General features: G+C 71.2%; 40 protein-coding genes, 1 tRNA gene and 2 pseudogenes. 21 read left to right on the top strand and 22 right to left on the bottom strand.

The window, feature by feature from the left end; genetic code table 11:
* Window positions 1–190: pseudogene (locus Vse01_RS26805) on the top strand (site-specific integrase); the annotation flags it as partial.
* A 36-nt stretch (window positions 191–226) separates the two neighbouring features.
* On the opposite strand, the gene Vse01_RS26800 reads toward Vse01_RS26805, so the two are convergent.
* A complete protein-coding gene (locus tag Vse01_RS26800; protein ID WP_170863369.1) occupies window positions 227–568 on the bottom strand; it encodes a hypothetical protein in 342 nt (113 codons plus the stop codon).
* 427 nt (window positions 569–995) lie between these two features.
* Window positions 996–1,856 carry an SDR family oxidoreductase gene (locus tag Vse01_RS26795; protein WP_198413152.1) on the bottom strand — a complete coding sequence of 287 codons (861 nt, stop codon included), beginning with the start codon at window positions 1,854–1,856 and terminating at the stop codon, window positions 996–998.
* A 111-nt stretch (window positions 1,857–1,967) separates the two neighbouring features.
* Between Vse01_RS26795 and Vse01_RS26790 the strand changes: the two genes are divergently transcribed.
* Window positions 1,968–2,555, top strand: coding sequence for a TetR/AcrR family transcriptional regulator (locus tag Vse01_RS26790; protein WP_093402934.1), 588 nt, complete (start codon window positions 1,968–1,970; stop codon window positions 2,553–2,555).
* Between the two features lie 479 nt (window positions 2,556–3,034).
* Here the strand turns inward: Vse01_RS26790 and Vse01_RS26785 are convergent, their stop codons facing one another.
* Window positions 3,035–3,814: a MerR family transcriptional regulator gene (locus Vse01_RS26785; RefSeq protein WP_093402933.1), complete on the bottom strand. Its 780-nt coding sequence runs from the start codon at window positions 3,812–3,814 to the stop codon at window positions 3,035–3,037.
* 4 nt (window positions 3,815–3,818) lie between these two features.
* Window positions 3,819–4,607, bottom strand: coding sequence for an alpha/beta fold hydrolase (locus Vse01_RS26780; protein WP_198413151.1), 789 nt, complete (start codon window positions 4,605–4,607; stop codon window positions 3,819–3,821).
* A 608-nt stretch (window positions 4,608–5,215) separates the two neighbouring features.
* Between Vse01_RS26780 and Vse01_RS26775 the strand changes: the two are divergent.
* A pseudogene (locus tag Vse01_RS26775) lies at window positions 5,216–5,755 on the top strand (transposase); the annotation flags it as partial.
* 299 nt (window positions 5,756–6,054) lie between these two features.
* Here the strand turns inward: Vse01_RS26775 and Vse01_RS26770 are convergent.
* Together Vse01_RS26770 and Vse01_RS26765 are read right to left on the bottom strand one after the other, a co-directional pair.
* Window positions 6,055–6,129, bottom strand: a tRNA-Val gene (locus Vse01_RS26770).
* Window positions 6,130–6,179: 50 nt separating this feature from the next.
* Window positions 6,180–6,857, bottom strand: a complete 678-nt coding sequence (locus Vse01_RS26765; RefSeq protein WP_170863368.1) for a TIGR02611 family protein — start codon at window positions 6,855–6,857, stop codon at window positions 6,180–6,182.
* A gap of 297 nt (window positions 6,858–7,154) precedes the next feature.
* Here Vse01_RS26765 and Vse01_RS26760 point away from each other — a divergent pair, with 297 nt between their 5' ends.
* Window positions 7,155–7,586: an SsgA family sporulation/cell division regulator gene (locus Vse01_RS26760; RefSeq protein ID WP_007457244.1), complete on the top strand. Its 432-nt coding sequence runs from the start codon at window positions 7,155–7,157 to the stop codon at window positions 7,584–7,586.
* A gap of 192 nt (window positions 7,587–7,778) precedes the next feature.
* Here Vse01_RS26760 and Vse01_RS26755 read toward each other — a convergent pair whose 3' ends face one another.
* Complete coding sequence (locus Vse01_RS26755) at window positions 7,779–8,555, bottom strand: glucose 1-dehydrogenase (RefSeq protein WP_093402928.1); 777 nt, start codon at window positions 8,553–8,555, stop codon at window positions 7,779–7,781.
* A 211-nt stretch (window positions 8,556–8,766) separates the two neighbouring features.
* On the opposite strand from Vse01_RS26755, the gene Vse01_RS26750 reads away from it, so the two are divergent.
* The 4 genes from Vse01_RS26750 to Vse01_RS26735 all read left to right on the top strand — a co-directional run bounded on the left by Vse01_RS26750 (window position 8,767) and on the right by Vse01_RS26735 (window position 11,138).
* Window positions 8,767–9,666: a helix-turn-helix transcriptional regulator gene (locus Vse01_RS26750; RefSeq protein WP_093402927.1), complete on the top strand. Its 900-nt coding sequence runs from the start codon at window positions 8,767–8,769 to the stop codon at window positions 9,664–9,666.
* Window positions 9,667–9,745: 79 nt separating this feature from the next.
* Entirely contained in the window at window positions 9,746–10,201 is a 456-nt protein-coding gene (locus Vse01_RS26745) for an RrF2 family transcriptional regulator (RefSeq protein ID WP_093402925.1), read from the top strand.
* A gap of 130 nt (window positions 10,202–10,331) precedes the next feature.
* Window positions 10,332–10,505, top strand: coding sequence for a DUF4236 domain-containing protein (locus tag Vse01_RS26740; RefSeq protein WP_093402924.1), 174 nt, complete (start codon window positions 10,332–10,334; stop codon window positions 10,503–10,505).
* A 126-nt stretch (window positions 10,506–10,631) separates the two neighbouring features.
* Window positions 10,632–11,138: a potassium channel family protein gene (locus tag Vse01_RS26735; protein WP_093402922.1), complete on the top strand. Its 507-nt coding sequence runs from the start codon at window positions 10,632–10,634 to the stop codon at window positions 11,136–11,138.
* Here the strand turns inward: Vse01_RS26735 and Vse01_RS26730 are convergent.
* Window positions 11,113–11,967, bottom strand: a complete 855-nt coding sequence (locus Vse01_RS26730) for a hypothetical protein (RefSeq protein ID WP_093402921.1) — start codon at window positions 11,965–11,967, stop codon at window positions 11,113–11,115. The genes Vse01_RS26735 and Vse01_RS26730 overlap by 26 nt on opposite strands.
* 48 nt (window positions 11,968–12,015) lie before the next feature.
* Window positions 12,016–12,537 (bottom strand): VOC family protein, encoded by a 522-nt coding sequence (locus Vse01_RS26725; protein WP_093402920.1) that lies wholly within the window; start codon window positions 12,535–12,537, stop codon window positions 12,016–12,018.
* Between the two features lie 48 nt (window positions 12,538–12,585).
* Between Vse01_RS26725 and Vse01_RS26720 the strand changes: the two genes are divergently transcribed.
* From Vse01_RS26720 to Vse01_RS26710, 3 genes are all read left to right on the top strand, one after another.
* Window positions 12,586–13,041 carry a MarR family winged helix-turn-helix transcriptional regulator gene (locus Vse01_RS26720; RefSeq protein WP_093403199.1) on the top strand — a complete coding sequence of 152 codons (456 nt, stop codon included), beginning with the start codon at window positions 12,586–12,588 and terminating at the stop codon, window positions 13,039–13,041.
* A 74-nt stretch (window positions 13,042–13,115) separates the two neighbouring features.
* Window positions 13,116–14,849 (top strand): tetratricopeptide repeat protein, encoded by a 1,734-nt coding sequence (locus tag Vse01_RS26715; protein WP_093402918.1) that lies wholly within the window; start codon window positions 13,116–13,118, stop codon window positions 14,847–14,849.
* Window positions 14,850–14,944: 95 nt separating this feature from the next.
* Window positions 14,945–17,293, top strand: a complete 2,349-nt coding sequence (locus Vse01_RS26710) for a HelD family protein (RefSeq protein WP_507762956.1) — start codon at window positions 14,945–14,947, stop codon at window positions 17,291–17,293.
* A gap of 109 nt (window positions 17,294–17,402) precedes the next feature.
* Here Vse01_RS26710 and Vse01_RS26705 read toward each other — a convergent pair whose 3' ends face one another.
* Entirely contained in the window at window positions 17,403–17,804 is a 402-nt protein-coding gene (locus Vse01_RS26705) for a hypothetical protein (RefSeq protein ID WP_093402917.1), read from the bottom strand.
* Between the two features lie 172 nt (window positions 17,805–17,976).
* Here Vse01_RS26705 and Vse01_RS29510 point away from each other — a divergent pair, with 172 nt between their 5' ends.
* Window positions 17,977–20,019, top strand: coding sequence for a glycerophosphodiester phosphodiesterase family protein (locus tag Vse01_RS29510; protein WP_232511151.1), 2,043 nt, complete (start codon window positions 17,977–17,979; stop codon window positions 20,017–20,019).
* 197 nt (window positions 20,020–20,216) lie between these two features.
* Entirely contained in the window at window positions 20,217–20,594 is a 378-nt protein-coding gene (locus Vse01_RS26690; RefSeq protein ID WP_093402914.1) for a hypothetical protein, read from the top strand.
* Window positions 20,595–20,680: 86 nt separating this feature from the next.
* Here Vse01_RS26690 and Vse01_RS26685 read toward each other — a convergent pair whose 3' ends face one another.
* Together Vse01_RS26685 and Vse01_RS26680 are read right to left on the bottom strand one after the other, a co-directional pair.
* Window positions 20,681–21,697, bottom strand: a complete 1,017-nt coding sequence (locus tag Vse01_RS26685) for a sporulation protein (protein WP_093402913.1) — start codon at window positions 21,695–21,697, stop codon at window positions 20,681–20,683.
* A 237-nt stretch (window positions 21,698–21,934) separates the two neighbouring features.
* Window positions 21,935–23,338 carry a cellulase family glycosylhydrolase gene (locus Vse01_RS26680; RefSeq protein WP_093402912.1) on the bottom strand — a complete coding sequence of 468 codons (1,404 nt, stop codon included), beginning with the start codon at window positions 23,336–23,338 and terminating at the stop codon, window positions 21,935–21,937.
* Between the two features lie 343 nt (window positions 23,339–23,681).
* Here Vse01_RS26680 and Vse01_RS26675 point away from each other — a divergent pair, with 343 nt between their 5' ends.
* Complete coding sequence (locus Vse01_RS26675) at window positions 23,682–24,644, top strand: TIGR03557 family F420-dependent LLM class oxidoreductase (protein WP_093402911.1); 963 nt, start codon at window positions 23,682–23,684, stop codon at window positions 24,642–24,644.
* A 208-nt stretch (window positions 24,645–24,852) separates the two neighbouring features.
* On the opposite strand, the gene Vse01_RS26670 is transcribed toward Vse01_RS26675, so the two are convergent.
* The 6 genes from Vse01_RS26670 to Vse01_RS26645 form a co-directional block, all read right to left on the bottom strand.
* Window positions 24,853–25,677 carry an endonuclease/exonuclease/phosphatase family protein gene (locus Vse01_RS26670; RefSeq protein ID WP_232511150.1) on the bottom strand — a complete coding sequence of 275 codons (825 nt, stop codon included), beginning with the start codon at window positions 25,675–25,677 and terminating at the stop codon, window positions 24,853–24,855.
* Window positions 25,643–27,133, bottom strand: coding sequence for a phosphatase PAP2 family protein (locus Vse01_RS26665; protein WP_093402910.1), 1,491 nt, complete (start codon window positions 27,131–27,133; stop codon window positions 25,643–25,645). Before Vse01_RS26665 ends, Vse01_RS26670 begins: the two co-directional genes overlap by 35 nt.
* 72 nt (window positions 27,134–27,205) lie before the next feature.
* A complete protein-coding gene (locus Vse01_RS26660) occupies window positions 27,206–28,222 on the bottom strand; it encodes a YihY/virulence factor BrkB family protein (protein ID WP_093402909.1) in 1,017 nt (338 codons plus the stop codon).
* Between the two features lie 95 nt (window positions 28,223–28,317).
* The gene (locus tag Vse01_RS26655) at window positions 28,318–29,313 is read right to left on the bottom strand and encodes a diacylglycerol/lipid kinase family protein (protein ID WP_232511149.1); all 996 of its coding nucleotides are present in this window, start codon (window positions 29,311–29,313) and stop codon (window positions 28,318–28,320) included.
* Window positions 29,314–29,501: 188 nt separating this feature from the next.
* The gene (locus Vse01_RS26650; protein WP_093402907.1) at window positions 29,502–30,080 is read right to left on the bottom strand and encodes a Clp protease N-terminal domain-containing protein; all 579 of its coding nucleotides are present in this window, start codon (window positions 30,078–30,080) and stop codon (window positions 29,502–29,504) included.
* Window positions 30,080–30,316 (bottom strand): HTH domain-containing protein, encoded by a 237-nt coding sequence (locus tag Vse01_RS26645; RefSeq protein ID WP_093402906.1) that lies wholly within the window; start codon window positions 30,314–30,316, stop codon window positions 30,080–30,082. The genes Vse01_RS26650 and Vse01_RS26645 overlap by 1 nt, the downstream gene beginning before the upstream one ends.
* A 111-nt stretch (window positions 30,317–30,427) precedes the next feature.
* Here Vse01_RS26645 and Vse01_RS26640 point away from each other — a divergent pair, with 111 nt between their 5' ends.
* The 4 genes from Vse01_RS26640 to Vse01_RS26625 all read left to right on the top strand — a co-directional run bounded on the left by Vse01_RS26640 (window position 30,428) and on the right by Vse01_RS26625 (window position 35,544).
* Window positions 30,428–31,198 carry a PP2C family protein-serine/threonine phosphatase gene (locus Vse01_RS26640; protein WP_093402905.1) on the top strand — a complete coding sequence of 257 codons (771 nt, stop codon included), beginning with the start codon at window positions 30,428–30,430 and terminating at the stop codon, window positions 31,196–31,198.
* A 105-nt stretch (window positions 31,199–31,303) separates the two neighbouring features.
* Entirely contained in the window at window positions 31,304–32,134 is an 831-nt protein-coding gene (locus tag Vse01_RS26635) for a universal stress protein (protein ID WP_093402904.1), read from the top strand.
* Between the two features lie 115 nt (window positions 32,135–32,249).
* Window positions 32,250–34,643: a phosphoketolase family protein gene (locus Vse01_RS26630; protein WP_093402903.1), complete on the top strand. Its 2,394-nt coding sequence runs from the start codon at window positions 32,250–32,252 to the stop codon at window positions 34,641–34,643.
* A gap of 13 nt (window positions 34,644–34,656) precedes the next feature.
* Entirely contained in the window at window positions 34,657–35,544 is an 888-nt protein-coding gene (locus Vse01_RS26625) for a universal stress protein (RefSeq protein WP_093403196.1), read from the top strand.
* A gap of 49 nt (window positions 35,545–35,593) precedes the next feature.
* On the opposite strand, the gene Vse01_RS26620 is transcribed toward Vse01_RS26625, so the two are convergent.
* Window positions 35,594–37,513: a heavy metal translocating P-type ATPase gene (locus tag Vse01_RS26620; protein WP_093402902.1), complete on the bottom strand. Its 1,920-nt coding sequence runs from the start codon at window positions 37,511–37,513 to the stop codon at window positions 35,594–35,596.
* A 176-nt stretch (window positions 37,514–37,689) separates the two neighbouring features.
* Here Vse01_RS26620 and Vse01_RS26615 point away from each other — a divergent pair, with 176 nt between their 5' ends.
* Together Vse01_RS26615 and Vse01_RS26610 are read left to right on the top strand one after the other, a co-directional pair.
* Window positions 37,690–38,697 carry an Acg family FMN-binding oxidoreductase gene (locus tag Vse01_RS26615; protein WP_396886434.1) on the top strand — a complete coding sequence of 336 codons (1,008 nt, stop codon included), beginning with the start codon at window positions 37,690–37,692 and terminating at the stop codon, window positions 38,695–38,697.
* Between the two features lie 121 nt (window positions 38,698–38,818).
* Window positions 38,819–40,492 (top strand): sensor histidine kinase, encoded by a 1,674-nt coding sequence (locus Vse01_RS26610; protein ID WP_093403195.1) that lies wholly within the window; start codon window positions 38,819–38,821, stop codon window positions 40,490–40,492.
* Window positions 40,493–40,549: 57 nt separating this feature from the next.
* On the opposite strand, the gene Vse01_RS26605 is transcribed toward Vse01_RS26610, so the two are convergent.
* Window positions 40,550–41,188 carry a response regulator gene (locus Vse01_RS26605; RefSeq protein ID WP_093402900.1) on the bottom strand — a complete coding sequence of 213 codons (639 nt, stop codon included), beginning with the start codon at window positions 41,186–41,188 and terminating at the stop codon, window positions 40,550–40,552.
* A 266-nt stretch (window positions 41,189–41,454) separates the two neighbouring features.
* Between Vse01_RS26605 and Vse01_RS26600 the strand changes: the two genes are divergently transcribed.
* Entirely contained in the window at window positions 41,455–42,429 is a 975-nt protein-coding gene (locus Vse01_RS26600; RefSeq protein ID WP_093402899.1) for an Acg family FMN-binding oxidoreductase, read from the top strand.
* A gap of 12 nt (window positions 42,430–42,441) precedes the next feature.
* On the opposite strand, the gene Vse01_RS26595 is transcribed toward Vse01_RS26600, so the two are convergent.
* Window positions 42,442–43,470, bottom strand: a complete 1,029-nt coding sequence (locus Vse01_RS26595; protein WP_093402898.1) for an NAD-dependent epimerase/dehydratase family protein — start codon at window positions 43,468–43,470, stop codon at window positions 42,442–42,444.
* Between the two features lie 442 nt (window positions 43,471–43,912).
* Window positions 43,913–44,127, bottom strand: a 215-nt coding sequence (locus Vse01_RS26590) for a substrate-binding domain-containing protein (RefSeq protein WP_204019267.1), incomplete at its 5' end; no start/stop codon positions are given.

Here is a 44,127-nt window from a genome sequence, read left to right as displayed (position 1 = left end):
ACCGATCACCGTCCACGACGCCCGCCGCACCTGCGCCACCCTCCTGGCCGACCTCGACGTCCACCCGCGAGTCGCCATGCAGATCCTCCGGCACGCCCGCTTCGCCGTAACGATCAAGATCTACACGCAGGTCTCATCCAAGGCGACCAGGGACGCCCTCAAACGCCTCGGCGAATCGCTCGACCGGTGATCTACCACCGCCGGCCGCCGCGAACCTGCACTGGGCTCAGCTCTCGTCGGCCTCAGCGGCCGGCAGGTCGAGATAGGCCAGCAACCGCAGTACCCCGGCAAGGTGTTGCAGGTCGTGCCAGAGCACCGGCCCATCACCCGCCGGACGGCGCATCAGCGCACGCAGCTCCGCCAAGTCGTCACTGCTCTGCCCGACGTCGATTCCCGATGCCGGGTCCTCCACCATCCCGAAGGCGGATCGCAGGTCAACGTTCCAGTAGTGGTCGACACCGAGGCGTGACACATCAATCTCCGCACCGAACCGCTTCTGCGCGGCGTCCAGTAACAGCACGCACACCTGCCGGAGTTCCTCGACCCTGAGCATGTGCATCTCTGTCATGTGCACCCCATTCCCGGAGGTAGTGACCGCCGTTGCTGTACTTCGCTGCTGTACGGGCAGCAGAAAGGCCACCTCCCGAATCCCGGAAAGTGGCCTGAGCTGCGTGGGCGATACTGGGATCGAACCAGTGACCTCTTCGGTGTGAAGCGGGACGCTGCACCCACTCTGACCTGCAGAAAAAGAAGCCGCAGGTCGTGGTGGGTGCAGTTGAGTGCCATTCGACGCCGCTGGGCGCGGTTCAGAGCCGTTCAGCGCGCCCGACTGCTCCCACGTTGCTCCCCGATCCCCGGTGGTCGACCGCGTCGTCGGCCGGCCCGTCTTTACGCGTCGCTTCGGCGCGTCTCCCAAGGAACAACGCCGAGACTGACGGGTACTCAACGTGACCGGCGCGCTGAGGTACCACGCGCACCGTCGGTGGCAGAGGTGCTCACCATGTGGCGGTCGTTCGGTCACGGTTCTCGGGCGGGTAGTGCTTGCGGAGGTCGGAGGTCGTCATCCGGTCGAGCATCCGGTCGGGAAGGATGCGGGAGGCCCGGATGAGGAAGGCAGCCGTCGCGCCGATGGTGTAACGGGTGCGGGGCCTGGCGTCGGTCACCGCTTTGGCGATCCTCTTCGCGGCGACGTTGGAGGTCACGCCGGCCTTGGTGAACGCCGCCACGTGGGAGGGTATTGCCTGCATCAGAGTGCCGTAGCGCGCGTTCTGCTCGGGCGTCATCCCGTCGTCGAGGCGGCTGAGGGCGGCCAGGCCGACGCGGGACATCTCGGTTTTGACGCCGCCCGGTTCGACCACCACCACCTGCACACCGTGGGGGGCCAGTTCGTTGCGCAGCGCGTCGCTCATCGCCTCCATCGCGAACTTGCTGGCGGCGTACGGCCCGTAGCCGGCCATCGAGATCTTGCCGTTGAGGGAACTGATGTTGACGACGCGTCCCTTGCCAAGTAGGAGCGCGGGAAGCAGGGCCTGTGTGACGGCGACGTGGCCGAAGAGGTTCACCTCGAAGATGCGCCGCCATTGGCTGAGCGGCATCACTTCGACCGGGCCGGCGCCAGGGACGCCGGCGTTATTGACCAGCGCCCGCAGCGGCTGCGGACCCCGCTCGACACGTGCGGCGAGCGCGGCGACGTGGTCGGGGTCGGTGATGTCGAGGGTCACCGGCTCGATGCGGTCGGCCCGCAGGGGTGTCCGGTCGCTGTCGCGCCGTACGCCGGCGAGGACATGGAAGCCGTGCCGAGCCAGTTCCTGCGCGGTGGCCGCGCCGATGCCGGTCGACGCCCCGGTCACGACCACGAGTTCCCGAGTTTCAGTTGACGATGTCATCTCTTGAGTGTGCAGTAATGAGATGACAGTGTCAACTGGTTCAAGTGACTTAGTCATCACAGGTGGGCTAGAATCCTCCGCGTGATCAGCCGGGCCGAATCAGCTGCTGCCACCCGCCGCGCCCTCCTCGACGCGGCCGCTGAGCTGCTCGATTCCGGTGGCCTCGACGCCGTGACGTTGCGCGCGGTGGGGGCGCGCGCCGGAGTGACCCGCGGAGCGCCCTACCGGCACTTCCTCGACAAGGAGAGCCTGCTGATCGCCGTCGGGACCCGGGCATGGGACACGCTCGGAGACCGCATGCAAGCCCTTCGCGCGGAACCGGGCCTGTCGGCCGCCGAAAAGATCCGCGGCGGCCTCCTTGCGCTCATCGACGTCGGCCGCTTTCAGCCACACCTCTACAAGCTCATGTTCAGCAACCCGCCCGGCGATCCCACCGCACTCGCCCGGGCCGCCCAGCGAAGCCAGACCGAGTTCCTGGCCGTCGTCGCCGACCTGGTGGGCGAGCAGGAGGCCCGACGGTACGCGGCCCTGCTCATCAGCAGCGCGAACGGGATCGCCGGCCTGCAGGCCAGCGGCCAGCTCGCCGACCCGAAGTGGGGAGGCGTCTCCGCCGAAGACCTAACCGACACCCTCGTCGACATGATCGCCGGCAAGGGCCGGCACGCATGACCGGCGACCAGCGGACTCATGACCATTGCCAGAAAGTGGTAGAAACCGCCCGGACGTCATCGGCTCGCCATCGCCGAGTTCATCCCTCAACCGAACTTAACGACCTGCCGCACGGCATGCGCTGATCCGCCAGCGGCATCCACACGCCACGGCCTCCTGCAAGCCGAGTGCAGCAAGTGATTACACCTGCTCATCGGAACGATCCAGGGCACTGACATCGGGCTACTTGTTTCATTGACCTACGACCGTTGCCCGGCGTGAGGGGCGAACCACTGCCCCAACCAGGCGATGAATTCAGCGGAGGCCCGCAGCCTCGTCCGTGATCGGGCACCGTTGCAGGACCTGACGCCGTCGCGACAGCCGGCACGGACTGCCGCCAACGTCACTTCCCTGCGCAAGGCGGCGGGCCTGGGCAAGTCTCCGCTAGATCCAGGCAGGTGACGGGGTCGGTCGTGGTACAGCCGCCGTGGGTGACCGCCTCACCGTCGAGGAATCGCGATGCCGGCAGCGCGCAGCCGCGCTTCGATGAGTGCGGTCAACCGAGCTGTGGTCGGCGCCTCGTCAGCCCGGTGTTCGTTGACCACGTCGTAGCGGGTGGCGGCGTCGGGGCTGGAGAAGAAACCGTCCATGTGTGTCTGCATCACCGCCCGTTCGGTCAGCAGGTTGTCGGCCATCTCAGCTGCGAGCTCGTCGAGGCGCGGGTCGTCGGGCTCCCAGGACAACGCGTCCCAGGTTCGCTTCCACAGCCTCACATACTCGGGATCGTCGAGCCGGCGCTCGAGCTGGGTCACGAAACCGTCGAAGAACGCTGGGGCCAGCGCGCGGGCCAGGACCAGGGCCTCCCGTTGCGAGGCCACGACGTCGGGACCGAAACCCAGCGCGGTCAACCGGTCCAAAAGGGTGCAGGCGCGGTCGGGAAGCAGCGCCCGGTCGCTGTCAGCGAGTCGACGCAGTGTGTCGCGGCGGGCGATAAGCTCCGTGATCCGGTCGGTGAGCCGTCGCTCGACGTCAACCACGGCGGCGGCGAAGCGCTTCGGATCAGCGTCGAGCAGTTCACCGATCTCGGCGAGCGGCACGCCCGCCTCGGCCAAAGTACGGACCTGGACCAACCGGAGCAGGTCGGTGGAGGTGTAGCGGCGGTAACCTGAGGAGTCGCGGCGGGGCTCGTCGAGCAGGCCGAGACGGTGGTAATGCCGCACCGTCTTGACCGTGACACCGGCGAACGCGGCCGCCTTCCCGATCGTGAGCCCTCCGCCCATGGGCTCAGTCCGTCGTGCGGGTGCCGGTAGGCGCGAGTTCACGCACCGCCCTGGCGACGGCAGGAAAGTCCTTGCGCAGGATCGTGCTGTGGTTGCTCGCGACCTTCGCGCTGATCGCGAGATTCGGGTTGCGGGCGAGAATCGGATCGAGTGCGGCGCGTCCCTGTTCCATCTCGTCGCCCTCGTTGCCAAGGCTGGCTCCGGTCGCCAGGACGAACCGCAGCGGGCAGGCGATGCGTTCCAGGACCGGCACGCTGGCGGCGGCGATCTCGTTGAGTTCGATGTTGACCTCGGCGTGCTGGTCCGCGCTCATCCGAGCGCCCATGCCGAACCGACTGGTGATCGGCAACAGCAACCGCACCCGGCGAAACTCCTTGCGGATGCGTTCCCGGCCGGCGACGCCGGTGAGGCCAACCGGGAAGGCGTCCACGGTAACGACGCCGAGAACACGATCCGGGTTCCGGTCGGCCCAGTGCCACGACAGGATTCCGCCGTAGGACCAACCCACCAGCAGCGGCCGGTCGACTCCCCGGGATGCAAGGACGGCGTCCAGATCTCGCAGGCAAGCCTCGAAGGAATAGTCGGCGGAACGCTTCGACCGGCCGCGGGCGCGCTCGTCGTAGGTGATGTGGCGGTATTCACCACCGAGCTCGGCGATGACCCGCCGCCAATGCGACTGGTCGGCGTAGGCGCCGTTCAGGTACACGATGGGCGTGCCCGAGCCGCCGGTGTCGGTGACCGCGAGGGCTGTGTCGTCAACGGGAAGCATGCCCGTCCAGGGCGAACTGGCCATGCGTTGAGCCTATGGATTGACCTTAGGTCAAGGTCAACCGTTGTACGAGGGAGCCGATGCCACATCGACTCTGGCCGCTGGAACGTCGATGAACGTGAGGTGCCGCGACTTACCTCGGTAGTTGCGTCGACGGTTCCCAAGCCTGCGTCGTCGACCGATAGCGGTCGGAAGGACCCCCTCCTCCTGGTCGCCGCAGCCGAACAGCCGAACCCCCATGATCAACGGTGTTCGTAGACGTCCCCGGCGGAGACGTCTACCACTGTGCAGGGCTGCGGGGCGCCACCAGTGCAGAGCTGAATCAGCCGCTCCACGAGCGGCACCTACATCTTCTGACCGAGAAGAACGCCGGGATGTCGCCTACCACCTGCCAAGCCGACTCGGAGACCTGCTGTTCAACTAATTCGACTGAGCTGCCCTCCGCGCTCACCGTGCGGCAGAAGAGGGCGGCGAAATCCGGTAGCCACGGCGCGGGAAGGCTGTCGGCGGCCAGTGAATACTCCCCGTAGGCGGCCATATGTCGCCCCGCTGGTGGCCAGGGATCTCCCCGTGGATGGCCAGATACCTCCCCGCTGACCAGGTCAGAGTGCCGGTCGGCGAGGGTCGACGGCGTGAAGAGCGGCAGGGAGATCGTGGAAATCTTGGAGGCATACGACCTCACGGGTAGTTACCGTGCGGCGGCTGAGTTGGCTGGGTGTGACCATCACACGGTTGCCCGGTATGTGAAGTTGCGGGAGTCCGGGCAAAGTCCCGAGGCGCGGGCGCACCGGGCCCGGCCGATCGATGAGTACGTGGCGAAGATCGAGGAGTTGGTGGCCCGTTCGGGTGGCCGGGTCCGCGCGGATGTGGTGCACCGGCGGATCACCGCGTTGGGCTTCGGCGGTGGTGAGCGCACCACCCGGCGGGCGGTCGCGGAGGTCAAGGCCCGCTTCGCCGCCGGGCAGCGGCGGGTGTTCCGGCCGTGGATCCCGGAGCCGGGCCTGTGGTTGCAGTTCGACTGGGGCGAGGGCCCGCGCATCGGTGGGCGGCGTACCTCGTTGTGGTGCGCGTGGCTGGCCTGGTCGAGGTTCCGGTTGGTGATCCCGACCTTCGACAAGACCCTGCCGACGATCGTGTCCTGTCTGGACACGACGCTGCGAGCACTCGGCGGTGGCGTCCCGACCTCCAATGTGGGACAAGGTCGACAGTGCCTGCAGGTCAGTGGCGGGCAGAAGAATCTCCGCGACGCCCACCGGCCCAAGAACCAACCCGTCCGGGCTTCGGGATTCCCGATCCTGCTCTGACGATCTCGACAGCGATCGCGCGGTCGTCGGCCGCCGGAACCGCGGGCGGGGTGGCCCGCCGGTGCCATCGCCAGCCTGCTCCCAAACTGCTCCCATTTCAAAGGGCGACAGCGGAGAAGCTCGTTACCGACCGTTCCGGCAACGAGCTTCTGACCTGCACATATTAATGGTGGGCGATACTGGGATCGAACCAGTGACCTCTTCGGTGTGAACGAAGCGCTCTCCCGCTGAGCTAATCGCCCTCAGCGCGGATGACTCTACCCGATCCGGCGCGCGGACCGCGAACCCGGGGTCAGTGGGTCGCGAGGTAGTGCAGCACCTGGGCGATCACGTCGATGCCGAGGCTGTACTTGATCGACAGCAGGGCGACGGCGCCGACGAAGACGAGGCCGACCGAGCCGATCACCAGGCGTACGGGCAGTGATTGGCTCTTCACCCAGGCGGTCCAGCCGTGAACGTGGCGGCGGGTGAAGGCGAGCAGGCGCTTGGCCCAGTGGAACTCTACGGCCCAGATGCCGAGGCCGGCGATCACCAGCAGCCAGCCGGGGCCGGGCAACGGGATGAGTGCGATGCCGATGGTGACCACGAGGGCGCCGAGCACCCCGAAAATGATCTTCAGTGCGATTCGGCCGGTGGGGTTGGCTCGGATCAGGGCGAGGGTGGTGGTTATCCGTTGCCGCCACGCTGGCGGGTCGCGTCGCTCGGACACGGCGACACCACCCCCCTTGCGCTGCGCACCACCGGCCATCTCCCCACGATGCCCCTTCCCGGTCGATCTATCCCGACTTCCCCCCGGGTAGCCACGTCCGTTGCGCACTCGGACGGCCGCCGGGCCGCGCTCACCTAACCGACCGCGGTCGATCACTGACCGACCGTGCCGGCTTCTCCGCTTCTTCGGCACCCCGTACCCCCGCTGTTCGGCTGTGCGGACCGCGACGTTCGACGGGTCTCGCCGGCTCGGCGCATCCACTGAGGATGGCGTCCGCGACCATTTCACGCCCCAGTGTGGCGCGGGCCCGTCACTGCAACCGCCGACTGGACGTTACCGGAGTAAGTCGACGACTCAACAAACCCGATGCCGGGCAGGATGAACCCACTGGGCAGAATCGGAAATCCTACATGAACTTTCACGTTCACGAGGCCCTTCCGACCCCCTTCCCACCACTGGGTGAAGTCAGCGCATGGCGGAGCGTAGCCAGGAGTAGCGGCTGAGTATGGGAAAAGCGGGACACGCGCGTTCCGCAGCGGTGCCGGGGGGAGAACGTTCATGAGTGTCATCCGACCGACGACCGTAGAGGTCGAGACGTCGCTAAGGCTCGTCGCACCTGACGCCACCGCCTTGCCGGTGCGCGCCAGTCTGCGCTACGACCCTGCGGACCCGTATGCGGTCCATGTCCTGTTTCATGCCGAATCGGCTGGCGGCGAGGCGGTGAGTTGGTCCTTCGCCCGCGAACTGCTGGTCACCGGCCTGGACGAGCCGGCGGGCATCGGGGACGTACGGGTCTGGCCCTGGGCCACCCCGCGCGGCGACTTCGTCGCGCTGGCGCTGTCGTCGCCGGACGGCAACGCCCTGTTCGAGGTACCCCGCAGCGTGCTGGTGCGCTTCCTGCGGCGGACCTACGTCGTCGTTCCGCGTGGCCGGGAGGCCGAGCACCTGGACGTCGACACCGCGGTGAACCGGCTGCTCGCCGGTCGCTGACAGACCGACAACCGGGGCCGCGCGAATCTGCCGAGTTCGCGCGGCCCCCGCCTACCCACCCGTTACCCCCACACCGCTTCCTCCGCGATCTTGCACTTCTGGTCGATGCATATGCCGCACAAGCCGCATAACAGCGACCGAAAGTGCAAGATCGCGGAACGAAGGGGCGGGAGCGCGAGGAGGCGGGAGCGGTCAGCCGTGGGTGGTCAGGCCGCCGTCTACCGGGATCACCGCGCCGGTGAGGTAGGCGCCGGCTCGGGAGGCGAGGTAGATCGCCGTGCCGGCCATGTCCTCGGGGCGGCCGATGCGGCCGAGCGGGACCTGGGCCTCGATGGCGGACCGGGAGCCGGGGTCGTCGAGCGCGAACGCCATCATCTTGCTCTCGAACGGTCCGGGGGCGATCGCGTTGACGGTGATCTGTTCGCCGGCCAGCTGGTGGGCCAGGCTGCGGGTCAGCATGTGCACCGCCGCCTTGGTCGCCGAGTACGCGTACACCTCCATGAGCGGCACCCGGATGCCGTCGATGGAGCCGATGTTGATCACCCGCGCCGGGTCTTCGGGGCCCGCCGCCGCACGCAGCGCCGGCAGCAGCGCGGTGGTCAGCCGGAAGACGGACTTGACGTTCACCGCCCACAGCTTGTCGAACGCGCTCTCCGGGTAGTCCTCCAACGGCGCGCCCCAGGTTGCACCAGCGTTGTTGACCAGCACGTCCAGCTTGTCGACCCGGTCCTGAACGGCGGCGGCCAGGTGCTGCACGCCCTCGTCGCGGCCCAGGTCGGCGGGGATCGCCTCGCAGCGACCGTGCGTGGACAGCTCCGTGGCCACCGCCTCGCAGACGTCGGCCTTGCGGGAGGAGATGATGACGTGCGCCCCCGCGGCGACAAAGCCCCGGGCGATCATCAGGCCGATGCCGCGGGAGCCGCCGGTGACCAGGACGGTCTTGCCCTCGACGGAGAACAGATCCTTCATGCCATCCCCTTGCGTTCCCGGCCTGGGACAGCCGGTGTCGGGGCCGCCGTCACGGACCGCGCGGGCGCCACGACGACCAGGTCACTACCGATCAGTAACCTAACCGTCCCGCCTTGTCGGGACAACCCTGTGCGCCCGGCGGCACCGCGACCCGCGATACCGGGGTGGCGAGGGATGCGTACGGGCCGGGCTCGGGCTAACGTCGCAGGTGATGGTCCCTTCCGGTCACCCAGTCACGGCGCTGTCCGATGCTGCCGCCAGCCCGGCCGAGATCGACACGATCACCCTCGGTGATCTCGCTCCCGACTCCGGGTGGCGACGACCGGTGCTGCTGGACCGCGAGCTGATCGTGCTGACCACCAGTGGTCACGGGCTCGCCGAGGTGGATTTCCGCGCCCTGCCGTGCCGGCCCGGCACGTTGCTGCGGATCCGTCCCGGCCAGGTGCTGCGCTGCGCCCTGCCCCGGCTGGACGCCACGGTGGTCCGCTGGCATCCGGAGGCGCTGCACGGGCTCGACGTCGATGCCGACGAGGTGCCGATCTGGTTTCAGCTCGCCGGTGAGGACGAGGACGCGATCATCAACGAGGTCAGCCAGTTGACCGTGGACGCCAGCCGGCACCGGGACACCCGGACCGCCCGCAGCCTGTTGCGTCATCAACTGAGCGTGCTGTTGCTGCGGTTGAGCATGTTGCCCTCCGGAGCGGGGCGGACGGCGCGCCCGGAGGAGGAGACCTTCCGGCGGCTGTGCCGCGAGGTGGAGCGGGGTTACCAGGCCAGTCGCCGGGTCGAGGACTACGCCGACCGGCTGGGCTGCTCGGTGCGTACCCTCACCCGGGCCTGCCTGGCGATTACCGGGCGCAGCGCCAAACAGGTGGTGGACGAGCGGGTCGCGCTCCAGGCCAGCCGGCTGCTGGCGGCCACCGACGAGCCGATCGCCCGGATCGGCCGACAGCTCGGCTTCACCGAACCGACGAACTTCGGCCGGTTCTTCACCCGCGAGGTCGGTATGAGCCCGGGCGCGTTCCGGGCCGCCCGCGAGCGGCCCACGCCGGCGCCGATGGTGCGCCCCCGCCCACCCGTCGACGGCCGAATCGACGTCCACCAGGCATGACAGCGCACATGACGCGCCATTGGGCGATCCGACCGGTTCGACGCGCCGCCGGCCGCCGCGCATTGGGCATGATGGCGGGGTGCAGATCTCCGCGCGTGGCGACTACGCGGTACGGGCGACCCTGGGTCTCGCCGCCGCGTACCCGGCGTTGCTGTCCACCCAGGTCATCGCCGAGGAGCAGGACATGCCCCGCAAGTTCCTGGAGGCGGTCCTGGCCGACCTGCGCCGGGCCGGCATCGTCCGGGCCCAGCGCGGCGCGGAAGGCGGCTACACCCTGGCCCGGCCGCCCGGCGAGGTCACCGTCGGCGCGGTGTTGCGCGCCGCGGAGGGCCCGTTGGCCGGCGTACGCGGCCGGCGTCCAGAGGAGACACGGTACGACGGGGTGGCAGCGCACCTGCCCGAGTTCTGGGTCGCGGTCCGGGCGGCACTGCGCCGCGTCGTCGACGAGGTGAGCCTGGCCGACCTGCTCGACGGTCGGCTACCGCCCCACGTCCGCCGCCTGACCACGCTGCCGGACGCCTGGGAACCCCGCTGATGCCCACCCACCCGGGTTGTTCGTCAATCAGTCGAGCGACTGAACTCCACTGCGGATTCGGCCTGGTTTGGCGAATCGACGCAATGGGCATCTTCGAGCCCGTACGGGAAGTCTCGAAGGGAGCCCCACAATGGGTGTGATGTTGCGTAAGCGCAAGAAGTTCGGGCCGCTCATCCTGCACTTCACGCAGAACGGCTTCTCGTCCTGGAGCATCAAGCTCGGTCGCTGGTCCTGGAACTCGCGGGCCAAGGCGCACCGCGTCGACCTGCCGGGGCCGCTGCACTGGAAGCAGGACAAGTCCTGAAGCGCCGACGTTCAGCGGGGCGCCGGCACCCCCGGCGCCCCGACATTGTTTCTGGCCGCACCAACCGTTTCCGCTGACCCGGGCGGGTCGCACCGATGACGTCCCGCCTGGCCGGACAATTTCGACATGAAACAGAAAGCGGACCACCGGTTGACGCGTCGGCGAACCTCGCTGGCCTGCGGGCTGCTCTTCGTGACCTACTTCGTCGTACCGGTGGAGTCCGATCCCGACCCAACCCGGCTCGGCCTGCGCATCGCGCTCACGCTGCTGATTCTCGGCGTGGTGGCCCGGCTGGTCACCGGCCAGGTACGCCGTCAGATCGTCGCCGCCACGCACGCACGCGCGGCACCACCGGTGACACACCTGGTCCTCGCGCTGATTGCCGGTCTGCTCGCCTTCGCCCTGGCCGACTACGTGATCGCCAGGCTCGCGCCGGCCCAGTTCGTCAATCTGGAGACCCGCGTCGACGCGTTGTACTTCGCGCTGGCCACCCTGACCACCATCGGCTACGGCGACGTGCACGCCAACGGGCAGTTCGCCAGGGTGCTGGTCTGTGCGCAGATGGTGTTCAGCATCGGGGTGATCGCCACCGGCTTCTCGCTTGTGGTCAAGCGCCTGACCGCACGGGTGTGACAAGCACGTCGCCGCCGAGCCGGCCGTCCGGCGGGGTCCGGGCCACCTGGCCGGTGTCGAGCAGGTCGTCCAGGGCCCGGACCGCGTCCACCGCCCGGTAGGCGGTCTCCGTCACCGCGTACCGGCGCAGCTCGGTGACCGTGCGCGGGCCGTGCCGGGTCAGCTCGGCCAGCAGGGCACGGCCCAGTGGCGCCGGGTCCACCGGGAGTGCCGGTGACAGCGGCTCGCCGTCCGGGTCACGGAACCGCAACCCGCCCGCCCACAGGGCTTCCTTCAGCTCCTCCAGGCTGCGATCCGAGCCGGTGCCGAAGCCGAGCCGCCGGTCGGCGTCGACCAGCTCGACCTCGGTGGCCAGCGCGAATCCGGCGTCCATCAGCCCCTCTCGCAGGGCGGCCGTCGCCGCCGCGATCACGAACGCCTCGGTGCCCCGCCCGGTCGCGGCGGCGGTGAGCGCCACCGGATCATCCGCCTCCAGGTAGGACAGCACCGGCGCGCCCGCGGCACCGGCCGCCCGCAGGGCCACCGGCAGCCGGGCCGGCGGGCCGGGCATCAGGTGTACGGCGACTTCGGCCGGCAGTCCGGCCTCGGCGGCACCGAGTCGGGCCGGTAGTTCCTCGGTGCCCTCGGCGAGCACGAGGACGGTCAGCCGGCAGCCGCGCAGCCGCGCGGCGTGCTCGCCGGCCAGGCGTACGGTCTGCTCGGCCAGGTTCGGGTCGCTGCCGTCGTACCCGAGGGCGATGGTGGCTCGCCGGGCGCGGCGCAGCGCGGCCGGCAGCCACCTGTCCAGGTGTCGGAGGAACGGCGCGTGCCCTACGGCGTCGGTCGGCATCCTGCCGTTCTACCGCAACCCGTCACGCCGGCCGGCCTGGACGGCGTGTCACACGGGGACCGAGATGCCGACGCCACCCCGGGTGTCTCCGCCGTAACGCTGGATCTCGGCGGTCAGGTTGAGGCGACCGATCCTGGTCCGGGCGGCGAGGGCGGCGTCGTCGAGCCGGTCGGCGGGCACCAGCCAGACCACCTCGAACTCCAGCCCGTCCGGGTCCTGACCGTAGAGGCTCTTGGTGGTGCCGTGGTCGGAGGTGCCGACCAGCGCGCCCGCCTCGGTCAGCCGCCGGGCGGTGGTGGCCAGCTCGTCGAGGGTGTCCACCTCCCAGGCCAGGTGGTAGAGGCCGACGGTGGCCCGGCCGGCGGTCGACCGACCGGTGCCCGCGCCGATCTCGAACAGGCCGAGGTCGTGGTCGTTGGTGGAGCCCGGCGCCTGGAGGAAGGCGGCGCCCCGGAAACCCTCGGGGGTCATCGGTACCCGGCGGAAGCCCAGCACGTCGCGGTAGAAGGCGACGCTGCGGTCGAGGTCGCTGACGTAGAGGACGGCGTGGTTGAGGCGATGGATTCCCATGCGCCAAGGCTAGCCCGCTTTAGTTGAGTGTTCAACTATCACGCTATGATGCTGGTCATGACCCGCTGGCTGGACCCGGACGAACAGCGCACCTGGCGGGCGTTCCTGACCGCCTCCCGGGCGCTCATGGACACGCTCGACCGCGAGTTGCAACGCGACGCCGGGATGCCGCACGCCTACTACGAGATCCTGGTACGGCTCTCCGAGGCGCCCGACCGACGGCTGCGGATGAGCGAGTTGGCCGAGTCCAGCGGCTCCTCGCGCAGTCGTCTGTCGCATGCGGTGGCTCGCCTGGAGGCGGCCGGCTGGGTGCGTCGCGAGGACTGCCCCACCGACCGGCGCGGCCAGATCGCCCACCTCACCGACGAGGGTTTCGCGAAGCTGGCCGCCGCCGCGCCCGGCCACGTCGAGGGGGTACGCCGGCACCTGTTCGACCCTCTCAGCCCGGCACAGGTGGAGCAGTTGCGCCGGATCAGCGAGGTGCTGGCCGAACGTCTGAGGTGAGCGTGACCGGATCCTGACCGAACCACTCCGGCGCGGGTCTTGTACTAAACGTCGCTGAATGAGCACGATGGGGCGTGCCCTCCGGCTTCGGTGAACTGACTGATCAGGCGCACGACCTGGTCTCCGCCGGCGATCTCGCCGGCGCCCAACGGCTGCTCGCCGACGCGCTGACCGGCGCCGACCCGCGCCCGGCCAACGCCACGTCCGAGTTGGCCGAGGCGGCCAGCCTGCACGCGCGGGTGCTGATCGCGCTCGGCGAGCCGCACTCGGCACGGGGTTGGGCCGCCTACGCGTACGCCGCCAGCTCCCGGCTCTACGGCCGCTCCGACCCGCGTACGGTGGCCGCCGCGGCCACCCTGGCGGCGGTGCTGCACCGGGTGGGCAGCTGGTCGCGGGCGGCGCGGCTGTACCAGGAAGTGATTATCGAGCTGACCGCGTCGGACGGACCGGAATCGCTGCGGGTGCTCGCCGCCCACGCCGATCTGGCCACCGTGGAGTACGCCCGGGGTCAGTGCCAGGTCGCCCGCGACCGGCTCCAGGACGCGTGGGAGCTGCACCGGGAGGTCTACGGCGACGGGCACCCGAGCGGGATCAAGATGCTGGCCCGGCTCGGCTCGATGCAGCGCGACTGTGGTCAGTTCGCCGAGGCGCAGGACAATCTGGCCCTGGCCCGGGAACTGGCCCGCCAGCATCTCCCCGCCGACGATCCGCTGGCTGCCCAGGTGGCCACGCTGGCCCGAGCGGCGGCCAATCCGGACCACGTCTGCGCCGACAACCCACCGGTAAGCGTGGAGGAACCGGTCGTGCCGTCCGCCCGTACCCCGGCGGCCGATGACCTCCCACCCACGCCGACCGACACCTGGCCCCCGACGTGGGCGGCGGCCCCGGAGGAACCGCCGTCGGGCCAGCCGGCCGGGACAGCTGCCGCGCCGTCCTGGGCGACGGAGGAGGACGAGCAGCCGTGGCCGGCGGCTCACCACACCGCCCGGGAGGAGCACCCGGCGGAGGGTTACCACCCGAGCCACGGGTACCCGTCGACTGATCCTTCGGCGAGCGGCGCCGCCTCCGCCGTACCCACGCCCCGGCAGCCGGTCGACGGCCCGGCCGGGCCGCCCGAGGACTGGTGGGTCGGGCCGGCGGTCGAGCAGCCCGGTCCGAACCCGTATCCCGAACCGCCGCCACCCCCGGCGGGCGGTGCGGTACCGCCGAACGTGGTCGGGCTGACCGGTACGCCGCAGGCGCCCGGGGTGTACCGGCTGCGCCGGGTCGAGCCGGAACGCCCCGGGCCTCCGTCGCGCCTGCTGCCGGTGCCGGTACGCCGTACCGCCGTACCGGCGTCGGACGCCCGGCCGAACCGGCTGGTGCTGATCGTCGCGGCCGGGGTCGTGGTGGTGCTGCTCGGTGCCGCGGCGGTCATCGCCGGGGTGTCCCGGGTCGGCGGCGGCGATCCGACGCCACCGGCGGCCAGCGGCGACCCGAGCGGCGCGGCGACCCCGGCGGCCACCGCCACGGCCGGTGATGCTCCCCCCGCCTCCCCCGGTGCCCCGCCGACCGGGCTGTCGCTGCGTGACAACCGGGACAGTGTGACGTTGCGGTGGACCTACCCGGCCGGAGCGGAGGGGCCGGTGATCGTTTCGGGCGGCCGGAACGGCCAGCCGCAGAACCCCTTCGCGGATCTGCCCGCCGGCAGCGACAGCTTCGTGGTCTACGGACTCAACCGCAGTCTCGACTACTGCTTCACGGTCGCGGTCGCCTGGTCCACCGACACCGTGGCCCGCTCCGACGAGGTCTGCACCGAGCGCCGCTGACCGTCGGAGCGCGCTATCTTTGGCAGTTCAGGCATAAAAAATGAACGGCTGCGAAAGCCGTTCTGAATGCGAATTCTAGCTAATCGGGAGACGGATTGTCAAGGCACTCCGGCGGTTCGCCGTCCGACGACGAGATCGGCCGCGAGCAGGAGTACGTCTCGATGCTCTACCAGCGCCTCGACGACCTACGTGACCAGGCGGCGACGCGGTTGACCGAGCAACTGCGGTCCACCGGCGGCACGTTGCAGGCCCGCTCACAACGCGACAGCTCGGTACGCATGTACGCCGACCAGGTCGAGCAGTTCTCGGCGGTGGAGAATGGCCTCTGTTTCGGCCGGCTGGACACCGACAGCGACCAGCGCCACTACATCGGTCGAATCGGCATCTTCGACACCGAAGGTGACTACGAGCCGCTGCTGATGGACTGGCGTGCCCCGGCCGCCCGCGCCTTCTACCTCGCCACCGCCGCCAACCCGCAGGGCATCCGGCGACGTCGGCACCTGCGTACCCGGCAACGGAAGGTGGTCGGGCTCAACGACGAGGTGCTCGACCTGGCCACCGCCTCCCCCACCGCTCACGAGGAGGTGACCGGTGAGGCGTCGCTGCTGGCGGCGCTGAACGCCGGCCGGACCGGCCGGATGCGGGACATCGTGCAGACCATCCAGGCCGAGCAGGACCGGATCATCCGGGCCGACCTGCCGGGCGTGCTGGTGGTGCAGGGCGGGCCGGGCACCGGCAAGACCGCGGTGGCGCTGCACCGGGCCGCGTACCTGCTCTACACCCACCGGCGGGAACTGTCGACCAGGGGCGTGCTGCTGGTCGGCCCGAACGTGACGTTCCTGCGGTACATCTCGCAGGTGCTGCCCGCGCTGGCCGAGACGGGCGTGCTGCTGCGTACCCAGGGCGATCTTTTCCCGGGCGTCAGCGCCCACCGGGCCGAGCCGGCCACCACCGCCGCCCTGAAGGGCCGCCTGACGATGGTGGAGGTGCTGGCCAACGCCGTACGCGATCGGCAGCGGGTGCCCGACGAGCCGATGGAGATCGAACTGCCGCAGCGGGAGGTCCTGGTCCTGGACCCGGCCACCGTGCACGCGGCGCGTGACCGGGCCCGGCGCAGCGGCCGGCCGCACAACCTGGCCCGCGCGGTCTTCGACATCGAGGTCATCCACGCACTCGCCGACCAGGTGGCCGAACGCATCGGCGCCGACCCGCTGGGTGGGGAGAACCTGCTCGAAGAGGCCGACCGCGCCGAGATCCGCCGGGAGCTGCGCGAGGAGCCGGAGGTCCGGGCGGCCCTGGACGAGCTGTGGCCGGTGCTCACGCCGCAACGCCTGCTCGCCGACCTGTACGCGGCACCCGAGCGCATCGACACCGCCGCGCCCATGCTCACCGCTGCGGAGCGGGCCGCGTTGCACCGCGAGCCGGGCGGCTGGACACCGGCGGACGTACCCCTGCTGGACGAGGCGGCGGAGCTGCTCGGCGAGGACGACCGGGCCGCCGCCGCCCGCCGGGACCGGATCCGGGCCCTGCAACGCGAGTACGCCGAGGGTGTGCTGGAGATCGCCCGGGGTTCCCGCTCGATCGACGTGGAGGACGAGGCCGAGGGCGGCGAGATCCTCGGCGTGACCGACCTGCTGGACGCCGACCGGCTGCTGGAACGGCAGGAGGAGGCGGACCGGCTCACCACCGCCCAGCGGGCGGCGGCCGACCGAGGCTGGGCGTTCGGCCACGTCATCGTCGACGAGGCACAGGAGTTGTCCCCGATGGCGTGGCGGCTGCTGATGCGCCGCTGCCCGAGCCGTTCGATGACCATCGTGGGTGACGTGGCGCAGACCGGTGCGCTGGCCGGCACACCGTCGTGGGCGGAGGCGCTGGCCCCGTACGTGGCGGACCGGTGGCGGCTGACCGAGCTGACCGTCAGCTACCGCACCCCGGCCGAGATCATGGAGGTGGCTGCAGAGGTACTGGCCGAGATCGATCCGACGCTGCGCCCGCCCCGCGCCGTACGCTCCAGCGGCTTCGCGCCGCAACAGCGGGCGGTGCCGGCGGAGTCGCTCGGCGCGGAGCTGGTGGCGGTCGCCACCGCCGAGGCAGCCGGGCTGACCGACGGGCGGCTCGGGGTGATCGTCCCGGCCGGCCGGCTCGACGACCTCGGTACCGCCCTAACGGCGGCACTGCCCGAGGCGGCCGTCGGTGAGCAACCGGAGCTGGAGAGCCGGGTGGTGGTGCTGACCGTCGCCGAGGCCAAGGGCCTGGAATTCGACTCGGTCATCGTGGCCGACCCCGACCGCATCATCGCCGAGTCCCCCCGAGGCCCCAGCGACCTCTACGTAGCCCTCACCCGAGCCACCCAACGCCTAACCACCCTCACCCCCACCCCTACCCCCACCCCCGCCCTCCCGCCCACCCCCACCCTCCCGCCCACCCGTGCCCACCCGCGTTGATCAAGAAGTTTTGGTCGATGTTGATCTCAAGATCCGACCAAAACTTCTTGATCAACCGGGGCTGGGGTGGGGTTGGGGTGGGGTTGGGGTTGGGTGAGTGGGTGGGTGGTTATTCGAAGTTGCCCTGGTGGGTGGTGGGGGTGGAGTTGTCGCTTGTTGGGCCGGCGGGTGGGGTGGTCAGGCCGCCGGTGGTGGCGTCGCCGGTGGTGGTTGGGGCGACCTTGCCGCGATGGCGCTCCGGTTGGCGGGCCACCCGACGGGCGCTGGCCGGGCCGGCGGTGCCGCCGGTCGTGGTGATCGCGCCCTGGCCGCGTGTCGGGCCGCCGTCGCGCAGCACGTTCGGGTCGATCGGCACGTCCGCCGGGTCGTCCGGGTCGTCGCGCTGCAACTGGCTCTCCACATCGGTCGGCGGCACGGTCACCTCGTCCAGGGCACCCTCGCCGTACACGCCGCCGGCGATCCGCTCCTCGGCCCGGCGGGCGGCGTCCTGTCGCATCTCGTCCTCACGCACGATCCATCACCTCGCAGAAGGGTCGGTCTCGGTGCGTGCCCGGTGACCGGCGCGGCAAACCCGCACCGCCGGTTCACCGGGTCGTCGCACGGCGCTTGCCTGCCCGCCGCGCCGACTGCCGATGCTGTGCATCGGATTCGGCGGGAGATCCCCGCAGGAGGGAGAGGACAGCGTGCGCATCGTACGCCGTACCGCCGTCGTGGCCCTGGCCGCGACGATCGTGACGACCATGCTGGCGGCGCCTGCCGCGGCACATCCGCGACCAGAACGGGACTTCGACCTACAGGCCCACCGGGGCGGACTCGGGCTGCGGGTGGAGAGCAGCCTCGCGTCGTTCGGCAACGCCCTTCAGCTCGGGGTGAGCACCCTCGAACTGGACGTGCAGATCACCGAGGACGGACGGGCCGTGGTCACCCACGACCGGCGGGTCAGCGCCGCGAAGTGCACCGACACCGCCCCGGTCGTACCCGGTGACCCAGAGTTCCCGTACGTCGGGAAGTACGTCAACACGTTGACCCTGGCACAGGTGCGCACCCTCGACTGCGGCTCACGTACGCTGCCGGACCGGCCCGGCCAACTCGCCGTGCCCGACGCTCGGATGCCGCTGCTGAGTGAGGTCTTCGACCTGGTAAAGCGGTACCGGGCGGACGACGTGACGCTCAACATCGAGACCAAGGTGGAGGCGGGAGCGCCGAACGAGACCGCGCCACGGGAACAGTTCGTCCAGGTCACCGCGAAGGAGATCCGGGCCGCAGGGCTGCTGCGGCAGGTGACCATCCAGAGCTTCGACTGGGGCGCGCTCAAGCGGATGCGTCAGGTCGAACCGCGCCTGCCGCTGGTGGCGCTCACCAACTACGACTTCCTCCAGGTCGGGCAGCCGGGCGCCTCGCCGTGGCTGGGTGGGCTGGACATCGACGACTTCGGCGGCGACCCGATCCGGGCGATCCGCAGCCTGGGCGTCACCGCGTTCTCACCGGTGCACGGCTTCCCGCAGAACGGCACCGTCACCGACCCCGGCTACCGGCCGTACGTGACCCGGGAACTGGTGACCCACGCGCACCGTAACGGCATCCGGGTGATCCCGTGGACGGTGAACGACGTGCCGACCATGGCCAAGCTGATCGACGACGGGGTGGACGGCATCATCACCGACTACCCGGACCGGCTGCGTACGCTGCTCGCGCAGCGCGGCTACCGGCTGCCCCGGGCGTACGCGTCGCCGTTCGACATCCAGGCGCACCGCGGCGGTCGGGCGACCCGGCCCGAGAACACCCTGCCCGCCTTCGCCAACGCGCTGGCCAACCCGGCGATCTCCACCCTGGAACTGGACACCGGCGTGACCTCCGACGGCCGGCTGGTCGTGCTGCACGACCGCACCGTCAACGGCTCGCACTGTCTCGACACCGCACCGGTACGGCCCCGCGACCCGCAGTTCCCGTACGTGGGAAAGCTGGTGCACCGGCTGAGTCTCGCGCAGCTCAAGACCCTCGACTGTGGTACGAAGACGACCGCCGAACTGCCCGACCAGGTGCCCGTCCCGGGTGCCCGGATCCCCACCCTGGAGGAGGTCTTCGCGCTGCTGAAGGCCAGCGGCCGGACGGACATCCGGTTCAACATCGAGACGAAGATCAGCCCGTTGGTGGACGACACCGAGCCGTACCGTAGCTTCACCCGCAAGCTGGTCACCGCCGTGCAGCGCGCCGGCCTCACCAGCCGGGTCACCGTCCAGTCCTTCGACTGGCGCACCATCACCTACGCCCGTCGCCTGGACCGGCGGATCGAGACGGTCGCCCTGGTCTGGCAGTACGGGCCGGCGGAGTGTGCCGGGCTGGCAGATGAGTGCTCGCTGCGGGCGGTGTACGGCGACCCGTCGGTCAAGAGCCCGTGGACCGCCGGGCTGGACTGGTGGAAGTACCGGGACCTGGGCAAGCTCACCCGGGCTGCCGGCGCTGCCACGGTGTCGGCGAACTGGCAGGTGCACGACCCGGCACAGGGTTCCGTCAGCCACCCGGACTGGTACCTGCGGCAGAACCCGACGTACTTCCACGGACCGGACGTACGCACCCTCCAGGCCCGGTACGGCCTCAAGGTGATCCCGTACACCGTCAACGACGCCGCGGTGATGCAGCGGGTGATCGACCTCGGGGTCGACGGCATCATCACCGACGACCCGGATCTGCTGGTCGGCGTGGCCATCCGCAACGGCCTGCGGTGAGCCTGAGCGCGGGCGACGCGGCAGCCCGGCGTCGCCCGCGCGAACGGCGGTAATCGCGGAACGGGCGGGCGTTACTGCCCCCGTCGGCGGGGGTAGACGTGGGGTGCCCCCGCCAAGTGCGCGAACCGTGCCGTGGCCGACACGCGGTAGCGGGGCGAGGGTCGCAGGTTACGACTCATCAATCCTGAGGAGGACAGATGAGCACGCAGGCTGCATCTACCAGGCCGATGAACCGCCCGGCGCAGGACGTGCAGAACCGGGCAGCCATGCAGGAGGCACCGACCCGTCAGATGCCGATGATGCACGACGGGCACCGGGAGCCGATGCCGGCACCGGGTACGGAGACGAAGCAGGCGTTCCTGACCACCGAGTTCTGGATCTACGCCGCTGCCGTAACCACCGTGGTCATCGCCGCCTTCTGGCGTGGCACCAGCGCGTACGGGCTGAACCTGAACAACCCGGGCCAGGCGTGGTTCTTCATCACCCTGCTGACCCTCGGCTACCTGGGCAGCCGTGGTCTGGCCAAGGCCGGTAGCGCGAAGCGTTCCGGTGAGGAGCGCAAGCGGGGGCGGTGACCCCCGCACCGGCGAGGCCGCGACCGGCCCGCGTACGCACGGTGGCCCTTCGGGAGAGATCCCGAAGGGCCACCGTCTCGTCGTGCCTAGAACTCCTCGAAACCGCCGAAGTCGCCGCCACCGAAGTCGCCACCGAAGTCACCGGCGGCCTCGGACACCTCGTCCTCGGCACCCTCGAACGCGTTACCGATCATGTGGCCGGCGAGCATGCCACCGGCGGCACCCAACGCAGCGCCGGCCACCACCCCGCCCATGCCGACGCCGCCCCGCTGATGCGGGTGGCCGAACTTCTGCGCGCCGCCGTAGCCCTGCGGGCCGAACGCCTGGGCACGCATGGCACCGAAGCGGCCGATGGTCTCCTGTAACCAGCCGTCGACCACCTGCACCCAGTCGGAGCGCTCCGCGTCGGTGTGCGCCACCTGGTAGCGGCCGAAGACGTCGTGGCCGGGTGCCAGGAAGCCGCCGCGCTTGTCGCACTCCAGCACCACGTCGACGCCGTGCGGGTTGGTCACGAAGGTCAGTTCGAGTTCGTTGATGGTCTGCGCGTACTGCGGCCCGGCGAAGAACTCGATCTCCTGGTAGAACGGCAGGGTCTGCTGCACCCCGTGGATCAGGCCGCGCTCCAGGTCGGCCTTCTTGAACCGGAAGCCGAGCTGGAGGAACGCCTCCAGGATGCGCTCCTGCACCGGCAGCGGGTGCACGTTGATCTCGTCCAGGTCGCCCTTGTCGACCGCGCGGGCGATCGCCAGTTCGGTACGCAGCCCCAGCGACATGCCGTGCAGCCGCTGACCGTAGACCGCGGTGATCGGCGTCTCCCAGGGAAGCGGAAGCTGGAACGGGATGGACAGCGTCTGCTTCGGCGCGAGTTGCAGCGGCCCACTGACCACCTGGCGGTGGAACTCCATCACGCCGGCCTGCTCACCGATCTCGACCCGGGTGACCAGACCGATGGCGATGTGTTCGATGTCCGCCGCGGCGTCCCCACCGAGCAGGTTGACCTGACCGTCGAGTGCCAGTCCGGGCCGGGTGTTCGGGTTGGCCAGGACGGTGTCCACACTGGGACCGCCCACGCCCAACGCGCTCAGCATCTTCTTGAAGACCATCGGTACTCCTGCGGGGTCTGGTGCCCGAACTCCACATTGGGAGCGGACGCGGACCAGCGCACCCTATCGAGCGGGCCTGTGAGGTCGCTGAAAACAAGCCGATGTGGTACGGATTCGTGCCGTCTCGCCGGGTCGTACGACGCCGGAACCCTGGGGCCCCTGGCACCGGCGCACCGAGACGGCCCGACAAGCAGAGATGGCCGGGCCCATGCGGGCCCGGCCATCGACGGTGCGATGTCAGCTTGCGGTGCAGGCCACCGCAGGGGCCGAGTTGGTGCCGTTCCAGCTGCCGAGGAAGCCGAAGGTGGTGCTGGCCCCGGCGCCGAGGCGGCCGTTGTAGGAGACGTTGCGGGCGGTCACGGTGGAACCGCTGCTGGTGACAGTGGCGTTCCAGGACTGGGTCACCGTCTGGCCGTTGGCGTACGTCCAGCGCACCGTCCAGCCGTTGATGGCGCTGGCGCCGGCGGTTACCCGCACCTCACCCTGGAAGCCGCCCTGCCACTGTCCGCTGATCGAGTAGGTCGCCGTGCAACCGGCGCTCGGCGGCGGAGTCGACGGGGGCGGCGTCGAGGGCGGCGGAGTCGAGGGCGGCGGGGTGGACGGCGGCGGAGTCGACGGCGGCGGAGTCGACGGCGGCGGCGTGGTCGGCGGGGTCGAGTCGTAGACGCTGGCCTGCCGCGCGGTCTGCCGGATGCCGTTGGTGCCGTTGAACAACCGCTCACCCCAGCTGGTCAGCTGGTTCGGGTTGAAGTTGGTGGCCATGTCGAGGTACTCCACGCCACCGCTGTTGCCGCTCCACGACCAGCCCAGCCAGCCGATGCCGTTGGCCTGGGTGTAGGAGAGGATGGCGTCCTCGTCGGGGTTGCCGTCGGAGTGGTTGTGCCCGAACTCGCCCACCACGATGGGCAGGCCACGGCTGCGGAACCGACCCAGGTAGTCGCTGATCTCCGCGGCGGTGTCGAAGACGCCGTACATGTGGACCGAGAAGACCGTGTTGCCGGCCGGGTCGGCGCTGAAGACCGTGGGGGCGTTGTCCCGCATGGTGAAGGACCAGTCCTGCCCCCAGTTCGGGGCGTCCACCATGATGGTGTGCGTGAGGCCGCCGTCGCGCAGCCGACGGATCGCGTTGGCGGTGTCGGTGGCGTACGACGAGTAGTTCTGGTTGCCGTACGGCTCGTTGCCGATGTTGACGATCACGTACGCTTCCTGGCCGTTCAGCGCGCTGGAGATGCTGAGCCAGTAGTCGACCGCACGGTCCAGGGTGATCGCGCCGCTCTGCTCGCCGTACCCGGTGGTGTCGTGCACCTCCAGTACGCAGATCAGCCGGTTGGCCTTGCAGAGCTGGATCACGTTGGACACGTCGCTGGCGCTGTTCCGGGTCCACCGGTCGCCGCTGGAGAGCACGACCCGAACCGAGTTGGCGCCGAGAGCCTTGACGTCGGCGAAGGAGCTGGTCTGGTTCGGGTACCAGGTGTGCGCGTGGTTGACCCCACGCATGATGAACTCGTTGCCGTTGGCGTCGTAGAGCCGCCCGTTGCTGACCGTGAAGCCGGCGGCGGCGTGCGCCGAAGGTCCGAAGGCGAAGACTGCGGCGACGGTCGCCAGCAGGACGGCGCCGACGGCCGCGAACAGTTTTCTCATGCATTCCTCGCAGGAGGTGTCTCCCCCGTGCCCAGGGGGTGCGGTGAGTGACAGGTGAGCGGCTGCAGCCCGACAGCCGCGTTCAGACCCGGCGAGGCATCAGCGTATGCCGATGGGTTAGCGAAAGCAACCGGTTCAGTACGCCGGCTGCCCGTGACGACCCAGGAGACACCGAGTCGTCACGGGGGCGGACATCCCCACCACAGGATGCACACCACGCCGGCATCTGAACCGGTTCAGACAACGGTAGGCACGGGCCGGTGCACCGTCAAGCGTCGAGCAGGGTTGACCGATCCGGCCCGGGGTATCCGGAATGACCCGCCCCGGCCGGAAGGAGACGTCAATGGTCAGCATCGGCTACACCCTGATGTGCGAGCAGGCAGGTCCGAAGGAACTCGTCGACCATGCCGTGCGGGCCGAGGCGGCCGGCTTCGACCACCTCGTCATGTCCGACCACTACTACCCCTGGCTGGAGTCGCAGGGGCACTCCCCGTACGCCTGGTCGGTGCTGGGCGCGGTCGCGCACGCCACCTCCCGCGCGGCGCTGATGTCCTTCGTGACCTGCCCGATCCGCCGTTACCACCCGGCGGTGGTGGCGCAGAAGGCGTCGACGCTGGGAGTGCTCTCCGACGGGCGGTTCACCCTCGGCCTCGGCGCCGGGGAGAACCTCAACGAGCACGTGGTGGGCGGCTGGCCGCACGTCCAGCAGCGGCACGAGATGTTCGAGGAGGCGTTGCAGATCATCCGTCCGCTGCTGAACGGGGAGACGTTGACCTTCTCCGGCAACCACTTCGAGGTGCCGGACGCCTACGTCTGGGACCGGCCCGACACGCCGGTGCCGATGGCGGTGGCCGCCTCCGGCCGACAGTCGGCAACCCTGGCCGCCGAGTACGCCGACGGCATGATCGCCACCGATCCGGAGCCGCACCTGGTAGAGATGTACGAGCAGGCAGGCGGGGCTGGACGTCCGCGGTACGGGCAGGTGGCCATCTGCTACGGCCCCGACGAGGCCGAGTGCCGCAAGATCGCCCACGACCAGTTCCGCTGGTTCGGCCTGGGCTGGAAGGTCAACAGCGACCTGCCCGACACCGACTCCTTCGAGGCGGCCACCCGCAGCGTGCGTGAGGAGGACGTGGCGGCCGGGCTCTCCTGCGGCCCCGACGTGGACAAGCACGTGGCGGCGTTCAAGAAGTTCGTCGACGCCGGCTTCACCCACGTGGCACTGGTTCAGGTCGGCGGCGACACCCAACCGATGTTCCTGGACTGGGCGCAGGAACAGCTGCTCCCCCGACTGCGTGACCTCTGAGCAGGAAGGTGTGACAGTCGATGCGTATCGGCAACACGGAGATCCGCCCCGCCGGCGGCGGCGTCGGCTGCCTCCTGATGATCCTGTTCTCCATCGTCGCCTCGATCGTCCTGACCGTCCTGCTCAACCTGCTCCTGTGACTTCGGACGGGTGTTGACCAAGAGGTTTTGGTCCCGACACGCCGACGTCGGAGACCAGAACCTCTTGATCAACCCGGCAGAGGTGGGGTGAGGGCGAAGTCGGCTAGTAGGGGGTAGTGGTCGGAGGCGTGGTCGGTGTGGGGGGTGCGGAGCACTCCTACGTGGGTGAGGTGGGTGGCCAGGGTGGGAGTCGCGAGCAGGTAGTCCAGGCGCATGTCGGCGAACTCGGCACCACCGTGGGCGGTCGGCACAGTCGGTCCGGCGTCCGCTCCGAGATCCACCAGCCCGGCGGCGAGCAGCCGGGCCACCGATCGGGTCTCCACCGTCCGCCCGTCCCGACGCAGATGCCGGCGACGGTACGCGGGCGGTAGCCGACCAACCTGGTCGGCGTGCCCGGCGTACGGATCGAGGGTGTTCAGATCACCGGCGAGCAGTGCCAGGCCGTCGTGGCGGGGGCGCAGCGCGGCGACCGCCCACCCCGCCTCGACCAGCCGGCGCGTGCCCGAGTACGGGTCGAGGTGGGTGCCGAGCACCGTCAACGGACCGGCCTCGGTGCTCACCACCACGCGTTGGGCTGCGTGGTGGAACGGCCGGCGTACCGGCGCGGCGGCCAGCACCGGCCACCGCGGAGCCACCAGCAGTGCGACCGGCTGCCCCAGCCAGGAACGGGCCACGAACGGGCGGAGCCCGACGCCGCTGGCCAGGCCCGCGACGTCGAGACCACCCAGCTCCTGCAACGCGAGCACGTCCGGCCGCTGCTGGGTGATGACCCGGGCCACCAGCTCGCGCCGGTCCGGACCGTCACGGTCCCGACCGCCGGTGCGGATGTTCCACGTCATCACCCTCAGCACGGCCGGTTCAGCCCGGCTGGCCGGCCCGAGCCAGCTCGTCATCGAGAGTGTCCACGTCCTCGGACTCGATGGCCGGCTGGTTGCCCTGCCGGACGTCCTCGTTGGGACGCACCACCCAGTACAACAGCCCGATCCACAGCGAGGTGAGCAGGATCGCGCCCATGAAGTCCGTCGGGTGGTGCATGCCCCGGTACATCCGGGAGATCGCCACCCCGACCGGCATCACCACGGCGAGCGCCACGAAGACCCACCGCCACCACCTGTCGGTCCGGGGGAAGACGATCACGGCGATCGCGACCCAGATGCAGAGGCTCGCCGCGATGTGCCCGGACGGGAACGACGAGGTCGGCATCGGTCCGTCCAGGTTCTCCACCGGCGGGCGCGGCCGGTCCACCGCCGCCGCGCTGGCCAGGAAGAGGGTCAACTCGCCGAACATGGTCAACGCCACGAACAGCACCGGACGCCAACGCCGCCAGATCGCCAGCACCAGCGGGCAGAACACCAGCGAGATCGCCAGGATGGCGTGAGTGTCGCCGACCTTGCTCCACCACCAGCTGAAATCGTCGAGCGAGGCGGTACGTTGCTCGGCGAACCAGTTGGGCACCGTCTCGTCGAGGCTGGCCAGGAAGGTGTTGTCGGCGTGGTAGCTGACGAACATGCCGAAGCCGTAGAGGGCACCGAACACCAGCACCCAGCCGACGATGATCTCGGCGATGCCGGCCCGGGCATGCGGCAGCAGCTTCTCCTCGTCCGGCGCCGGCGCCACCTCGTGCCCGGCCTCCGGCTCCAACCCCTCGGTCAGCGGCGCCGCGGGCCGTCCCCGCTCCAACCGCCACAACCGGAAGGCGTACGCGGTGACGCCCAGCCAGGCCGCGCCGAGCAGCCAGGCACCGATCACGTCGGAGAGGAAGTGCACGCCGAGCGCGACCCGGGTGAACCCGATCAGGAAGACGACGGTGGCGACCAGGGCCATCGCCGGCCGACGCCAGCGGGGCGCCATCGCCGGCAGGAACACCAGCAGCAGCGCGCCATAGGCCACCATCGACCCGAGCGCGTGACCGCTGGGGAAGCTCTGCCCCGCGTACGCGCCGATCGGCACGTCCACCTCGGGGCGCAACCGGTCGACGAGCGTCTTGAGCGAGGGGTCGAGGACCAGCGCGCCCACTCCCGTGGCGATCAGGAACACCGCGAGGCGACCCTGCCGGCGGATCAGCAACCCGACCACTGCCACGGTCACCAACCAGATGATGACCGTCCGCCCACCGAGGTCGGTGATGGCGTTGAGCACCGTCACCAGCGGCCCGATCGGCGCCACCTGGTCGTTGAGCCACTCGGCGACACCGTGGTCCACGTCGTACAGCGGCGACCACCGCACCCGGACCAGCACCAGCAGCAACCCGAAGCCGACCCCGGCACCGAGCACGAGCGCCAAGCCGGCGAGCGTACGTTCGGTGAAGTGTCCGAGGGGTCGTCGCAGTACGTCCCTGACCGCGCCCACGGCAGCCTCCTTCGCCTCTGGCGTGCCGCAGTACCCGGTCCGCCGTCGCGGTACACCCGGCGATGCCGTGGGTCAGAGCGCGGTCATCTCGCCGGTGTCGTGCACGGGAACCCGCTGCGCCTTCGGCTCCCACAGGTCCGGCCTTGCCGGCTCCTGCACGCCGATGCGTACCGCCTCAAGTTGCGCCGCGAACGAGAGCCCCCCGAACAGCGCCATGCCGGTGAGGTTCGCCCAGAGCAGCAACGCCATGATGCCGGCCAGCGCGCCGTAGGTCTGTCCGAAGTCCTCGCTGAACCGCACGTAGCCGGCGAGCCCCAGGCTGGCCAGCCACCACAGCGCGGTGGCGATGCCGGCACCGAACAGCAACCAGGACAGGCCGGGCTGGTGGCGTCGGGGCGCGTGGCGGAACAGCACCGCGACGGCGAGCACCGTCAGGCCGAGACTGAGCGGCCAACGCACCAGATCCCACACCGTGCTGGCGACGTCACCCCAGGCATAGTGGCGTTCCACCGAGTCGCCCATCGGGCCACCGCCCACCAGGATGAGGAACCCGGCGAGGGCCGGGAGGCCGGCGCTCACGGCGAGCACGGCCGCCCGCAGGTACTTCCACAGCGCGGGTCGGTCCCGTTCGACGCCGTAGATGCGGTTGGCGCCCCGCTCGATCTGGGCCATCGTGCTGGTCAGCGCGACCAGACCGGTGATCAGACCGAGAACGAGAGCCACCTCGCCGGTCTCCTCGACCCGCTCGGCGCCCGCGTCGTCGCCGCCGCCGAGCAGCTCGGCGACCATCTGATCACTGGTGCCGGGGGTCAACGCCAGCACCGTGTCGGCGACCACCTCACCCCCCTCAGCCACGCCCAGCTCGGAGATCAGTCCGGTGAGGGCGATCAGGAACGGCACCACCGCGAGACAGAGCTGGAACGCGAAGGCTCGGGAGTGACTGAACCCGTCTCCGTAGCGGAACCGGGTGAAGGCGTCACGCAGCAGGTGCCAGCCGCCCTCCCGGCGCAGCGTCTGCCAGGCATGATCGGCGCAGAGCTGCTCGTCGGACATCAGCCGGGTCTCCGGCACGATCTTGGTGCTGCTCACCGTGCGGCCCCTTCGTTCGCGACTGCGGGGCTCGCAAGCTCACTCCTCGCGCTCACCGAGCCCACCCTTCGTTCGCGACTGCGGGGCTCGCAAGCTCACTCCTCGCGCTCACCTCGGCCCTCCTCGACGAGGCGTTCGCCCCGCTCGGCGGCGGCCGACGCGTCCTCGGCCAGGTCCGGATCCTGCTCCGGTCGCGGTACGCACAGCCACAACGCCCGCCGCCGAATCTGCACCCGCAGCTCGCGGCCCGGTTCGATGAGGTCGCCGTCCAGCTCCCGGGGCTGGCTCCGGTTGCTGGTTATCTCCACTCGACGGGCGCGGTACACCTCCATCCGCGGCACCCGGTCGCGGCGGCGCAGCACCGCCCAGCCGAGGGAGAGCCATTGCCGCAGCGTGCGCGGAGTCAGCACGGCGACGTCGAGGTACCCGTCGTCGGGCTCCGCCTCGGTGAGCAGGGTGACCCCGCCCTGGAGCCGGCCGACGTTGGCGACCAGCACCGAACGGGCGCGACGGCGCAGCGGCGCCTGGTCGTCCAACCGGATCCACACCCGCATCGGCCGGTCCCGCAGGTGTCGCGCGGCTCCCACCACGTACGCGGGCCAGCCGATCCGGCGCTTGGTCGTCTCGCTTGTGGCATCGAGCATCTGGGCGTCGAAGCCCATGCCGGCCATCACCGCGAAGTGGTGCCCGTCCACCTCGCCGACGTCGAGCAGGCGTCGACCACGCTCGATGGCCACCGCCAGCCCGGCGGGCAGTTCGTCGGAGAGCCCCAGGTTGGCCGCGAGCAGGTTGCCGGTGCCCTGTGGCAGCACGGCGAGCGCCACCTCGGTGCCGACCAGGGCGTCGACGCAGGCCATCACCGTACCGTCGCCGCCGCAGGCGAAGACCACGTCGACCCCGGCGGCGAGGGCCTTCTCGGTCTGGCCGCGACCGGGATCGTCGGGGGTGGTCTCGAACCACAGCGGTTCCGGCCAGCCGGCCGCGTCGAGCGTGTCGCCGACGGTACGGCGCAACGCCTCGAGATCGGTCACCTTTACCGGATTGACCACCACCGCGCTGCGCAGCGGCCCTTCGTCCCGTCCAGCTTCCACGGCGTCAGTGTGCAGCACCGTGCCGCGTTCAGCGACCCGACACCGATGTGCCTCGCCCCACCCACCCCCACCACCACCTCCCACCGGCGATCTTGCAGTTTTCGTCGGCGCATATGCTGACAAAAACCTCACAACGGCGACCGAAAGTGCAAGATCGCGGAAGTGGGCGCGGGAGGGGGGTGGCGACGTTATGCGCTGGCGCGCAGGGCGAGCTCGACGCGGTGGCGGACGTCGGCCAGGTCGACGCCGGCCTCGGTGAGCGCCAGCGCGGCAAGCCCGTTACCCTCCCGCAGCAGGCCGAGCAGGAGGTGCTCGGTGCCGATGTGGCGGTGCCGCAGCCGGATCGCCTCGCGCAGCGACAGCTCCAGCACCTTCTTGGCGCGGGCCGAGAACGGACCACCGCTCGGCCGACGTCGGCCCCATCGGCGGCGTGGTGCCGGGACCGCCTCGCGTAGGGCGTCCGGGCCGAACGACTCCTCGATCCGGGCGACGATGGCCGACAGGTCGATGCCGATCTCACGCAGCGCCGCCGCGTCGGCCTCGCCCAGGCCACTGCCCCCGGTCTCGGTGTGGCGACGGATCCGCTCGCGCAGGTCGTCGGCGGTGACCCCCGCGTCCCGGAGCACCCGCACGGCCAGGCCGTCACCGTCGGCGAGGATGGCGAGCAGGAGGTGCTCGGTGCCGACGGGCCGCTGCCCCTCGGCGCGGGCCTCCTCGCGCGCCCGCCGCACGGCCGCGCGGGAACGGTCGGTGAATCGTTCGAACATCACGCCTCCCAGGAGGAATCGACCGCCGGTCGCCCGGCATGCTTCTTGTGCACCGCCTGCCGGCTGACCTCGAGCGCGTCGGCGATCTCCTGCCACGACCAGCCCTGTCGCCGGGCGTTGTCGACCTGGACCACCTCAAGCCGTTCGAGCAGCCGGCGCAGGGCGCGGACAGCACGCAGACCGACCCGGGGGTCGGTGCTGCCGGCCGCCGCCGCGAGTTCCGTCGCCTGACTCATGCTGTCAACCTACATTGACACCAGCCGGGCGTCAACCCCAGTTGACACTCGCCTGGTGCCGCTAGGGTCGTGCCGCGTGGGGTGCCGCGCCAGCCGTCGGTCGGGGGTCCAGTGAACCGAAACGAGAGTCACGAGCCACGCCGCTTCACGCTCACCGACCTGACACTTGAGGTGGCCGGCGGCAGCGTGGTCGGCGACCGGTACCGCGACAACTACGACGTACTGCACGTCGATGCCACGCTTCCCTTCGCCGTGGTGGCCGACGGAATGGGCGATGGTGAGGGCAGCCGTCGCGCCGGTGCCGCCGCCGTACCGACGTTCGCCGCGCTGGTCCGCGAGGCGTGGCCCGAGATCGGGGCAGACCGGCTACGCACCGTTGTCGACGCGGTCCAAGCCGCCGTACTGGAGGCCGGCCGAGGTCGCCCCCAGCTGACCGGCTGCACCCTGACCGGCCTGGTCGTCGAGCCGGAGGGCGGTCAGGGCTGGGTGGTCCAGCTGGGTGACTCGCGGGCCTATCGACTCCGCGACGACCTGCTGGAACTGGCCACCATCGACCACACGGTCGCCTGGCTGGGTGTGCTGCACGGCTGGTACCCGACCGACTCTCCCGCCGCCGCCCGGGCCCGATACCAGCTCACCCGCTACGCCGGCCACCCGGCCGCACCGGAGGCCGACCTGCTGGCCGTGACCCTGCGTCCCGGCGACACCTGGCTGCTCTGCACCGACGGAGTGAGCGACCAGGTCAGCTACCACGTGATGCAGGAGGCCCTCACCAGCTCCGAACCGGCGGACGCGGTCCGGACTCTGCTGCGCGCCTCACTGGACGCCGGTGGGATCGACAATGCCAGCGCGATCGTGCTCCGGGCCTCGCCGGCACGGTGACCACCCACCGGGTCGGGCTGCCGTCCGGCGATCACGCCCCGGGACGGCACCGGCGCGACTAGCCTCAGACGCAGGCCAGGTGCCACAGCTGCGGGGGTGATGCGGATGGCCGCCGCCAGCGACGCGCCGGTTCTCGTCGGCGTCGGCCCGGAGGATGCCCTGCCGGTGGCCCGCCTCGCCGCCCGGGTCGCCGCCGCCCACGGACGCGGACTGCACCTGCTGCACGCCTTCAACTGGGCCGCCTTCGACGCGCCGGCGGTTTCCAGCTCCCGGGCAACCGCAGAGCAGTTGCTCGCCGAGGCGACCGCGGCGGCCAACGAGAACGAGCCGGGCGTACCGGTCACCGCCGAGATCGCCGAGGGCTCGGCGGTGGCGAACCTCGTCCGCAGGTCGGAGACCGCCTTCCTGGTGGTGGTCGGCGACGGCGGGATGGCCCACTGCGACCGTTGCATCCCGGCGGACAGCCCCGCCGTGCAGGTGGCCGCCCGCGCCGAGTGCCCGGTGCTGGTCGCCCGGCGGGAACCGCCACCCTCCGGCCCGGTACTGGTCGGCATCGACGGCTCGGCCTCCAGCGAGATCGCCCTGGACTGGGCGCTCACCTGCGCCACCCGGCACGAGGCACGGCTGCTGGCGGTCTGGGTGGTGGACTCCGACGGCATCGTCGAGGAGGCCGCCGAACGGCTCAGCGAGACGGTGTCCCGCCACCGGGTCGACCATCCCGACGCCGCCGTCGAGTGCCACGTCATCCAGGGCGAGCCCGGTGACGTGCTTGTCGACCAGTCCCGCTCGGCACAACTGGTGGTGGTCGCCGCCCGGGGCGAAGAACCGGCGCGCGGGATGCTCGGCGCGGTCAGCCAGTCGCTGCTCTACCACGCCCCGTCCCCGGTGCTGGTGATCCGTGGGGTGACCGGCACACCCGACCCGGACGGGTCGTGAAACCCGGACCGGCGGGACCAACGGCCCTGATCCAGGATCGCCGATTCGGCCAAGCTGACAGAGGAAACCGCGTTGCGGATGCAGGATTCACCGACCCGCGAGAGGCTCAAGCAGTATGGACACCGCCGTAGACCTGCGAAGCCCCCTGACCGATGACGAACTGCGCCGGCTGGACGCCTACTGGCGAGCGGCGAACTACCTCACCGTCGGGCAGATCTACCTGCTGGACAATCCCCTGTTGCGCGAACCGCTGACCCCCGAGCACGTCAAGCCCCGCCTGCTCGGGCACTGGGGCACCTCCCCCGGGCTGAACCTGATCTACGCCCACCTGAACCGGGCCATCGTGGCGCGCGACCTCAGCGCCATCTACATCACCGGGCCCGGGCACGGCGGACCGGCGCTGGTGGCCAACACCTGGCTCGAAGGCACCTACAGCGAGCTGTACCACGACATCGGCCGCGACGAGGCCGGCATGGCCCGACTGTTCCGGCAGTTCTCCTTCCCCGGCGGCATTCCGAGCCACGTCGCGGCGGAGGTGCCGGGTTCGATCCACGAGGGCGGCGAGCTGGGGTACGCGCTCAGTCACGCCTACGGCGCCGCCTTCGACAACCCCGACCTGCTGGTCGCCTGCGTGGTCGGAGACGGCGAGGCGGAGACCGGTCCGCTGGCCGGTAGTTGGCTGTCCAACGTGTTCCTCAACCCTGCCCGCGACGGGGCGGTGCTGCCCATCCTGCACCTCAACGGATACAAGATCGCTAACCCGACGGTGCTGGACCGCATCCCCGAGTCCGACCTGCTCGACCTGATGCGCGGCCAGGGTTACCAGCCGTACGTGGTGGCCGGCGACGATCCGGCCAAGGTGCACCAGAGCCTGGCCGCCACCCTTGACCGGGCGCTGGACGAGATCGCGGAGATCCAGCGCCGTGCCCGTTCCGGCGCAACCGTCGAACGCCCGCGCTGGCCGATGATCGTCCTGCGTACCCCGAAGGGCTGGACCGGGCCACGCGACGTCGACGGCAAGCAGGTGGAGGGCACCTATCGCGCACACCAGGTGCCGCTCTCCGCGGTCCGTTCCAACCCGGAGCACCTGGCCGAGCTGGAGCGGTGGCTGCGCAGCTACCGACCGCAGGAGCTGTTCGACGCGACCGGCGCGCCGGTGGCCGAGGTGGCCGATCTGCCGCCCCGGGGGCCACGGCGGATGAGCGCCAATCCGGTCGCCAACGGCGGCTCCCTGCTGCGCGATCTGGTCCTGCCCGACTTCCGCGACTACGCCGTCGAGGTGCCCCGCCCCGGTGCGACGATCACCAGCGCCACCGGTGAACTCGGCAAGTGGATCCGCGACGTGATCACCGCCAACCCGCAGACGTTCCGCCTGTTCGGCCCGGACGAGGTCGCCTCCAACCGGCTACAGGCGGCCTTCGAGGTCACCGGCCGGGCCTGGATGGCCGGCACGGTCGACGGCGACGATCACCTCTCCCCCGACGGGCGGGTGATGGAGGTCCTCTCCGAGCACCTGTGCCAGGGTTGGCTGGAGGGCTACCTGCTCACCGGCCGGCACGGCATCTTCACCAGCTACGAGGCGTTCATCCACATCGTCGACTCGATGGTCAACCAGCACGCCAAGTGGCTCAAGGTCACCCGTGGCATTCCGTGGCGGCAGCCGGTGGCGTCGCTGAACTACCTGCTCTCCAGCCATGTCTGGCGGCAGGACCACAACGGTTTCTCCCACCAGGACCCGGGCTTCATCGACCATGTGATGAACAAGAAGGCCGAGGTGGTGCGGGTCTACCTGCCGCCGGACGCCAACACGCTGCTCTCCACCATGGATCACTGCCTGCGCAGCCGTCATTACATAAACGTGGTGGTGGCCGGCAAGCAGCCCGCGCCCAGCTGGCTCACCATGGACGAGGCCATCGCGCACTGCCGGCGCGGCGTGGGCATCTGGGACTGGGCCAGCACCGACGACGGCAGCGAGCCGGACGTCGTGCTCGCCTGCGCCGGTGACGTGCCGACGCTGGAGACCCTGGCCGCAGCCGATCTGCTGCGCCAGCACCTGCCCGAACTCAAGGTCCGGGTGATCAACGTCGTCGACCTGATGCGGCTCCAGCCGGCCGCCGAGCACCCGCACGGCCTGCCGGATTCCGAGTTCGACACGTTGTTCACCCGCGACAAGCCGATCATCTTCGCGTACCACGGCTACCCGTGGCTGATCCACCGGCTCACCTACCGCCGGGCCAACCACGACAACCTCCACGTACGCGGGTACAAGGAGGAGGGCACCACCACCACGCCGTTCGACATGGTGATGCTCAACGACCTGGACCGCTTCCACCTCGTGATCGACGTTATCGACCGGGTACCGGGGCTGGCCGCCCGCGCCGCGCATCTGCGGCAGGAGATGACCGACGCCCGCCAGTCCGCCCGCGACTACACCCGCCGGTTCGGCGAGGACGACCCGAAGGTGGCCGAGTGGCGCTGGGTCCGCGAGACCGACCCGACCAACCCGTGAGGAGATGCCCATCATGAGCGAGCACGGCGCAGGCGCGGAAATCCTGGTGGGCTACGACGGCTCACCGGACGCCGCGGCGGCCCTGGAGTGGGCGCTGGATCAGGCCCGCCGCGACGGCCGGCCGGTCCGGTTGGCGTACGTCTTCGAATGGCTGACCGTGGCCGGCTGGGTGGGTCCGGGCGTGACGCCGGGGATGTGGCCCGACGAGCAAGCCCGCCGGCAGGTCGAGGAACTGGTCGGCAAGGCCGCAGCGGACGCCGCCGCCACCCATCCGGGCCTGGACGTACGCGGCGAGGTGCTGGACGGTCCGCCCGCCCTGATCCTGGAGGAGGCTTCGACGCAGGCCGGCCTGTTGGTGCTGGGCAGCCGTGGGCACGGCGGTTTCGCCGGTCTGCTCGCCGGCTCGACCGCGGTCAACGTCACCGCGCACGCGCACTGCCCGGTGGTGGTGGTCCGTCGCCGGCCGGCCGAGAGTGACCGGGCCGGGCACGTCGCCGTCGGGGTGGACGGCTCGGAGCATTCGCTGCTGGCCCTCGGCTTCGCCTTCGAACAGGCGGCCCTGCGTCGGGTGCCGCTGCACGTGGTGCGGGCCTGGCAGCCGCGACGCGAACAGTGGAGCCTGCGCGGCGAGCAGGCCCGCGACGCGGCGCTGGCCGACCAACGGGCCGAGGTGGACGAGGCGTTGCGTCGCGGACAGGAGAGTTTCCCCGACGTCGAGGTGACCGTCGAGACGGCCGCCGCCGCGCCGGCCGGTTTGCTGATCGACGCCAGCCGCAACGCGCAACTGGTCGTCGTCGGCAGCCGGGGACGCGGTGGGCTGCGAGGGATGCTGCTCGGCTCGGTCAGCCAGCAACTCCTTCAGCACGCCCACTGTCCGGTCGCGGTGGTCCGGGAACGGTAAGGCGCGCCGTGGGCCGGGAACGCTGAGGCACGCCGTGGGCCGGCCGCTGTCAGGCCGGCCCACGGCGCCCACCTCGGAGCGCGCGCAGCGCGTTGAGGATCACCAGCACGTCGATGCCCTCCTGAAGGAACGCGCCCGCCACCGGTGGCAGCCGACCGGCCGCCGCGAATCCCATCGCGAGCAGCGCCAGCCCCATCCCGACCGTGGCGCTCTGCACCGCGATCCGGCGGGCGTACCGGGCCACCTCGACCGCGTCGGCCAGCGGATCAAGGCGGTCGAGACTCAGCACAGCGTCGGCGACATCGGCCGAGGCGGTCGCCCCGGTGGCCCCCATTGCCACGCCGACATGCGCCTCCGCCAGCGCCGGAGCGTCGTTCACCCCGTCACCGACCATCACGGTCACCGCCCGGCCGGCCTCGGCTCGAACCCGGCTCACCTTCTCCTGCGGGGTGCACCGGGCCAGCACGGCGTCGACACCCACCACGTCGGCGACCCGGCGGGCATCCTCCGGCCGGTCCCCGGTGACCATCACGATCCGGGTGAGCCCGGCGGCACGCAGCCGAGCCACGGTCCGGCGGGCGTCGGGGCGTACCGGATCCTCCAACAGGACCGCGCCGAGCGGCCCGGCCTCGTCGGCCACCCAGACCAGCGAGTGTCCCGTCCCGCCGGCCCGCCGGCTGGCCAGCTCGGCCCACTGCGGCAACGTCCCGGGGAACTGGCCGACCCGGATCCGCCGCCCGTCGACCCGCCCGCTCACCCCCCGGCCCGGCTCCTCGGTCACCTCAGCCGGGGTGACCAGCCGTAGGCCGCGCTCACCGGCGGCGCGCACCAGTGCCGCCGCCAGCACGTGCGAGGACAACTGCTCCACCGAGGCGGCCACCCGCAGCACCTCGTCGGGGTCACCGCCGGGAGCCACGACGGTATCGGCGACCCGGGGACGGCCGGCGGTGAGCGTTCCGGTCTTGTCGACCAGCAGGGTGCGCGCCCGACCAAGGACCTCCAGCGAGCCGCCGTCGCGAACCAGCACCCCGTGCCGGGCCACCCGGGACAGTCCCGAAACGATGGCGATCGGGGTGGCCAGCAGCAACGGACACGGTGTCGCCACCACCAGCACCGCCACCGCCCGGAGGAACTCGCCGGAGAGCGCCCAGCCCAGCCCGGCCAACACCAGTGTGAACGGCACGAAGGCGGCGGCGTACCGGTCGGCGAGCCGCACCGTCGGCGCCTTGCGGGCGGTCGCCTCCTCGGCCAGCCGGACGATCCCGGCGTACGTGCTGCGCTCGGCGCTCTCCGTGGCCCGCAGGCCGAACGCGGCCCCGGCGTTGACCACACCGCTGGGCACCCGGGCCCCGGCCGCCCGCTCGACGAGCCGGGACTCCCCGGTCACCACCGACTCGTCCAACGTCGCGGCGGTCTCGGCGACACCGTCGACGGCGACCACGTCACCCGGGCCGACAAGTAACCGGTCACCGACCGCCACCCGGTCCGCCGGCACCACCTCGACGCCGCCTTCGGCGGTACGCCGGCGCGCGGTACGCGGTGCCCGCTCCAGCAGCGCCCGCAGGTCCCGCGTCGCCCGGCGCTGCGCGTACGCCTCCAGGGTCCGCCCGGTGGCCAGCATCACCGCGACCACCGCACCGGCCAGGTACTCGCCGACGACAAGTGCTCCGCCCAGCGCCAGCACGGCGATCACGTCCACACCGAACCGCCGCCGCAGCAGTTCCCGCAGCACCGACGCGGCAGCCGGCAGCAGCGCGATCAGGGTGGCCGCCGCCCACCACACGTCGGCGGCGCCCGGCTGCCCGGCCAGCCGCACCGCCGCACCTGCCAACACCAGCAGCGTGAGTCCGGCCAGCGGGACCCACAGCCACCAGTTCCGGCGACCCGAGCCGGAACGCTCCGGTCCGGGTCGCGCCGGCCGGTCCGGCAGGCACTCGCCCCGGTCACCCGCCGACTGTCGCTTCCCCACCTGCGGATCGTCTCAACCGGGTCGGGCGGAGCGGAGCGGAACACGGGTCACAGGTCCCGCCCGGTCGGGCCGTGCGGATCCTGCGCGCCGCCGACCGATGTCGCACGATGAACCGGACCGCACCCACAGCCGTACGGAGGTGCGGCACGATGGGCAGAGACGGAAAGGTCGTGAGGATGAGCCACCAGACGCCGACTACCCACCGCCCGCTGACCACCGCCCTCGCGGAGGCCGCCGCGATGGCCGGTCACGCGCCGTCGGTGCACAACAGCCAGCCGTGGCGCTGGCGGGTGCTACCCGACGCGTTGGAGCTGCGGATGGTGCGCGACAGCAGGTTGGCCGCCACCGATCCGCAGGGCGAGCTGGTCACCCTCAGCTGCGGTGCGGCGCTGCACCATGCCCGGCTGGCCCTGGCCGCCGAGGGGTGGGCGACAAGCGTGCAGCGGATGCCCGAGCCGGGCGACCCCGACCTGCTCGCCCGCCTCACCGAGCCCCGGGCCACCGGTGCCGACCCGGACGCGATGCGGTCGGTGCAGTGCATGCAGGTGCGGCACACCGACCGGCGTCCGGTCAGCGACGAGCCGGTCTCCGATGACTCGTTGAGCGCCATCGCGTCGGCCGCCGGCCGGGAGGGTGCCCGGTTGGAGATCCTCGATCGCGACCAGGTGCTGCAACTGGCCGCGTCCGCCTCACACGCTGCCACGGTCGAGGCGGAGGATTCCCGGCTGCGGGAGGAACTGGAGTACTGGACCAGCCGCGCCGGCGGCACCGGGCTCACCCCGGAGGTGCTGCCGGAGCAGCCCGCGCAGACCACCGTGCCGGGCCGGGACTTCGGTCGCCCGGGCACCCTGCCGGTCGGGCCGGGGCACGATCGGGCAGCGTCCTACGCGGTGCTCTACGGCGACCAGGACGAGCCGGTCGACTGGCTCCGTGCGGGCGAGGCGCTGTCGGCCGCCTGGCTGGCCGCCACCCGACTGGGTGTCTCGATGGTGCCGCTCAGCGGCGTGGTCGAGGTGCCGGCCACCCGGCAGACCCTGCGCCAGCTGCTCTCCGGGCTCGGGCACCCGTACCTCGGCCTGCGCCTGGGGGTGGCCGACCCGGCCCACGCCGGCCCACCGCACACCCCGCGACTGCCCCGCGAGCAGGTGGTGGACACCTCGGCGGTGTCCGGCGACGCCGCCTAGCGCGGCATCCGGGCACCACGCCCGTCCGGCCTCGGGCGTTTCCGCGCCGCCGGTCGCCGGATAGCATCGCCGGGTGACTGTCGGCGCACCCAATCCCCGTCACGAGCCACCGTCGCTCGGCCTGAGCCCACTGTCCCGGGTCCGCCTGGACGAGCTGCTCCAGGAGATGCTCGATCGCGTCGGCGAGGTGGTGACCAGCCGGGAACGCCTACGGGCGCTGCTCGACGCGGTCGTCGGCATCGGCACCGACCTGGATCTGCGCAGCACCCTGCGGCGGATCGTGCAGGCGGCCTGTGACCTGGCCGGGGCCCGCTACGGCGCGCTCGGGGTGATCGGTCCCGACCGGATGCTGCACGACTTCATCACCCACGGCATCTCCCCCGAGCTGCACGCGAAGATCGGTGACCTGCCGCACGGCCGGGGGGTGCTCGGCCTGCTCATCGACGAACCGAAACCGGTGCGGATGCCGGACATCACCCAGCATCCGAACTCGTACGGCTTTCCGCCGCACCATCCGCCGATGCACACCTTCCTCGGCGTGCCGGTCCGCATCCGCGATCAGGTGTTCGGCAACCTCTACCTCGCCGAGAAGCAGGGCGGCGCCGAGTTCACCGAGGACGACGAGGAGATCGTCGTCGCGCTCGCCGGAGCGGCCGGCGTGGCGATCGAGAACGCCCGGCTGTACGCGCTGGCCAACCGCCGGGAACGCTGGCTCGCCGCCACCGCCGAGATCACCTCGCTGCTGCTCGGCGAGGTGCGCCGCACCGACGCACTGACCCTGGTGGCGCGGCGCGCCCGCGAGGTCGCCGAGGCCGAGCTGGCCCTGGTGCTGCTCTACGACGAGGAGGCGGACCACTTCACCGTCGAGGTCGTCGACGGCGTCGGCGCCCAGGCCCGCGCGCTTGTCGGCACGGTGCTGCCGGCCGCCGACACCAGCTTCGCCGGTCCGGTGACCCAGGGTCGGCACGACTCGGTGGAGGATCTGGCCCACGCCGCGCCGTGGCCGGCGGTGCTGCACACCGGGCCGGCGGTGATCTCTCCGCTGGCCACCGCCGACACCCTGCACGGTGTGCTGGTGATCGCGCACAGCGCCGACCACGGCGGCGCCACCGACGACGACGTGGCCCTGCTGGGCAGCTTCGCCGGTCAGGCGGCGCTGGCCATGGAACGCGCCCGTGGCCAGGAGGAACGCGAGCAGCTGGTGGTGCTGGAGGACCGCGAGCGGATCGCCCGGGACCTGCACGACGTGGTGATCCAGCGGTTGTTCGCCACCGGCCTGCAACTACAGAGCGCGGTGCCGTTGACCGCGCGGCCGGAGGTCGCCAGGCGGATCAACGCCGCGGTCGACGACCTGGACACCACCATCAAGGACATCCGCCGCACCATCTTCGAGCTGCGTACCCCGATGAGCGCGGCGCTGCGCACCGAGATCCGCGAGGCGGTGGAAGCCGCCGCCGAGTCGCTCGGTTTCCGGCCGAGGCTGGAGCTGACCGGGCCGATCGACAGCGCCGTGCCGGACGAGGTCCGCCCCGAACTCGCCGCCGTGCTCCGCGAGGCGCTGTCCAACGCCGTACGCCACGCCGAGGCCACGGCGGTGTCGGTTGCGGTACGCGTCGACGCCGCCCAGGTGGCCGTCACCGTGACCGACAACGGGGTAGGTTGCGACCCGGCCGCCGCCCGGGGCGGGCTGGTGAACCTGCGCGAACGCGCCGAACGGCACGGCGGCACCTTCGAGGTACGCGGCGCCCAACCGCGCGGCACCGAGCTGCACTGGTCGGTGCCGCTGGTGGCCTGAGCCGCTGCGACCCGCCCGTGACGGGACTGCGCGGGGGGCCGGGCCCGGCGGGTGCGGTCAGTGGGTCTTGCCGAGCAGGCGGGTGGCCAGCACCGCGGCCTGGGTACGGCGTTCCAGGCCGAGCTTGGCCAGCACGCTGGAGACGTAGTTCTTCACCGTCTTCTCGGCCAGGAACATCTTGCTGGCGATCTCCCGGTTGGTCAGCCCCTCGGCGACGTACTCCAGGATGCGCCGCTCCTGCTCGGTGAGGGACTGCAACTCGCGGGGCTGCTCCACGCCGCTGCGGATGCGATCCAGCACCCGGGTGGTGATCGCCGGGTCGAGCAGCGACTGGCCGGCCGCCACCCGGCGTACCGCGTCGACGAGGTCGGTGCCCCGGATCTGCTTGAGCACGTACCCGGAGGCACCGGCCATGATCGCCGCGAAGAGTGCCTCGTCGTCCTCGTACGAGGTGAGGATCAGGCCCTTGATCGAGGAGTCCACGGCCCGGATGTCCCGGCACACGTCGATGCCGTTGCCGTCGGGTAGCCGGGCGTCGAGGATCGCCACGTCGGGCCGCAGCGCCGGAATCCGGCGGGCCGCCTCCTGGGCGGAGCCGGACTCACCGACCACCTCTATGTCACCACTCGCGTGCAGCAGGTCGGCCAGACCACGACGGACCACCTCGTGGTCGTCAAGCAGAAACACCCGGATCATCCCCCCTTTCTACCCCCTCCCGCCCACCCCCACCCGGGCCAAAAGTCCCAACCTCCCACCCCACCCCCACCCACCCCACCCCGGCCCCCGCTCGGTTGATCAAGAAGTTTGCGTCTCCGTCGGGCCGGATCCCGACCAGAACCTCTTGATCAACCGGACGAGGTCGGGCGGGGGGTCCTGGGGGTTCGGGACGTGTGGCCCTGCTGGGTGGGGGTGTGCGGGGCGCACCGTGGGGAGGTACCAGGCGAATGTGAGGGAGCCCGACCATGGAAACCGGCTACACCGTCGAACAATTGCGGGCCGCCGCGACCGACGCGGTCCGGGCACCGTCCCTGCACAACGTTCAGCCGTGGCGGTTCCGGCTGCGCGACGGCGGGATCGAGGTGCTCCTCGACCCGACCCGGCGGCTGCCCGCCACCGACCCGAGCGGCTGGGGCGCCCGCGTTGCCGGCGGAGCGGCGCTGTTCAACCTGCGCCTCGCCCTGGCGATGGCCGGCGCCCCGGCGACGGTACGACTGCGTCCGTACCCGTCGGAACCGGACGTGCTGGCCCGGCTGGTGCCGGACCTGCCGCGCCGGCCCAGCCCCGCCGAGCAGAGCCTCTACGCGGCCATTCCACGCCGGTTCAGCAACCGTGCCCCGTTCTGGCCCGACCCGGTCCCGGCCGACTCTCGCTGGCGGCTGGGTGAGGCGGCTCGGACCGAGCACTGCTGGCTGGAGCTGCTCATCGGGGTGAGCGCCGTCAACGCCTTCGCCGAGATCGCTCGCGGCGCACACCGGGTGCTCGAACGCGACCCCGCCTACCGGGCGGAGCGCGAGGCGTGGGTACGCGCCGGAGACGAGCCGGACGGCGTCCCGGTCACCGCCAGCGGTCCCCGAGCCGAGCCGCAGGACCTGCTTCCGTCGCGTGGCTTCGGCGGCACCCAGCGGGCACCCGGACGGGACTTCGAGCCGGAGCCCCTCGTGGCGGTGCTCGGCTCCGCCGGCAACACCGCCGTCGATCAGGTGGTCGCGGGCCAGGCGTTGCAACGGGTCCTGCTGACCGCCACCGACGCCGGGCTGTCCGCGTCGATGCTGTCGCAACCGATCGAGGTGCCGTCGGCCCGGGAGCAGCTCCGGCTGTCGCTGGGACGGTTCGGTACGCCGCAGATGGTGATGCGGATCGGGTACGGCCAGCCGGGCTGGCCCACCCCCCGCCGCTCCGTGGACGAGGTGCTGGACCTGCCGGTGCACCTCGCCTGAGGCGACCGGCCGTCAGCGAGACGGCACCGGCGGCGGACGGTCGGTGGTCAGGGCGGCGAGCAGGGCGGCCTCCCGGTCCGGGTCCAGGCCGACCGGCTGCCGGGCCGGTCGGCCGGCGCGGGCCGGCACCGAACCCACCCGGCGCAGCCAGGCCCAGGTGTCGACGACGGTCTCGGTCACCGGCCGGCAGCTGAGCCCGCCAGCGTACGCACGGGTGACGTCCATCTGCTGCATCCACCGGTACTCGTGCCCCGGTGGGATCCAGATCGGCAGATCGTTCCACGGTTCCACACCGGCGGCGAGCAGTTGCTCCGGCTCGGCCCAGCGCAGTCGGGCGTCAGCGCCGGTGGCCGTCACGCCGACGGTGAGCAGTTCGCCCATGGTGGTGTGCCCGGGCCGGCTCACCACGTTCACCGCTCCAGCCCGACCGGCGGCCCCGGCGTCCAGCAGGAAGGCCGCCAGGTCGCGGACGTCGACGTACTGCACGGGCAGGTCGGCAGGGCCGGGTGCGAGCACGTCACCGCCCCGGGCGAGACGGTTGAGCCACCACGGCAGCCGGCCGATGTCCTCACCGGGACCGAGGATCAGCCCGGCGCGGGCGAGCAGCACCCGGTCGCCGAGCACCGCGCGGAGGGCCCGCTCGGCGCCGGCCTTGAGCGTCGGGTAGTCATCGTCGATGTCGTCCGGGCCGGCGGTCACCAGCGGCGCCTGTTCCGTCACGCCGGCCGGCACCGGCCGGGCGTACACCGAGCCGCTGGAGACGTAGACGTAGTGCCCGGCCCGTTCGGCCAGCATCCGCGCCGTCGCCTGGGCGGCGCGGGGTGCGCCGTCCCAGGTGTCGACGACGAGATCCCACTCCCCCTCGGCCAGCGCGGCCAACCCGTCGGCGGCGGTGCGGTCACCCAACAGGTGCCGTACGCCAGCCGGGGGCGCCCCGTGCCGCCCCCGGTTGAACGCCGTCACCGCCCAGCCCCGGTGGATCGCCTCGGCGACCACCGCCCCGCCCACGAATCCCGAGCCGCCCAGTACGAGGAGTTTCATGTGAGCCACCCTGCCCGTTGTCGGCGGCGTCGGGGTGGCTCGTTCACCGTCAGCGGATCTGCCAACGGCAGAAACCGGCGACGACCTGTGCAGGGCCGGGTGGGAGGTGGGTGCCGTGTCCGGCGGGCGGCGTGGGCGTCCGCCGGACACGGCCGGGCGGTGCCGCGGGCACGGCGGGCACCACCAGCCAGTTCCTTGGTGAAAAGGACGGCGAGTCCCATCGTCGGCCCCACCGGATGCGGCGTCAACAACTTCCGGAAAAATATCGATAGCTAGTGCGGTGGCCAGGAACGTTGGCGGTGTCGCGGCGAGGTCCAGGCGGCGATCCGGCAAGGCGGAGTCGGGTCCGGATACCGGTGTTGTATCCGGACCCGACTCCAACGCCGCCGGTCGTCGGCTGGACCCGGCGCGGCCCGGTGAACGTTTCTGGCCACCGCACTAGTTAGACCGGTGCCGCGCTGTCCCGGATGACGAGTTCTGTGGCGAGTTCCACCCGGGGGCTCTCCACCTGCTCGCCTCGGGCCAGCCGCAACACCGTCCGCGCCGCGAGCATGCCCATCTCGGCCAGCGGCTGACGCACGGTGGTCAACGGCGGCGAGCACCACCGCACCTCCGGCAGGTCGTCGAAACCCACCACGCTGACGTCGTCCGGTACAC

It is taken from the genome of Micromonospora sediminimaris (assembly GCF_016863575.1).
GTDB lineage: Bacteria > Actinomycetota > Actinomycetes > Mycobacteriales > Micromonosporaceae > Micromonospora > Micromonospora sediminimaris.
The sequence above is the reverse complement of the archived record's forward strand: the minus strand, read 5'-3'. Positions and strand labels throughout refer to the sequence as shown.

Bases quoted from the DNA above. Each gene is read 5' to 3' on its own strand.
- Vse01_RS26760 (WP_007457244.1), top strand. From the start codon at position 7,155: ATGAGTGTCATCCGACCGACGACCGTAGAGGTCGAGACGTCGCTAAGG.
- Vse01_RS26725 (WP_093402920.1), bottom strand. From the start codon at position 12,537: ATGGGAATCCATCGCCTCAACCACGCCGTCCTCTACGTCAGCGACCTC.
- Vse01_RS26605 (WP_093402900.1), bottom strand. From the start codon at position 41,188: ATGATCCGGGTGTTTCTGCTTGACGACCACGAGGTGGTCCGTCGTGGT.
- Vse01_RS26800 (WP_170863369.1), bottom strand. From the start codon at position 568: ATGACAGAGATGCACATGCTCAGGGTCGAGGAACTCCGGCAGGTGTGC.
- Vse01_RS26785 (WP_093402933.1), bottom strand. From the start codon at position 3,814: ATGGGCGGAGGGCTCACGATCGGGAAGGCGGCCGCGTTCGCCGGTGTC.
- Vse01_RS26625 (WP_093403196.1), top strand. From the start codon at position 34,657: ATGAGCGAGCACGGCGCAGGCGCGGAAATCCTGGTGGGCTACGACGGC.
- Vse01_RS26780 (WP_198413151.1), bottom strand. From the start codon at position 4,607: ATGGCCAGTTCGCCCTGGACGGGCATGCTTCCCGTTGACGACACAGCC.
- Vse01_RS26740 (WP_093402924.1), top strand. From the start codon at position 10,332: ATGGGTGTGATGTTGCGTAAGCGCAAGAAGTTCGGGCCGCTCATCCTG.
- Vse01_RS26630 (WP_093402903.1), top strand. From the start codon at position 32,250: ATGGACACCGCCGTAGACCTGCGAAGCCCCCTGACCGATGACGAACTG.
- Vse01_RS26670 (WP_232511150.1), bottom strand. From the start codon at position 25,677: ATGACGAGCTGGCTCGGGCCGGCCAGCCGGGCTGAACCGGCCGTGCTG.
- Vse01_RS26720 (WP_093403199.1), top strand. From the start codon at position 12,586: ATGCTGGTCATGACCCGCTGGCTGGACCCGGACGAACAGCGCACCTGG.
- Vse01_RS26685 (WP_093402913.1), bottom strand. From the start codon at position 21,697: ATGGTCTTCAAGAAGATGCTGAGCGCGTTGGGCGTGGGCGGTCCCAGT.
- Vse01_RS26690 (WP_093402914.1), top strand. From the start codon at position 20,217: ATGAGCACGCAGGCTGCATCTACCAGGCCGATGAACCGCCCGGCGCAG.
- Vse01_RS26645 (WP_093402906.1), bottom strand. From the start codon at position 30,316: ATGAGTCAGGCGACGGAACTCGCGGCGGCGGCCGGCAGCACCGACCCC.
- Vse01_RS26615 (WP_396886434.1), top strand. From the start codon at position 37,690: ATGAGCCACCAGACGCCGACTACCCACCGCCCGCTGACCACCGCCCTC.
- Vse01_RS26730 (WP_093402921.1), bottom strand. From the start codon at position 11,967: ATGCCGACCGACGCCGTAGGGCACGCGCCGTTCCTCCGACACCTGGAC.
- Vse01_RS26595 (WP_093402898.1), bottom strand. From the start codon at position 43,470: ATGAAACTCCTCGTACTGGGCGGCTCGGGATTCGTGGGCGGGGCGGTG.
- Vse01_RS26635 (WP_093402904.1), top strand. From the start codon at position 31,304: ATGGCCGCCGCCAGCGACGCGCCGGTTCTCGTCGGCGTCGGCCCGGAG.
- Vse01_RS26675 (WP_093402911.1), top strand. From the start codon at position 23,682: ATGGTCAGCATCGGCTACACCCTGATGTGCGAGCAGGCAGGTCCGAAG.
- Vse01_RS26735 (WP_093402922.1), top strand. From the start codon at position 10,632: ATGAAACAGAAAGCGGACCACCGGTTGACGCGTCGGCGAACCTCGCTG.
- Vse01_RS26680 (WP_093402912.1), bottom strand. From the start codon at position 23,338: ATGAGAAAACTGTTCGCGGCCGTCGGCGCCGTCCTGCTGGCGACCGTC.
- Vse01_RS26650 (WP_093402907.1), bottom strand. From the start codon at position 30,080: ATGTTCGAACGATTCACCGACCGTTCCCGCGCGGCCGTGCGGCGGGCG.
- Vse01_RS26600 (WP_093402899.1), top strand. From the start codon at position 41,455: ATGGAAACCGGCTACACCGTCGAACAATTGCGGGCCGCCGCGACCGAC.
- Vse01_RS26755 (WP_093402928.1), bottom strand. From the start codon at position 8,555: ATGAAGGATCTGTTCTCCGTCGAGGGCAAGACCGTCCTGGTCACCGGC.
- Vse01_RS26750 (WP_093402927.1), top strand. From the start codon at position 8,767: ATGGTCCCTTCCGGTCACCCAGTCACGGCGCTGTCCGATGCTGCCGCC.